The following is a 57671-nucleotide window of genomic DNA, read 5'->3' on the forward strand; positions in this document are numbered from 1 at the left end:
CGCCACGAGCGCGGCGGCGGTGATGGCGAGGCCCAGGGCGAGGGCCCGCCGCCGACTGCGTACGAGCCGTCCCAGCCGGTACCGCCCGCCGCGGACCCGCACAGGAGCGAAGCGCGGCACCTCGCAGGTGGCCGGAGTGTCCGTGCCGGGTGGTCGCGCCGCGAAGGGAAGAGGGGACGAGGCGGGCGAAGGGAGCGAAGGAAGGGGAGGGGGCGAAGGGAGAGGAGGGAGAGGAGGGGGAGAAGCGGGAGAAAGGGGAGAAGCGGGAGGAACGAGGGAGTCGGACACGGGATCACCACCTGCGAGGAGAGACGGGTTTGCGAAGCCACGATGAACCTTCGCGCCGCCGCTCGCCGGAGCCGGTGGACAACCGCCGGGTTGTGGACAACTCCCTCACCCGAAGGAGGACTTCCGCGCCAGAGGCTCCCTTTCCCGCCCCTTCCCCCTCCACCCGCTACGGCAGCTCGAACCCCGGATCCAGGCCGCCCAGCGCGTTCGCGCACAGACAGTCCCGCTCCCCGTCGGAGGGCAGTGCGGCGACCGCGTCGAAGAGCACGCCCCGCAGCCGGTCCACGTTCGCCGCGAACACCCGCAGCACCTCCTCGTGCGACACGCCCTCACCGCTCTCGGCGCCCGCGTCCAGATCGGTGACCAGGTTCAACGACGTGTAACAGAGCTCGAGTTCACGAGCGAGCGCGGCCTCCGGGTGGCCCGTCATGCCCACCACCGACCAGCCCTGCGCCTGGTGCCACAACGATTCGGCACGGGTCGAGAACCGCGGCCCCTCGATCACGACAAGCGTCCCGCCGTCCACCGGCTCCCACTCCTGACCGCGCGCCGCCTTCAGGGCCGCCGAGCGTCCAGCGGGGCAGTAGGGGTCGGCCAGGGACACGTGCACCACGTTGGGCACCGTGCCGTCGGGCAGGGGCAGCCCGTCGAAGTACGTTCCGATCCGTGACTTCGTGCGGTCGACCAGCTGATCGGGCACGAGCAGCGTGCCGGGCCCGTACTCCGGGCGCAGGCCGCCCACCGCGCACGGACCGAGGACCTGGCGCGCCCCGACCGAGCGCAGCGCCCACAGGTTGGCCCGGTAGTTGATCCGGTGGGGCGGCAGATGATGTCCGCGTCCGTGTCGGGGCAGGAAGGCGACCCGCCGGCCGGCGATCTCGCCGAGGAAGAGGGAGTCGCTGGGCGGTCCGTAGGGGGTGTCGACCTGGAGCTCGGTCACGTGGTCGAGGAACGAGTAGAAGCCGGAGCCGCCGATCACGCCGATCTCTGCGTTCGCCTTGTTCGCCATGCGTCGCACCCTAGCCGCCCCGGGAAACGCCGAAGACCCCGTCGTCATACGACGACAGGGTCCTGTGAGCGAGCCTTACGCGGCTGAGCTGCTGCCGGTCGAGGTGCCGGTGCTCGACGACTTCGACTTCGAGTCCGAGGTCGACGACGTCGACGGCTTCGAGTCGGATCCGGGCGTCGACGACTTTCCGGACGACGCCGGCGAGCTGCTCGACGAGGAGCCGCGGCTGTCGTTGCGGTAGAAGCCGGAGCCCTTGAAGACGATACCGACAGCGGAGAACACCTTCTTGAGGCGGCCACTGCAGTTGGGGCACTCGGTCAGGGCATCGTCGGTGAACTTCTGCACCGCCTCGAGGCCCTCGCCGCACTCGGTGCACTGGTACTGGTAGGTCGGCACTGTCTTCCTCCTGGCACTCTCACTCAGTGAGTGCTAACGACGGTCTATCTTGACGTATTCCGGAGGATCAGTCCACTGTCACCGGCACGCGGTGACCGACGCCACGTGCGACGGTCCGCGCGCGCGAGCGCGTCTCCAGCTGTGAACGCAGCGCCAGCAGGGTCACCAGGGCCAGCACGGTGCCTCCCATGGGGACCAGGAAACCGGCGCCGCCCCAGAAGCGGTCCTCCAGTTGTCCGGCGATCGTGACGGCGGCCGCCTGTCCGAGCGCGACCGCGCCCGTCAGCCAGGTGAACGCCTCGGTGCGGGCGCCGGCCGGGACCAGGTCCTCGACCAGTGTGTAGCCGGTGATCAGCGTGGGCGCGATGCACATACCGACCAGGAGGCCCAGGCCCGCCAGGACGAGCACCGAGTGCGCCGCCCACAGGCCGGAGGCGACGATTGCCAGCGCGGCGTAGGCGACGACCAGGCGCCGCTGCGGAGCGACCTTCCAGGCGATGGCGCCACAGACCAGGCCGGAGAGCATGTTGCCCGCGGCGAAGGTGCCGTACAGGACGCCGTTCAGGCCGGGCTCGCCGAGGGACTCGGTGAACGCGGCCAGCGAGACCTGCATACCGCCGAAGACGGCGCCGATGCCCAGGAAGGCCACGATCAGCACGCGCACACCGGGGACGCGCAGAGCTGAGGCGTGCTCCACGCGCGCGTGTCCGGCGACGGCGACCTGGGGCTGCGTGCTCTTGCGCGCGGCGAACAGCAGACCGCCGATCAGGGTCAGCGCGGCCTCGGTGACCAGGCCGGCGGCCGGGTTCACGGCGGTGCACAGGGCGGTTGCCAGCAGCGGGCCGAAGACGAAGGTGAGCTCGTCGGTGACGGACTCGAAGGCCGCGGCGGTGGGCATCAGGGGCGAGCCCTTCAACCGCGCACCCCAGCGGGCCCGCACCATGGGCCCGATCTGCGGTACCGAGGCGCCCGTGGGCACGGCCGCCGCGAACACCGTCCACAGGGGTGCGTGGGTCAGGGCGAGCACGGTGAGCGTGAGGCCCGACAGCGTGTGCAGGAGCACGCCGGGGATCAGCACCGCGCGCTGCCCGTAACGGTCGGCGAGCCGCCCGCTGTAGGGCGCGCACAGTGCCATGGAGACACCGGTGACGGCGGCGGCGGCACCGGCCGCGCCGTACGAGCCGGTGGTGTGCTGCACGAGCAGCACGATGGAGATGGTGAGCATCGCGAACGGCTGGCGGGCCGCGAAGCCGGGCAGCAGGAACGTCCAGGCGCCGCGGGTGCGCAGCAGTTGCCCGTATCCAGGGCGGGACGAGGCCGACGAATCCTTCGACGGCTCGGTGGTGACCGTGGATGCCACGGCCCGTGCCTTTCTGCCGCCTGGTAGCGCGACCCCGTCCGGTGGGCGGGGGCGCCGAGAGCTGTCCTCTTGCGCGTGCTGCGGTAGATGCCGGTGCTCGCCGCGCGAGGTGTCCCGGCCGCCATACGGTCGCGCCAGCTCTGCGTCAGGCAGAGTTGGTTCGATCAAGGTGTGCCTTCATCGTACAGGGATCAAGTCGCGTCCTCCCTGTGAAAATGAGCACCGTAAGGTCGGCCGCCTCCGAATGAAGGGGGTGTGAACAGTGCGAAACATGCACTTAACGCGCGCTGTCGCCTGTGCCCAGCCATCCCGCGAGCTTGCCGCCGTGCCCGACGGCGCGCAGTCGCCGCTCTGCCGCGTCGCGGACCGGGTCGGTGGCGACGACGAGGAGTTCGTCGCCGTGTCGCAGCACGGTCGTCGGCAGCGGCACGAACGACGTCCCGTCCCGCACGACGAGGGTGACGGCTGCCCCGGCCGGCAGCCGTAGCTCGTTGACCTCGACGCCGTGCATCTTCGACCCCTCGGGGATCGCGACGGACAGCAGGTGCCCGCGCAGCCGCTCCAGGGGCGCCGACTCGACGCCGAGGTCGGCGGCCTCGGGATCACCGCCCAGGCGTAGCTTGCGCGCCAGCCAGGGCAGTGTCGGCCCTTGGATCAGGGTGTAGACGACGACCAGGACGAAGACGATGTTGAAGATGCGGCGGCTGGCGTCGACGCCGTTCACCATGGGGATCGTCGCCAGGATGATGGGGACGGCGCCGCGCAGCCCGGCCCAGGACATGAGGGTCTGCTCCTGCCAGGGCACCCGGAACGGCGTCAGGCACAGCACGACGCTGAGCGGTCGGGCCACCATGGTCAGCACCAGGCCGATGACGAGCGCCGGCAGCACGTCGTCGCCCAGCTCGTGCGGGGTCACCAGGAGACCGAGCAGCACGAACATGCCGATCTGGGCGATCCAGCCGAGGCCGTCGGCGAACCCGCGGGTGGCGGGCCAGTGCGGCAGTTTCGCGTTGCCCATGACCATCGAGGCGAGATACACGCCCAGGAAGCCGCTGCCGTGCGCCAGGGAGCCCGCCGCGTAGGCGGTGACCGCGATCGCCATGACGGCGATCGGGTAGAGGCCGGAGGCGGGCAGCGCGACGTGCCTGAGGCCCCAGGAGCCCAGCCAGCCGATCGCGAGGCCGATGGCGGCGCCGATGGCCAGTTCCAGCGCTATCTCGCCCAGCAGCACGTACCAGTGCTCGACGGGGCCGGCCGTGGAGAAGGCGACCACCAGGATGACCACCGGGGCGTCGTTGAAGCCGGACTCGGCCTCCAGCGTGCCCGTCACGCGCGAGGGGAGGGGGATCTTGCGCAGGACGGAGAAGACCGCCGCCGCGTCGGTCGAGGACACCACCGCGCCGATGATCAGCGCCTGTCTCCACTCCAGCCCGGTCACGAAGTGCGCGGCCGTGGCGGTGACGCCGACGCTGACCGCGACGCCGGCCAGTGCCAGTGCCGTGGCGGACGGCAGGGCCGGTTCGATCTCCTTCCACTTCGTGCCGAGGCCGCCCTCGGCGAGGATCACGACCAGGGCTGCGTAGCCGATGACCTGGGTCATCTCGGCGTTGTCGAAGTGGATGTTGCCGATGCCGTCCTGGCCCATGAGGACGCCGATGCCCACGTACACGAGCAGGCTTGGGAGCCCGCTGCGCGAGGAGATCCGGACCGCTACGACGGCGACGAGCAGGACGAGCGAGCAGACGAGCAGGAGCTGGTTGAGATGGTGGACAGTCAGCGGCGGTTCCCTTCACCGGCGCGCGCGGCTTGCGCGCGGGCGCACATGTGCTTCGGATACATCGGACACGAAGCCGTGAGCTTCGGGCCCAACTACTTCGTTACCTTACCTAACTCTTGACGATTTCTTGACGCTCGGCGAGGGAAGATCGAACATCCCTCCGTACCGGTACCCGACTCCGCGTCAAGTGGCACAAGGCCCTGCGCCTATGGTTGCTCCAGCACTCCAGGACCGCCTGCCGCTCGCGTTAGGACAGCAAGGACAGCGATGCCCCCCAACACCACCGCCACATCGGGTGACAAGCCCGGCAAGTCCGGCAGGAAGAAGGGGCGCAAAGCCCGTTTGATCGTGCTTGTGCTGGTGCTGGCCATCATCGGAGGCATCGCCTACGGCGCCTACTGGTCCATCAGCACCGTCCGCGCGTCCTTCCCGCAGACCAAGGGTTCGATCACACTCGAGGGCCTGACCGGGCCCGTCGACGTGAAGCGGGACGGCTACGGCATCCCGCAGATCTACGCGGACTCCGACGAGGACCTGTTCATGGCGCAGGGCTACGTCCAGGCCCAGGACCGGTTCTACGAGATGGACGTGCGCCGGCACATGACCTCCGGGCGGCTGTCGGAGATGTTCGGCAAGAGCCAGGTGGACAACGACGAGTTCCTGCGCACCCTGGGCTGGGACCGCGTCGCCAAGGAGGAGTACGACAGCAAGCTGTCGGCCGGCACGAAGAAGTACCTCCAGGCCTACGCCAAGGGGGTCAACGCCTACCTCAAGGGCAAGGACGGCGCCGACATCTCCCTGGAGTACGCGGCCCTGGGTTTCACCAACGACTACAAGCCCACCGAGTGGACCCCGGTCGACTCGGTCTCCTGGCTGAAGGCGATGGCCTGGGACCTGCGCGGCAACATGCAGGACGAGATCGACCGCGCCCTGATGACCAGCCGCCTCGGCCCGGCCCAGATCGCCGAGCTGTACCCGCAGTACCCGTACGACCGTAACCAGACGATCGTCCAGGAGGGTCAGTACGACGAGCTGACCAAGACCTTCGAGCAGAGCGACGGCCAGAGCGACTCCGACGACAGCTCCACGGGCGACGGCACGGGCACGTCCTCGGGCTCGTCCTCGAGTACGGACGGCTCGGCCCTCCAGAGCCAGCTCTCGGGCCTCTACAACGTCCTGGACGACCTGCCCACGGCCGTCGGTGTGAACGGCAACGGCATCGGCTCGAACTCCTGGGTCGTCGCCGGCACGAAAACGATCACTGGCAAGCCGCTGCTGGCCAACGACCCGCACCTGTCGGCCTCGCTGCCGTCGGTCTGGTACCAGATGGGCCTGCACTGTCGCGCCGTCTCCAGCAAGTGCCAGTACGACGTCTCCGGCTACACGTTTGCGGGCATGCCCGGTGTGATCATCGGCCACAACCAGACCATCTCCTGGGGCATGACCAACTCCGGCGTCGACGTCACAGACCTCTACCTGGAGAAGCTCTCCGGGGACGACGGCTACCAGTACGACGGCAAGGTGAAGCCGTTCGTCACGCGCGAGGAGACCATCAAGGTCGCCGGCGGCGAGTCCAAGAAGATCGTCGTCCGGCAGACCGAGGACGGGATGCCCCTGCTGTCCGACCGTGACGACGAACTCGTCGACGTCGGCAAGAAGGCCACCGTCGACACCGCGGCGCCCGACCGCGGCGACGGTTACGGCGTCGCCCTGAAGTGGACCGCGCTGGAAGCGGGCACCTCCATGGACGCCGTGTTCGAGATGGACAAGGCGAAGGACTGGGACAGCTTCCGCAAGGCGGCCGAGGACTTCGACGTGCCCTCGCAGAACCTCGTCTACGCCGACACCTCGAACCACATCGGCTACCAGCTGCCCGGACGCATCCCCACGCGCGCGAAGGGCGTCGACGGCTCGATCCCGGCGCCGGGCTGGAACTCCAAGTACAAGTGGAAGGGCTACATCGATTTCGATGAGCTGCCCTACGAGTACGACCCCGCCCGCGGCTACATCGTCACCGCCAACCAGGCCGTCGTCGACAAGGACGAGTACCCCTACACGCTGACCACGGACTGGGGCTACGGTGCGCGCAGCCAGCGGATCACCGACCTGATCAAGGGCAAGATCAAGGGCGGTGGGAAGATCTCCACCGACGACATGCGTCAGATGCAGCTGGACGACGACAGCGAGATCGCGAAGCTGCTCGTGCCCGTGCTGAAGAAGCTCAACCTCGACGACCCGGACGTCCGCGAGGCACAGAAACTCCTGGAGAACTGGGACTTCACCCAGGACGCCGACTCGGCGGCGGCCGCCTACTTCAACGCGGTCTGGCGCAACATCCTCAAGCTGGCCTTCGGCAACAAGCTGCCCAAGGAGCTGCGTGTCGAGGACCAGTGCCTGTGGGTCGACCCGGTCAACACCACCGGCCCGGTCGACGACACCGACAAGGTCCGCGAGTGCGGCGAGCGCGATGCCGACCAGGCGCAGCCGGACGGCGGCGACCGATGGTTCGAGGTCGTGCGCAACCTCATGACGAAGACGGACAGCGACTGGTGGACGACACCCGCCTCGGGCACCCGCCCGGGCGCCACCCACGACCGCGACAAGCTGTTCGAGCGCGCCATGATCGACGCGCGCTGGGAGCTCACCGCCAAGCTCGGCAAGGACATCGACACCTGGAGCTGGGGCCGGCTGCACCGCCTGTTCCTGAAGAACCAGACGCTGGGCACCAGCGGCCCCGGTTTCCTCCAGTACATCCTCAACCGCGGCCCCTGGAAGCTCGGTGGCGGCGAGGCGACGGTCAACGCGACCGGCTGGAACGCGGCCGGCGGCTACGGCGTCGTATGGGTGCCGTCGATGCGGATGGTGGTCAACCTCGACGACCTCGACAAGTCGAAGTGGATCAACCTCACCGGAGCCTCGGGACACGCCTTCAGCGCTCACTACACCGACCAGACGAGCAAGTGGGCCGACGGTGAACTGCTCGACTGGTCCTTCTCGAAGAAGGCGGTCGACGACAGCACCAGCGACACCCTGGTGCTCAAACCCTGAGCTGCCGACCGTCCGAAAGGGGCCCTCCACGCGCGCGTGGAGGGCCCCTTCCGTTCGAGGGCTCGGGGTGTCAGGTGAAGCGGCGCACCCCCGAGGGCGTCACCACCGCGTGCACGGGCCGGTCGTGGGCCTCCCCGGGGACGTGCTCGACGACCTCGGCGTCGTACAGGAGCACCACCAGCGAGGGGTCGGCCCCGGAAGCCGCCAGCCGGGCCAGGACGCGGTCGTACGACCCTCCGCCGCGCCCCAGGCGCATACCGTGCGCGTCGACGGCCAGGCCCGGCAGCAGCACCACGTCGGCGGTCGTCACCGCGTCCGGGCCGAGGCGTTCGCCGGCCGGCTCCAGAAGGGCCATCCTGCCGCCGTGCAGGACCCGCGCGAGAGAGTCTTCGCCGGTGTAGGCGCCCCAGTCCAGGTCGTTGTCGGGCAGCAGCGCGGGGAGGAGTACGCGCACGCCCCGCGCGCGCAGCGCGTCCAGCAGTGCCAGAGTCCCGGGCTCGGTACCCACGGAGACGTACGCCGCCACCGTGTGCGCGTGCGTCAACTCGGGCAGTTCCAGGGCCTGCTCGGCCAGGGCGACGGCTGCCGCGCGCACGTCATCGGGCGTCAACCTGTTTCTCATGGCGAGGATCCCTCGCCGCAACATACGTTTGTCAGACTCTGGTCCGCCTTCGAGGTGGCTCATATGTCGCTCCTGTACATCTCCCACACTGCCCCAATGCGTTCATATGATCATCAATTAACCGGAGCCACAGATCCCTCTCAAAGTCACCGGATAAGGTTGCCGACATGACGCAGTCGCACCCCAGGATCAGCAAGGCTGTCATCCCCGCAGCCGGTCTCGGCACCCGGTTCCTGCCGGCGACCAAGGCCACTCCCAAGGAGATGCTGCCGGTCGTGGACAAGCCGGCTATCCAGTACGTGGTCGAGGAGGCCGTCTCCGCCGGCCTCGACGACGTCCTCATGGTCACGGGCCGCAACAAGCGCCCTCTTGAGGACCACTTCGACCGCAACTACGAACTCGAGTCGGCCCTGCAGAAGAAGGGTGATGCCGCCCGGCTCGCCAAGGTTCAGCAGTCCAGCGACCTCGCGACCATGCACTACGTGCGCCAGGGCGACCCCAAGGGCCTCGGGCACGCCGTCCTGTGCGCGGCCCCGCACGTCGGGCAGGAGCCCTTCGCCGTCCTGCTGGGGGATGACCTGATCGACCCCCGTGACCCGCTGCTCCAGCGGATGATCGAGGTGCAGGAGCTGCACGGCGGCAGCGTCGTCGCGCTCATGGAGGTCGCCCCCGAGCAGATCCACCTCTACGGCTGCGCCGCCGTGGAGGCCACCGTGGACAGCGACGTGGTCAAGGTGACCGGCCTCGTCGAGAAGCCGGACCCGGCGGACGCCCCGTCGAACTACGCGATCATCGGACGCTACGTCCTCGACCCGAGCGTGTTCGGCATACTGCGGCAGACCGAGCCCGGCCGCGGCGGGGAGATCCAGCTCACCGACGCCCTCCAGCAGCTCGCGCAGGACGAGAAGATCGGCGGCCCCGTCCACGGCGTCGTCTTCAAGGGTCGTCGTTATGACACCGGCGACCGTGGCGACTACCTGCGTGCCATTGTCAGACTCGCGTGCGAACGTGAAGATCTGGGTCCGGACTTCCGGTCCTGGCTTCGCAGTTACGTCACCGAGGAGATGTAGCCACTTTGAGCACCGCCGCGCCCCGCCACACCGGCCAGGACCAGCTCTGGTCGGTGGACGAACACCTGGAGGACATCCTCGCCACCGTCCGCCCCCTGGAACCCATCGAGCTGCAACTGCCCGACGCCCAGGGCTGCGTCCTGGTCGAGGACGTCATGGTGCCGGTCTCGCTGCCGCCCTTCGACAACAGCTCCATGGACGGCTACGCGGTGCGGGTCGCGGATGTCGCGGGCGCGAGCGAGGAGTTCCCGGCGGCTCTGGACGTCGTGGGGGACGTCGCGGCGGGACAGGCGGCCGACCTGCTGTACGTGGGACCCGGCCAGGCCGCCCGGATCATGACCGGCGCCCCGCTCCCGGCCGGGGCCGAGGCCGTCGTCCCGGTGGAGTGGACCGACGGCGGACTCGGCGAGGGCCCGGTCAGCGGGATGCGCGCCCGCAGCCGCGCCCCCGAGCAGGCCTCGGGGCACGTGCGCGTGTACCGGCCCGCCGAGGCACGCGCGCATGTACGCGCGAAGGGCAGCGACGTGAAGGCGGGGGACCGCGCCCTCGACGCCGGGACCGTCCTCGGACCGCCCCAGATCGCCCTGCTCGCCGCGATCGGCCGGGGCGCCGTACGCGTGCGCCCGCGCCCGCGCGTGGTCGTGATGTCCACCGGCAGCGAACTCGTCCAGCCCGGCGAGGAGCTCGGCAGCGGCCAGATCTACGACTCCAACAGCTTCGCCCTCACCGCGGCCGCCCGGGACGCCGGCGCCATCGCCTACCGGGTCGGCGCGGTCGCCGACGACGCCGAGACGCTCCGCTCCACCATCGAGGACCAGCTCGTCCGCGCCGACCTCGTCGTGACCACCGGCGGAGTGAGCGTCGGGGCGTACGACGTCGTCAAGGAGGCCCTGGAGCACGTCGGCGACGAGGACGAGGCCGGCGGTGGCGTCGAATTCCGCAAGCTGGCCATGCAGCCCGGCAAGCCCCAGGGCTTCGGTTCCATCGGACCCGACCACATCCCCCTGCTGGCCCTGCCGGGCAACCCGGTGTCGTCGTACGTCTCGTTCGAGCTGTTCGTCCGCCCCGCCATCAGGACCCTCATGGGCCTCGAGGACGTCCACCGGCCCACCACGCGCGCGAAGCTGATCGCGGACAAGGCGCTGACCTCGCCGAAGGGCCGCAGACAGTTCCTGCGCGCCACCTACAGCGACGGCACCGTCCGCCCCGTCGGGGGTGCCGGCTCCCACCTGGTCGCGGCCCTCGCGCACGCCGACTCGCTGATCGTCGTACCCGAGGACGTGGAGTCCGTGGAGCCCGGTGCCGACGTCGAGGTGGTCCTCCTCGGCTGAGCCCTCCTGGTTGGGGGTACCGTGTCGCGCACAACAGGCCCGGACCGGGAGCGCCACACCACCATGAGCAAGCAGGACCGACTGACGCACATCGACGACGTGGGCGCCGCCCGCATGGTCGACGTTTCCGGCAAGGACGTCACCGCGCGCACCGCGCGTGCCAGCGGGCGGGTCCTCGTCTCGCCCCGTGTGGTCGAGCTGCTGCGCGGCGAGGGGGTACCCAAGGGGGACGCGCTGGCCACCGCGCGGATCGCGGGCATCATGGGCGCCAAACGCACCCCGGACCTGATCCCGCTGTGCCACCCCCTGGCCGTCTCCGGTGTGAAACTGGATGTGTCGGTCGCGGACGACGCCGTGGAGATCACCGCCACGGTGAAGACGACGGACCGCACGGGCGTCGAGATGGAGGCGCTCACCGCGGTCTCCGTTGCCGCGCTCACCGTGATCGACATGGTGAAGGCGGTCGACAAGGGAGCGGTCATCACGGACGTGCGCGTGGAGGAGAAGACGGGCGGCAAGTCGGGCGACTGGAGCCGGGCATGACACGCGACACGTCGGTCGGCGGCGCCCTGCTCGCTCCGTACAGCGCACTGGTCGTCACCGCCTCCAACCGGGCCGCCGCCGGCGTCTACGAGGACAGGGGCGGCCCGCTGATCGCCGAGGGCCTGCGCGGCTTCGGCTTCGCCGTCGACGGGCCGCAGGTCGTCCCCGACGGGGACCCGGTGGAGGCGGTGCTGCGGGCCGCCGTCGAGGCCGGGTACGACGCCGTCGTCACCACCGGCGGCACCGGCATCTCGCCCACCGACCGCACCCCCGAGGCGACCCGCGCGGTGATCGACCACGAGGTGCCGGGCATCGCCGAGGCCATCCGGGCGTACGGCCGGGAGAAGGTGCCCACCGCGGCGCTCTCCCGCGGCCTGGCCGGAGTGGCGGGCGGGACGCTGATCGTCAACCTGCCGGGTTCCACCGGCGGGGTGAAGGACGGGCTGGCCGTCCTGGAGCCCCTGCTGATCCACGCCGTCGACCAGATCCGTGGCGGCGACCACCCCAGACCCAGCCACGGGGGTGCGAGCTGAACACCTCATCCTGGCCCGTGGAACTGGTGGAGGGCGACATCGTCCTGCGGCCCATAAAGCTGCGCGACCAGCGGGCCTGGCGCGAGGTCAACCGGCGCAACCGGGACTGGCTGCGCCCCTGGGAGGCGACCATCCCGCCGCCCGCGCCCAGCGGGCCGATCGCACACCGGCCGACCTACCGCCAGATGGTCCGGCATCTGCGGTCCGAGGCGAACGCGGGCCGGATGCTGCCGTTCGTGATCGAGTACCAGGGGCGGCTCGTCGGGCAGTTGACGGTCGCCGGGATCACCTGGGGGTCGATGTGCTCCGGGCACGTCGGTTACTGGGTGGACGAGTCGGTGGCCGGCCGCGGGGTGATGCCGACGGCCGTGGCGCTCATCGTGGACCACTGTTTCCGCACCGTCGGACTGCACCGCATCGAGGTCTGCATTCGGCCGGAGAACGGGCCGAGCCGCCGGGTCGTGGAGAAACTCGGATTCCGTGAGGAAGGGCTGCGGCCGCGCTATCTCCACATCGACGGCGCCTGGCGTGACCACCTCGTCTTCGCGCTCACGGCGGAGGAGGTCCCGGAGGGCCTGCTGAACCGGTGGCGTCGCACGCGCTCGCAGAAGGCGTCCAATTGAATTAGCCGAATAAATGTTCGAAAATGATCGGTTGATCGCACCGGTCGCAAAAAAAGTTCGAAATATCAGCCAGTTCGTGCGACACACCGGCCCAATTGGCGGATGGCCTCACGTAAACCCCTCTACCGTGTGAGGCGTGAGCAGCAGCGGCCTCATCTACGCAGTCATTGTCGGGGCCTGGGCCGCCTACTTGGTGCCTATGTGGCTCCGTAGGCAGGACGAGCTGAACGAGGCCCGTCCGACGGAACGCTTCAGCACCGCCATCCGGCTGCTGTCCGGACGGGCGGGAATGGAGCGCCGGTACGCCAAGGACCTGCGGGCGCGCTCCACCGAGGAGGGGGAGTCCGACGCCGTCGTTCCGGACGCCGTCACCGCATCGGTGGACGTCCGGTCCTTCGCCATGCCTCCGACCCGCCCGCAGGTGAAAGCGCCGGTTCAGGACCGCGCTCAGGAACGCGGCCAGGACCGAGCTCAGGAGCGAGTTCAGGAGCGCGGCCAGGAACGAGGGTCGGGGCGTCCGGAGGCGGCGCGTGAACCGGCGCGCGATCCGGCGGCCAAGCCCGCGCACGACCATCGCGAACAGGGCGCCAAGCCCGCACGCGACGGGGGCGCCGTTCCGGCGGGCCGGCGGGCACCGGTCGCCAGGCGGACGGCGGCCGAGCAGGCGTCCGCCGCACGCGCACAGCGCTCGAAGGCGCTCGCGCGCCGTCGGCGTACCACCGTGATGCTCTTCCTCGCCTTCACGCTCGGCGCGATCGTCGCGGCGGTCGGCGGGCTCGCGTTCCTGTGGGCGCCCGGCGTGCCCGCGGTCCTGCTCAGCGGATACATCGGGTACCTGCGCGCCCAGGAACGCCGACGCTTCGCCTTCCAGATGGACCGCAGGCGCGCCGAGGTCGCCGCGCAGCGGCTGCGGGAGCGTCAGCCGCGCCGGCGTGCACCCGCATCGGCGAACGCCTCGTCCGTCGACACCGGCCCCGACGCCGGCGCAGAGGAGCCGCACGCGGCCCCCGAGCCGGAGACCGACCCGGGTCTGCTGGCCCTCGCCGCGGACCGCAGGGCACTCGTCGAGCAGACCGACCACGCGGAGTGGGTCGACCAGCAGCGCGAGCGGCAGCGCCGGCCCGGCCATGGCGAGAGCTGGGATCCGGTGCCGGTACCGCTGCCGACGTACGTGACCGCGCCGGTCGCGCCGCGGGCGACCTCCGACGTGGACCTCGGGGCGCCGGACGCCTGGAGCTCGGCCCGCTCGAGCTCGGTGGCGCCGGAGCACGAAACGGCGGACGCCGGGGACGCACCGGCCGGGGAATCCGACGATGCGGACCCCGCCGACGACAGGGGAGCGGACGGCGACGAGCGGAGCGACGCCCGGCGCGCGGCCTCGGCCCGACGCTCACGCGAACGCGGCCGCACCCCGCTGTTCGACCAGTACGAGGACGGCGAGCGACCGCTGGCCGCCAACGAATGAGAGCCCCGGCATCCGCCGCCCGGCCTCGGGGAACGGATTTCCAGGCAGGCCGACCGGGATGCTAGAGTTTCACTCGTTGCAAGGGCCTGTGGCGCAGTCTGGTAGCGCACCTCGTTCGCATCGAGGGGGTCTGGGGTTCAAATCCCCACAGGTCCACCGCAGCTCAGAACCCCTGCCGGGGAGATCCGGCAGGGGTTCTTTGGCGTCGTACAGCAGCGAAGTACAGCAACTACTCCGGATCTTGCTTCCCGAGATGCTTGCCCAGCTTGCGCAGTGCCCGGCGGGTGGCTTCCGACGGGACGTGTGGGTGTCGTGCAGCCGGATCTGACGGACGCCGGCCCGGGTCGAGCGGTCGACGAATCCGCGGTTGAAGTTCCGGGGTTCGATCGGTGTCCCGTAGCGCGTCGTGAACACGAAGTCGAAGTCCGACCACAGCTCGCCGGCCGCCTGCTTGGCCAACTCCCTCTCCTGCTGCCTGCGCTGGAGAGCCGCAATGCAGATCTCCGGAAGCGGCAGCACGGCCGTGGACGCCTCGGTCTTGGTCTCGTCGTGGACCAAGCGCCGGTTGATGCGCTGTAGCTGCATCTGCACCGAGATCTCACCGGCGTCCAGGTCGCCGTTCCCCCAGGTGAGGCCGAGTACCTCACCACGTCGGAAGCCGAGAACCAGGATGAGGACGTAGCCGCGTACAGCGGAGCGGGTCGTGGGCCGCGCTCGCCGCTTCGAGCCCAGCCCCGGCGCGATGTAGAGGCGGACGGGTTGGCGCTCTTGACCGTGAGTCGCGCTGCGTGCACCACGGAGATCACGGGGCGGACGGGGACGGCGACACCGCAATGGCGAGACAAGACGCGAGCGATACGACGTGCTTCGGATTGGCTGATCGCGATGTGCCGCGTCGTGGCCCCGTTCACCGTGATGGCCGCGTCTCCGTACCAAACGGACTTTCCTCGATGCCGTTTTGAGTTGATCGCGAAGACGCCGGCGGGGCCGATCGCCAAGTGATCGATGTCTGCGCCGCTCGCCCACTAAACGGCATGGAGTGTGAACCAGCCTTGACGCTTGAGCCTGCCGAGTCGTCTTCCAGTGGCTCGCTCGCCTACGAGTCCGTCTGACCAACTGCGGATCTCCGAGCCCGGAGCCCAACGGCCGGCCAGCCGCAGCAAGGGGTTCGGCTGCAACTCTCGGATCTTCTGACGCACCGCGTCGCCCGGCCGATTCCGTGCCAGGTCATCGAGTCGTGACTGCACCCTGTCTCCCCCGGGGGCCGCGGCTTCGCTGCCAGACCACCATGGAGGCGTGACCAGCGCCAAGAGCTGTATCGGCCAGGAGCTGTTACAGGTTTCTCTACCTCATCAAGCACCTGTCGTCGCTTCGCTCCTCCGGGCGATCGCAGGCGCGACGTGCATGATGGCGCGCATTACGAACAGCTTGCGATCAAGCAAGGACGACGGGGGTACCGTGGCCTACCAACTCAGCTTCTTCTGCCGCTCTGGAGAAGAGAGAGGCGATGAGGCGCTTGATCGCCTGCTCGACTACCTACTGGAGAGTGGCGACCGATTGGTAGGCGAATGGTTGGGGCCGTTCGTGGATTCGGTGGCCGCGTTCAGGCTCGGTACTGGTGGCAGTGACAGCGACAGGCCCGTCGCGGACTTGCTGACGCTGGAGATACACGTGGGCGTAGCCGAGATCGCAGAGTCTGTGATCGCTGCATCGCCCAATGACGAGTGGGGCATCTGGGGATGCGACCTGCTTGCCACCGTCACCCTCAGCGGAGACAACCCCGACTGGACTTTGGTGCACCGCATTTGGGCCGCTGCGGTGAGCCTGTGGAGGGCGGTTCCATGGGACGAATCCTCCGGATTCGAGATTGCTGCCGGGGAAGCGCCGCAGCACTGACCTCTCACCAGGGTCCCGGCCAGGGGCGGCCATCGACGACTGCATGAGACGCGCCTCGGGCCGTCGTGGGGCCGTCGAAGGGCGCTCAACGACGACCAACGCCGACGACCAACGCCGACAACCACCGACAGCTACGTTGCAGGTCGCAGCGTTGATCGATTACACGGCCGCAGGTCAGAGACCCGGTCCTTCACTTCTTCGGCTACTGACCGTCTTGCAGCCCCTCAAAGACAACCAAAGAGCCATCCCGCTCGAACCGCAGCACGCGGGGCCGGGGAACTTCCTGGGCTGAGTCCGGCTCAGGATGAAGCTCTCCGTAGCGATGATGGTAAAGATCAACCGCTTCGCGTAGCGAGCATCCTTGTGCCTCACGAATCGCCTTCACTGCGAGGATGGTGCGCCCCTCCAGAATGTCGCGATCCACACTCTCCGGCAGTTCTGCCACACATCCTCCCAGGTCCGGCATCGCAGTAGAGCAACCGCGGCTCCTCCGGTCAACTGAGTTGACCAGCCGACTCCGGAAGCCCTCGACCGTGCCCTCTGTGTGCCTGTCTGACGGGTGCGCCGCGGGGTCTCACGGGGAACCCGCGTGCCGGAAAGCCCGAAGGCCCTGGACGGCGTCTCATGAGGCCAGCAGGGGGCACCGCACTGATCGGCGTCGGGCGGGTGATCAGTCGGTTGTGGTTCGTGGGTCGGGTCTGGTGGTGGGGCCGGGGGTTCATGGCCGGGGCGAACGCAGTGCCGGTGTCGTCGATGTCAGGGCCGTGAGGGTCGCGAGCAGGGCGCATGCCGCCGTCGTCCAGGCGAGTGCCTGCCAGGGCAGGGCGATCGCCGTCGGGGCCGACAGCAGGTGCAGGGCGGCGCTCAGGCCGGTTAGGTTGACGGCCGTCACCAGGAGGGCGAGCAGAGCGCCTACCGCCACGGCGATCAGCGCCTCTGTGGCGGCCAGTCGCAGGATCTGCCCGCGTGTGGCGCCGGCCATCCGTAGGGCCGTCAGGTCGGGCCTGCGTTCGGCGGCCGCCATGGCCAGGGTGTTCGCCAGTGAGATGCCGGTGTAGAGAAGCGCGATGCCCAGGACGAGGAGCACGCCGAGCCGGGTCGTCCGGTTGGTCTGCGGGTGAGCCGCTCGGACCCACTGCGCCCTGTCCATCACCCGCACCCCGTCGACGGTCCGCAACCGCGCCGCCACCGCCGTCGGGTCCGCACCCGCCCGCACGCGTACGTCCACGCGGTCCACGCCCCCGCCGCCCGCGTTGGCGGGGGTGACGTAGGCGCCGTTGTCCCCGGTGCCGATGGAGAGCACGGCGGCGATCCGGAGGGTCTTCGGCGTACCGTCTGCGAGCCACACCCGCACCCGTTGCCCCACCTCGTGTCGCGCCCACTCCTCGGTCACGACGATCGATCCGTCGTCGAGGTCGGTGAGCCGCCCGGCGGTCACCGGCAGCCGTACGGTCGCGTCGAGCAGCGCCGGATCGGCCGCCCGGGCCTCGGACTTCACGAGCGCGACACCGTCCTCCAGCGTGAACACAGTGGTGGCGGAACCGGCCGACACGACCGTGCCGGGCACCTGGCGGAGCCGGTCGAGGACCCCTGCCCGCAGGGTCGTTCCGTCCTGGGGTGTCACCACGAAGTCGGCGATCGTCTGCTGTCGTACCTCCGCCGCCCGCGCCGCGCCGATCGTCGCCGTAGCGCCCAGCAGGGAGCCCGCGAGCGCCATGGTGACCAGGACGGGCGCGGCCACGGCGGCGGTGCGGCGGACCCCGGCGACCGCGCCGGCCCGCGCCAACAGGCCCACCGCGCCCGGCAGCCGGGGCGCCAGCGGACGCACCGTCAGGGGCGAGAGCAGCGCCACCGCGGTGATGAGCAGCATGGGACGGCTGAAGTACGACTTGCGGTGGAGCAGCTCGCCCGGGTCGGTCACCAGCGTGTACGCCAGGGTGACGACGGCCGCGAGCAGCAGCGCCGCACCGCACACGCGCCGTCCCCGGGTCAGCGCGCGTCCGTCCACCGAGGCCTCGCGCAGCGCTTGGGCCGGGGCGGTGCGTCCGGCCCGCCAGGACGCGGCGAGCGCACCGCACAGGGCGACCAGCAGGCCCGTCCAGAAGGCCAGGTGGTATGGCCAGACGCCGGCCGGAGGGCCGCCGACCGCGTACCACTCGGGCGCGAGGCCGCCGTCGACCACCAACTCGGCCAGACGCGGCGCGCCGTAGGTGCCCAGTAGGCAGCCCGTCGCCGAGGCGAGCGTGCCGACGAGCAGGGCCTCCGCGAGGACCGTCCGCCGGATCTGGCCCGGGGTCGCCCCGGCGGTGCGCAGCAGGCCGAACTCGCGGCGCCGCCGGTCGACCGCGAAGGCGAAGGTGGACGCCACGACGAAGACGGACACGAAGGCGGTCACGCCGCCCGCCGTGCCGAACAAGGCGTTGAGCGCCGTCAGGGCCTCGGCGTCCCGGCCCGGGTCGGCGTCGGCCAGTCGGCGGGCGTCGCCGGTCAGGATCCGTACGCTCTCGTCCGTGACCGCCGCCCGTACGGCCGCCGCGTCCGCCTCCACGACCAGCTGGGTCGGCTCCGGGGCCAGTCGGGCGGCTTGGGCGTCCGGGTAGAACACGGCGTGCTCGAAGTCGAGTTCGCGTACCGTCTTGGCCCTCTCGACTGCCTCGGCCTCGGTCGCCTCGACCGTGCCTACTACGCGCAACGGGCCGTCCGTGGTGCGCAGTCGGGTGCCCACGGTCGCCCAGGCGCCGCTGGTCGCCACCTCGTCGGCCGCTGCCGGGGCTCTGCCCGCGGTCAGCCGGTAGGGGGCGAAGCGGGCCGTCGACCAGGGGTGGCCGACCAGGTCGTCCGGCGCGGCCGGGGCGCCGTACGCCCGGACCGGGAACGAGCGGTCCTCGGTGACCGGGCCGAGCGCGCGGAGCGCGGCGACGGTCCCGGCGGGCACCGGGCGCGGCCGGGCCAGCTCCTTCGTCCGCTCGCCGGTGCGGGTCGCGACCCGCAGGGTGTCCTGGCCCCCGACCACCACCGGCGCCGCCGCGAACCGTTCAGGGGCGCGCGCCGGCGCGTCCAGTGACGCGGCCAGTGCCTGTCCCATCACGGTGAGCAGCGCGACACCGAGGGCGAGGGCGACGAAACTGCCGACGAAAGCGGCCCATCGGGCGCGCAGGGTGTGCCACGCGACGCTCAGCACGCGACACCCGCCGGGGCGAGCGTGGCGCCCGCGCGGGAGAGCGCGGCGCCGTCGGCCGCGGTCTCCAGCGTCGCCATCCGGGCCGCGATCGCCGCCACGGACGCGTCGGCGCCGCGGAGTTCGCCGTGGACGCGGCCGTCGACCAGGAAGACCACCCGGTCCGCGTAGGAGGCGGCGAGCGGGTCGTGGGTGACCATGACGACCGTCCGGCCGGACTCGTCGACCAGGGAGCGCAGCAGGGTCAGCACCTCGCGGCCGGTACGGGAGTCCAGCGCGCCGGTCGGTTCGTCGCCGAACAGGACCTCCGGGCGGGTGATCACGGCGCGGGCCAGGGCGACGCGTTGCTGCTGGCCGCCGGAGAGGCGGTCCGGGCGGTGACCGGCACGGTCGGCGAGTCCGACCTGCCGCAGGGCGTCGAGGACCTGTTCCCTGGGCGGGCGGCGGCCGGCCAGTCGCAGCGGGAGGGCGACGTTCTGCTCGGCGGTGAGGGCCGGCAGGAGGTTGAACGACTGGAAGACGAAGCCGATCCGCTCCCGGCGCAGCAGCGTCAGGCGCCGTTCGCTCAGTCCGGTCAGTTCGGTCCCGCCGATCCGCACCGACCCCGAGGTCGGCCGGTCCAGCCCGGCGGCGCACTGGAGCAGCGTCGACTTGCCCGAGCCGGACGGCCCCATGACGGCGGTGAACGAGCCCCGGGGGAAGGTGAGGTTGACGTCGTCGAGCGCGGTCACCCCGGTGCCCGGGGCGCCGTATCGCCTGCTCACGGAGGTCAGTTGGACGGCGTGTGTGGTCATGGCCCCACGAAACCGTGCGCGCCCCTGTCGGGTCTGTCGGGCAGGGGCGAGACCTGGGGTAGGGCCAGGCATACCCCCGAACCTCCGGTCAGGCCGATGGTCGAAGGGGCGGCGCCCCTTCTACGGTGATCCGCATGCAACCGCGCAACGTGTGGCAGGCCTTGTTCCGCCCGGGATACCTGCTGTCGCCGTGGCCCTGGCGGGCCGTCGCCTATCTGCTGACGGGGGCGGTCGCCGGAGCGGCCGTCTTCGTGGGGCTGGTCGTGGTGGTGGCGGTGGGCGGAGTCCTCGCGGTCGTCCTCGTCGGGCTGCCGATGCTCGCGGCCGTCGCCTTCGCGGGGCTGCCGGCGGCGGCCCTGGAGCGGCGCCGGCTGCGGCTCGTCGACGCGGACGACGCGCCCGGCGCGCATGTCGAGCCCGCCGCGCCGGGCCTGCGCAGCTGGCTCACCACCCGGCTTCGGGAACGGGCCACCTGGCGCGAACTGGGCCACACCCTCCTCACCGCCTGCCTCCTCTGGCCGGCCGAGACGCTGCTGCTGACCGTCGCGCTGTTCGTCCCCCTCACGATGGTCGCGGCCCCGTTGCTGCTGGCGACGGTCGGCGGGGGCCGTGAGACGAAGGTGCTCAAGGTGTGGACGGTGACCGGCTGGCCGGCCGCCTTCGGCGCCGCCGCGCTGGGCGTGCTGCTGCTGGCCGTGGGCGGATACGCCCTCGGGGCGGCGGCGGGCGCCCGGGCCGCGTTGACCCGGCTGCTCGTCGCCCCGCGCGCGGGCGATCCACAGGCCAGGGTCGTCGAACTGACGCGTTCACGCGCGCGGTTGGTCGACGCGTTCGAGGGAGAGCGCCGGCGGATCGAACGTGATCTGCACGACGGCGCTCAGCAGCGTCTGGTCGCGCTCACCATGAACCTCGGTCTGGCCCGTCTCGACGCCCCGCCCGGCGGCCCGCTCGCCGAGCAGCTCGCCCGCGCCCACGAGGAGGCGGGCGCGGCCCTCGCGGAACTGCGTGAGCTGATCCACGGCATCCACCCCCAGGTGCTCGCCGACTACGGCCTGGAGGCGGCCGTCGCCGACGCGGCCGACCGCTCGCCCGTCCCCGTGGACGTGGAGTTCGCCCGGCCGGTCCCACGGCTCCCGCAGGCCGTGGAGGCCGCCGCCTACTTCGTGGTCCGCGAGGCGCTGGCCAACGTGGCCCGGCACAGCGGGGCGCGGCGCGCACGCGTGCGCGCGGAACACCAGGGCGGACGGTTTCTCGTCCTTGAGGTGGACGACGACGGCCACGGCGGAGCCGACAGTGCCCGCGGTACCGGCCTCACCGGTCTCGCCGACCGGGTGTCGGTGCTCGATGGAAGACTGACCCTGACCAGCCCGCCGGGCGGACCGACCCTGCTGCGTGTGGAGATCCCTTGCGAGCCGAGCCAGCCCAGCCAGCCCACTCCGCCGAGCCGGCCCAGTCCGCCGAGTCCGCCGGGCGGGCCGAGCCGGCCGGGCGATCGGACGGGGACGGTCACCGAGGCCTCCGCGTAGTCCTCGCCGAGGACGGCGTCCTGCTGCGCGACGGCCTGACGACGCTCCTCACCCGTTTCGGGCACGAGGTCGTGGCGGCGGTGGGCGACGCGCCGGGCCTGCTGGCGGCGGTCGCCCGGCACGCGCCCGACGTCGTCGTGACGGACGTCCGCATGCCGCCCGACTTCCAGGACGAGGGGCTGAGAGCGGCGGTCAGGCTGCGCGCGGAGCGGCCCGGGCTGCCGGTGCTCGTCCTCAGCCAGTACGTGCAGCGCGCGTACGCGGCCGAACTCCTCGACTCCGGCGACGGCACCGGCGTCGGCTATCTGCTCAAGGAGCGGGTCGGCCAGGTGAAGGAGTTCGTGGACGCGCTGCGCGAGGTCGCGGCCGGCGGCACGGTCGTCGACCCGGAGGTCGTACGGCAACTGCTGCGCCGGCGTCGTGATCCGCTGGCCCGGCTCACCCCGCGCGAGCGGGAGGTGCTGGCGCTGGTGGCGGAGGGGCGGTCCAACGGTGCGATAGCCCGCCTGCTGGTGGTGTCGGAGGCGGCCGTCGGCAAGCACATCGGCGGCATCCTCACCAAGCTGGACCTGCCCCCGGCGGACGACACCCACCGCCGCGTCCTGGCGGTGCTCGCCTACCTCAGAAGCTGAGGTCCTTCAGAAGCTGAGGTCCTCCAGGAGCCCGAGGCCGCTTCAGAAGCTGAGGTTCTTCAGAAGCCGAGGCCGCTTCAGGCGCTGGGGTTCTTCAGGAGCCGAGCGGCTTGGCGTAGCAGCGGCTGTTCTCGTACTCGCGGTAGTAGCCGAACTTCGTGCACGGCGCGTACCCGCTGGAGGTGTACAGGGCGATGGCCTCGGGCTGCTCGGTGCCGGTCTCCAGGACCATCCGGACGCGGCCGGCGTCCCGCGCGTCCTCCTCCAGCGCGGTGAGCATCCGTCGGGCCAGTCCTCGGCCCCGCATCTCCCGGATCACGAACATCCGCTTGAGTTCGGCGTCGCCGTCCTCGTGTCCCTCGCCGTCGTCGTCCTGGCTGCGCCAGCCGCCCGTGGCCACCGGCCGGTCCAGCTCGTCGTACGCGATGAGATAGACCCCGCGCGGCCGCTGGAAGTCGGACGGCTCCAGGACCGTGGCGTCGCCGCCGTCGCCGTAGCGCTCGTGGTACTCGGCCTGGACCATGTCGTTGAGCTTGACGGCGTCGGGGTGGTCGAAGGCGACCGGACGTATATTCATGCTGTTCACAGTAGTTGTATGCACAATCCTGGAAAAGTTGATTCTTGACCCGGTCCAGTGTGCCGGTAGCCGACGGACGTCGGCGCGGAACCCTGCCTGTATCGTGCCCGGGTGCTGACCGTGACCTCCGTGAACGTGAATGGACTGCGTGCCGCCGCGAAGAAGGGCTTCGTGGAGTGGCTCGCGGACACCTCCGCCGACGTGCTGTGCCTCCAGGAGGTGCGTGCCGAGCCGGGCCAGCTGCCGGAGGCGGTCCGGGCCCCCGAGGGCTGGTTCGTCACCCACGCGCCGGCCGCGGCGAAGGGCCGCGCGGGCGTCTCCCTCTGCAGCCGCCGTGAACCGGACGCCGTCCGGATCGGCTTCGGCTCGTCGGAGTTCGACGGCAGCGGCCGTTACGTCGAGGCCGATCTGCCCGGTGTGACGATCGCCTCCCTCTATCTGCCCTCCGGCGAGGTCGGCACCGACCGGCAGGACGAGAAGGTCCGCTTCATGGGCGAGTTCCTGGCCCACCTCAAGGACCTGCGCGCCCGTGCCGCCGCCGACGGCCGCGAGGTCCTCGTGGTGGGTGACTGGAACATCGCCCACCAGCAGGCCGACCTCAAGAACTGGCGCTCCAACACCAAGAACTCCGGCTTCCTCCCGGAGGAGCGCGACTGGCTGACCCAGGTCTTCGCCCCGACGGACGGCGGCTACGTGGACGTCGTGCGGTCGCTGCACCCGGACGTGGCGGGGCCGTACACGTGGTGGTCGTACCGGGGGAGGGCCTTCGACAGCGACTCGGGGTGGCGCATCGACCTGCACGTCTCGACGCCCACGCTGGCAGGCAAGGCCGTCAAGGGGTTCGTGGAGCGGGCGGCCACGCACGGCGAGCGCTGGTCGGACCACGCTCCGGTGACGGTGGTCTACGACCTCTGAGGGTGACCTGGGGCGACCTCTAGGTGCGTCCGCGAGTACGACCTGGGTATGACGCGCAAGCGCGACGGCGGGCGCGACCTGGGTAGGACCCGTGGAGGCGACCTCTACGTCGTCTTGTGCAGCCGTCGGTCCAGGGCCAGGGACAGTTCCGCCTCGACGACGCTGCGTGCCAGGGGGCGCAGGCGGGGCAGGTCGTCCTCGGTCGCGTGGCGCAGGATCAGGTCGGTGAAGAGGGTGGCGAGGGCGTCGGCGTGTTCGCGGACGCGGACGCCGGCCGTCAGCACCTCGGCGAGCGGGATGCCCTCGCGGACCAGGGCGGAGGAGACGTCCAGCAGGCGGCGGCTGATGTGGACGATCTCGTCGCCGTCGGTGCCCAGGTAGCCGAGGTCCAGGGCCGCGGCGAGGTTCTCGGTGGTGACCTGGCCCTCGAAGCGCGCGGCGAGTTCCTCGGGGGTCAGGCGGACCGGCTCCTCCTCGGTGGGGCCGCCGACGCCGAGGAGGTCGGCCACGCCGCGGCCGTGGTCGAGGGCGTCCGCCAGCTCCGCGATGCCGGTGAGGGTGTGGCCGCGTTCCAGCAGCGCCGCGATCGTGCGCAGGCGGGCCAGGTGATGGTCGTCGTACCAGGCGATACGGCCCTCGCGGCGGGGTGGTCCGAGGAGTTTGCGCTCGCGGTAGAAGCGCAGGGTGCGCACCGTGATGCCGGCCTCCGCGGCCAGCTCCTCCGTTCGGTACTCCCGCTTGTCCGTCACGGGCGAAGCCTATGTTGTACCGCCGGTAACTTTCCCTCTCCCGGCCCTACCCATCGGTACGGAGCTGCTCTACGCTCCCCATTGCGCCAGTGTTCACTGGCGGAGTCCGTAGAGTCGCACGCACGGCTAGGAGGCGTCGGGATGACCGAACACGTACGGGTGGCGGTGATCGGGTCCGGATTCGGTGGGCTGGGGGCGGCCGTGCGGCTGCGCCGCGAGGGGATCACCGACTTCGTCGTCCTGGAGCGGGCGGGCAGCGTCGGCGGGACCTGGCGGGACAACAGCTACCCGGGGTGCGCCTGTGACGTGCCCTCCCACCTGTACTCCTTCTCCTTCGCGCCCAACCCGGACTGGCCGCGCACCTTCTCCGGGCAGGAGCACATCCGCGCCTATCTGGAGCACGTCACGGACGTCTTCGGGCTCCGGCCGCATCTGCGGCTGGAATCCGAGGTGCTGCGGATGACGTGGGACGCGCAGGAGCTGCGCTGGGACATCGAGACCAGCGGCGGGCGGTACCTCGCCGATGTCGTCGTGTCGGCCACCGGGCCGCTGTCCGACCCGAAGATCCCGGACATCCCCGGCCTCGACACCTTCCCCGGCAAGGTCTTCCACTCGGCCCGCTGGGACCACGACGCCGACCTCACCGGGCAGCGCGTCGCCATGGTCGGCACCGGCGCCTCGGCCATCCAGATAGTGCCCGCCCTCCAGCCCGACGTCGCCAGGCTGACGCTCTTCCAGCGCACCCCGCCCTGGGTGATGCCCCGGGTGGACCGGGCGATCAGCGGCGCGGAGCGCGGCCTGCACCGGGCCCTGCCCGTCACGGCCAAGATGCGCCGCGGGCTGCTGTGGGGCATCCGGGAACTACAGGTCCAGGCGTTCACCAAGCACCCGAACCAGCTCGGTCTCGTCGAGCAGCTCGCCAAGCAGAACATGGCCCGCGCCATCAAGGACCCGGCCCTGCGCGCGAGGCTCACCCCGGACTACCGCATCGGCTGCAAGCGGATCCTGCTGTCCAGCACCTACTATCCGGCCCTCGCGCAGCCCAACGTGGACGTGGTCGCGAGCGGCCTGAGCGAGGTCCGCGGGTCCACGCTGGTCGCCGCCGACGGCAGCGAGGCGGAGGTCGACGCGATCGTCTTCGGCACCGGCTTCCACGTCACCGACATGCCGATCGCCGACCGGGTGGTGGGCGCCGACGGGCGGACGCTCGCGGAGAGCTGGAAGGACGGCATGGAGGCGCTGCGCGGCGCCTCCGCCGCCGGCTTCCCCAACTGGATGACGATCATCGGCCCCAACACCGGGCTCGGGAACTCCTCCATGATCCTGATGATCGAGTCCCAGCTGACCTACATGGCCGACTATCTGCGCCAGCTCGACGTCCTGGAGGTCCCCCCGGGCCCTCGGGGCACCGGGGGAGCGCGCGTGGCGCTGGACGCCCGGCCGAGCGCCGTGCACGCCTGGAACCGCCGGGTGCAGGACCGGATGAAGCGGACGGTGTGGAACACGGGCGGCTGCACCAGCTGGTACCTGGACGGCAACGGCCGCAACACCACCATCTGGCCGGGCACCACGGCCGAGTTCCGGCGGGCCACCCGACGCGTGAACCTCGCGGAGTACGAGGTCCTGCGCGCGCCCGCGGGGCGGCCGGCCCGCGCGGTGAACAACGAGAGCGACGAGGTGACGGCATGACCTCCGCCCGCGAGCCCTCCCCAGGGATCTCCCGCGAGCCCGCCGAAGGGTTCTCCCGCGCGCCCTCCCCAGGGATCTCCCGCGAGCCCTCGGAGGGGTTCTCCCGTGAGCTCACCGCCGTCTCCGCCGACGGCACGCTCCTGCACGTCGAGGTCCACGGCCCCGAGACCGCGCCCGCCGTCGTCCTGGCTCACGGCTGGACCTGCTCGACCGCGTTCTGGGCGGCCCAGATCCGGGACCTCGCCGCCGACCACCGGGTCATCGCCTACGACCAGCGCGGCCACGGGCGCACCCTGCCGAGCCAGGCGTGCAGCACGGACACCCTCGCCGACGACCTGGAAGCGGTCCTCGCCGCGACGCTCGCGCCCGGTGAGAGAGCGGTGATCGTCGGGCACTCCATGGGCGGCATGACGGTCCTGGCGGCGGCGGCGAGAAACGCCTTCCAGGAACACGCGGCGGCCGTCCTGCTGTGCAGCACCGGCGCCTCGGGGCTGGTCGCCGAGTCCACCGTCCTGCCTCTGCGGCCCGGCCCGTTGCGGACCTGGCTGACCCGGCACATCCTCGGCTCGCGCGCGCCCCTCGGGCCGGTCACGCCGGTCGCGAAGCGGATCCTCAGGTACGCCACGATGGGCGCCGGATCCGCCCCGCACATGGTGGACGCGTGCGCCCGCATCGTGCACGCCTGCCCGCGCAAGGTGCGGCACACCTGGTCGCACGTGCTGAACCTGCTCGACCTCGACCACGGCGTACGGGAGTTGCGCGTGCCCACGGCGGTGATCGTCGGCACCGCCGACCGGCTCACGCCGCCGGTGCACGCCCGCCGGATCGCCGCCGCGCTCCCGCAGTGCGTCGGCCTCACCGAACTGCCCGGCCTCGGCCATATGACGCCGGTCGAGGCGCCCGACGTGGTCACCGGCCGGATCCGGGAACTCGTCACCACGTACGCACAGTTGAAGGAGGGCGCATGAGTACGGTCAGTCTCGAAGGACAGGTCGCCGTCGTGACCGGGGCGGCGCGGGGCGTCGGGGAGCTGCTCGCCCGCAAGCTCTCCGCACGCGGGGCGAAGGTCGCGCTGGTCGGCCTGGAGCCGGACGCGCTCAAGCAGGTCTCCGAGCGGCTGCACAGCGACAGTGACCACTGGTACGCCGACGTCACCGACCACGAGGCGATGGCCCGGGTCGCGGCGGAGGTGAAGGAGCGGTTCGGCAAGGTGGACATCGTGGTCGCCAACGCCGGTGTCGCCAACGGCGGTCCGTTCGCCGACTCCGACCCGGAGGCCTGGCGCCGGGTCATCGAGGTCAACCTGATCGGCTCGGCGGTCACGGCCCGCGCCTTCCTGCCGCTGCTGCGGGAGAGCCGTGGCTACCTGCTCCAGATCGCCTCGCTCGCCGCGATCACCCCGGCGCCGATGATGACCGCGTACTGCGCGTCCAAGTCGGGCGTGGAGGCGTACGCGCACAGCCTGCGCGCCGAGGTCGGCCACCAGGGCGTCCGGGTCGGCGTCGGCTACCTGTCCTGGACCGACACCGACATGGTGCGGGGCGCCGACCAGGACGAGGTGATGCGGGAGTTGAGGCAGCGGCTGCCGTGGCCGTCGAACAAGACGTACCCGCTGGGGCCGGCCGTCGACCGGATCGTGGCCGGGATCGAACGGCGCTCCTCGCACGTGTACGGGCAGTGGTGGCTGCGGGGGATGCAGGGGGTGCGCGGCTATCTGCCCGCGCTCATCGGGACGGTGGGCCAGCGGGAGATGAAGCGGTTCGCGCCCCGGCTGCACGGGATGCGGACGGGGCTGGTGGGCGCGGGCGGATCCGCCGACGAACAGGCGAGGGCTACGCACCGTAGTTGATCGAGATGCGCGCCGTGATGGCCCGTGTGAATCTGGTCGAGGCCCCACCAAGGGGCTCAAACCCCCTCATCTCCTACAGGAGTGAACCCACATGGGTATGAAGGACAAGTTCCAGGACCAGACCGAGCAGCTCAAGCAGCAGGCCAAGCAGAAGGCCGGCCAGGCCAAGGAGCAGGCTCAGCAGCGTGGCCAGAAGCGCCCGGGCGAGCGTCCCGGTGAGCGGTCCGGCGAGCGTCCCGGCGAGCGTCCCAACGGGCGTCCGGGCGAGCGGTCCGGTGAGCGTCCCGGCCAGCCGGAGCGTATGCGGCGCGAGGACGACGAGCGCATCGGCCAGGACTTCGACGTGTAGCTGAGCTCGGCTACCGCCGTTGACGTGGGGCGCCCTCCCTCGGGGGGGCGCCCCTGCGTCTGGTGCCTGCGTCTGTTGCCTGCGTCTAGTGCCTTGTGCGGGGCGGCAGTCGGGGGCGGGAGCGGTCGGGGACGTCGTCGTACGTCGGCGGGGTCGCCGGGGGGCGGGTGGTGAGGAGGTCCAGGGCCAGCCGTACGGCGTCGTCGAGTTGGGCGTGGCGGCCCTCGGCCCAGTCGAGCGGGGTGCGCAGCACCTCGAGGTCGGGGGTGACTCCCCTGTTCTCCACGGACCAGCCGTACGCGTCGAACCAGGCCGCGTTCATCGGGACGGTGATGACGGTGCCGTCGCCGAGCCGGTGCCGGCCGGTCATGCCGACCACGCCGCCCCAGGTGCGCTGGCCGACCACCGGGCCCAGCTTCAGCAGCTTGAAGGCGGCCGTGATCATGTCGCCGTCCGAGGACGTCGCCTCGTCGGCCAGGGCCACCACCGGGCCCCTCGGCGCGTTCGAGGCGTACGACACCGGCTGGGCGTCGCGGGTGAGGTCCCAGCCCAGGATCGTGCGCGTCAGCTTCTCCACCACCAGCTCGCTGATGTGCCCGCCCGCGTTGCCGCGCACGTCCACGAGCAGTGCGGGCCTGGACACCTCCATGCGCAGGTCGCGGTTGAACTGCGCCCAGCCCGAGCCGCCCATGTCGGGGATGTGCAGATAGCCGCAGCGGCCACCGCTCAACTCGTGTACCACGGCCCGCCGTTTGGCCACCCAGTCCTGGTAGCGCAGGGGGCGTTCGTCGGTGAGCGGGACCACGGCCACCCGGCGTGGGCGGCCCGCCTCGCCCTGGGCCGGGGTGAAGGTGAGTTCCACCGTGGTGCCGCCCGCGCCGGCGAGGAGTGGATACGGGCCGGTGACCGGGTCGACCCGCCGGCCGTCGACGTGCGTGAGGACCGCCCCGTCCCGGATGCCGGTGCCGGCCAGCGGTGAACGCGCCTTGGAGTCGGAGGAGTCGCCCGGCAGGATCCGCCGGACCGTCCAACCGGTGTCCCGGTGTACGAAGTTGGCGCCCAGCAGGCCCTGGAGGCGCTGGTAGTGCGGCGGGCCCTCGTTGCGGCGGGCGGCGGTGACGTACGCGTGGGACGTGCCCAGCTCGCCCAGCACCTCGCGCAGCAGATCCGCGAACTCGTCGGGTGACGCGACCCGTTCGACCAGCGGCCGGTACTGGTCCAGGACCGCGTCCCAGTCGATGCCGCACATCCCCGGGTCCCAGAAGTAGGCACGGATCAGCCGCCCGGCCTCCTCGTACGACTGACGCCACTCGGCGCCCGGGTCCACCTCGTGCAGGATGCGCCGCAGGTCGATCCAGACCGTGGAGTCCAGGTCGCCCGACTCGGCCGACGGCACCGCCCGCAGGTCGCCCTCGTCGACCACGACCAGCCGGGAGCCGTCCCCGCTGAGCGCGAACCAGTCGAGGTGGTCGACGAGTTCGGACTTCTTCGCCTTGCTGATGTTGAAGTACTCGAGGGTCGGCCGTCCGCTGGTGTCGTCCGGGTTGGCGAAGGTCTCGCCCAGCGCCCCCGAGATCGGCCAGCGCAGCCACACCAGCCCGCCGCCCGCCACCGGGTAGAGCGCCGAGTACTTGGACGCCGGCACCGGGAAGGGCGTGACGCGGCTCGCCAGCCCCTCGATCTCGACCGTCACGGCTCCGTCGCCGCCCTCGTCGTCCTCCACCGGGTCCAGGCCCCCGGCGGCGGGCCGGCCCTCCGGGGTCAGCGCGAAGGGGGAGGGGGTCGCCGACGACAGCGGCACCAGGTAGGGGCGGCAGCCCAGCGGGAAGGACAGGTCCCCGGTGTGCACGTCGTACACCGGGTCGAAGCCGCGCCAGGAGAGGAAGGCCAGGTAGCGGCCGTCCCGGGTGAAGACCGGGTTCTCGTCCTCGAACCGGCCGTTGGTGACGTCAACGATGAGCCGGTCCTTGATGCGGGCCATCTTGATCTGCCGCAGCGACCGGCCGATCCCCGGATGCGACCAGGTCAGCCAGCTCCCGTCGGGGGAGAAGGCCAGGTCCCGCACGGGTCCGTTGACCGACGAGATCAGCTCGGTGACGGCACCGTCCGAGTCCGTGCCCTCCGAGTCCGTGCCCTCCGAGTCCGTACCCTCCGAGTCGGCGCCCTCCCCGGCCGCACCGGCCGACGAGTCCGTGCCCTCCAAGTCCGCGTGGGCCGGTGTCGCAGCGTCCGGGGTCGCACCGGCCGGGTCCGCAGAGTCCGGGGCCTCGGCGTCCGCGTCGTCGGGCACGGTGATGTCGTCGGTTCCGGTGATGTCGTCGGCCAGGGTGATGTCGTCGGACACGGTGAGGAGGAGCAGCCGCCCGTCGTGCGAGGCGACGGCGAGCCGTTCGCCGTCGGGGTCGGACACCATCTCCAGCACCCGCCCGAGCCGCCCGGAGGCCAGTCTCCGGGGGGCGCGGTCGCCGCTGGCCCGGGGCAGGTGGGCGATCTCGACGGCGTCCTCGCCCTCGGCGTCCGTCACATAGGCGACCTGGCCGCCCGAGCCGAGCATCTCCGGCAGCCGCACCCGTACCCCGGGGGTGTCGGTGATCGTCCGGGCGGGGCCGTCCCGGTGCGTCAGCCAGTACAGGCTGCCGCGTACGACGACGGCGCTCGCCCGTCCCGTCTCGTCCACGGAGATGCCGTCCACGTGCTGGGCGGCCGGGATCTGGTAGCGCCGCCGTCCCGCGCGCGGTCCGCCGAGCCGTACGTCGAGCCGGCGCGGCTCGGAGTCGGCGGCGAGGTCGTCGACGATCCACAGGTCCCCGGCGCACTGGTACACCACCCGGGTGCCGTCGCCGGCGGCGTGCCGGGCGTAGAAGGCGTCGTGGTCGGTGTGCCGGCGCAGGTCGGAGCCGTCGTGGGCGCAGGAGTAGAGGTTGCCGACGCCCTCGTGGTCGGAGAGGAAGGCGATCCGTCCGCCGACGAAGAGGGGGGAGTGCAGATGCCCGTCGAGGTCGGCCAGGAGCCGCTGCCCGTGCAGCCACAGGCGGCCCGTCGCCCCGCCCCGGTAGCGCTTCCAGGCGGCGGGTTCGTGCGGTGGAGTGCCGGTGAGCAGGAGGGTCCTGCGTTCGCCGTCGATGTCGGCGGTCTGAAGGTCGGAGACCGGGCCCCAGGGGAGCTTGCGGCCGGGCGCGCCGTCGGTGGGGACCTTGTAGGCCCAGGTGAAGTAGGAGAAGGGCTCGCCGTGGGAGGCGACGGCGAGGATGTCGGTGTTCCCGTCCTGGTCGGGGGGCGTCCAGCCGCAGACCTGGGTGTCGGTGCTGCCCCAGTACGTCAGCCGCCGGCCCGGTCCGCCGTCCACGGGCGTCAGATGGATCTCCGGGACGAGACTGCGCCAGCTCGTGTACGCGATCCGGCTCCCGTCGGGGGAGAAGCGCGGGTGTCCGGCCTTGGTGCGGTCGACGGTGAGCCGCCAGGCGCGGCCGGGGCCGTCCAGGGGGGCCAGCCAGAGGTCGTCCTCGGCCACGAAGCACAGCAGGTCACCACTGAGGTGGGGCAGACGCAGATAGCTCACCTCCCCATGCTTTTCCGGCGAATGGGGCCGGGCAACTCGTGGGGCCGCCTTATGCGCTCTTCACGTTCGTGAGCCAGCACACGTACGAAACGGTTTCGTTTCGCTGATCCTCAGGGTATCTTCATGGTGTACGAGACGAGTTGGCGAAGACGACGACGGAGCCGGAAGGTGAGTGGCATGACTGAGATCGCAACGGCGCGTCGCAGTCGCATCACGCCCGAGCGCGAGGCCGAGCTGTACCGGGCCGTGCTCGAACTCCTCCGCGAGGTCGGCTACGACGCCCTCACCATGGACGCCGTCGCCACCCGCACCCGATCCAGCAAGGCGACGCTCTACCGCCAGTGGGGCGGCAAGGCCGAGCTGGTGGCGAAGGCGGTACGGCACGAGAAGCCGGGCGTCTCCGCCGGCGGCGTCGACACCGGATCGCTCAGGGGTGACCTGCACGCCCTCACCATGCGTTCGGACGACTGCGAGATGGAGCAGAACTCCGCGCTGATGCGAGGACTGGCCATGGCGATCCACGGCAGCCCGGACCTCCTGAAGGCGTTCAAGGAACACCTCGTCGAGCCGGAGATGGCGGAGTTCCGCACCATGATCCAGCGGGCGATCGACCGGGGCGAGGTCCGTGCGGACAACCCCGCGCTCGACTACCTGCCGCACATGATGATCGGCGCGTTCGCCGCCCGCAACATGCTCGACGAAAAGCCGCCGACGCAGGCCTTCCTCCTCTCGTACATCGACGCCGTGGTCCTCCCCGCCCTCGGCGTCTCCACCACCACCTGACCGTCCCCGCGGTCCGCCCACCCTGACGTCACCGCTCACGTCGTCGGGCCGATCACCCCTGCCCTCCCCGCCGGGTTGGTCAACCCTGCCCTGCACGCACACGACCTGACCGGGAGTACGCCTCCGTGGCCACGTTCCTTTACAAACTCGGCCGGCTCGCCTTTCGGCGCCGCCACTTCGTCGCCCTGATATGGGTGGCCCTGCTGACCCTGGCCGGCGTCGGCGCGGCCTCCGCGCCCGCCGCCGGCACGACCTCCTTCTCCATCCCGGGCGTCGAGGCCCAGAAGGCCTTCGACCTGCTGGAACAGCGCTTCCCCGGAGCCAGCGCCGACGGCGGGACCGGACGCATCGTCTTCAAGGCACCCGAGGGCGAGAAGATGACGGACGCCGCCAACAAGGCGACCGTCGAGAAGACCGTCAAGGCGCTCGGCGACGGCTCCGAGGTCGTCTCCGTCACCGACCCGTTCACGACGAACGCCGTGAGCAAGGACGGCACGGTCGCCTACACGTCGGTGAAGTACGCGGCTCCCGGCATGGAGCTGAAGGACTCGACCAGGGACGCCCTCGAGACGGCCGGCGACGAGGCCCGGGCCACCGGACTGACCGTGGACGTCGGAGGCGACGCCCTGCAGGCCGCGGCCGAGCCGGGTGCGATCGGCGAGGTCATCGGTCTCGCGATCGCCGCCGTCGTCCTCGTGATCACCCTGGGCTCGCTGGTCGCGGCCGGACTGCCGCTGCTGACGGCGATCATCGGCGTGGGCATCGGCGTCTCCACGATCACCGCCCTCGCCAAGGCGCTCGACCTCGGCGACACCACCTCCACCCTCGCGCTGATGATCGGCCTCGCGGTCGGCATCGACTACGCGCTGTTCATCGTCTCCCGCTACCGCAGCGAGCTGGCCGAGGGCCGCGACCGCGAGGAGGCGGTCGGCCGCGCCACCGGCACCGCCGGCTCGGCGGTGGTCTTCGCCGGCCTCACGGTCGTGATCGCCCTGGCGGGCCTCGCGGTCGTCGACGTGCCGATGCTGACCAAGATGGGCCTCGCGGCGGCGGGCACGGTCGTGGTGTCCGTCCTGATCGCGCTGACCATGATCCCGGCACTGCTCGGATACGCCGGCAAGAAGGTCAAGGCCACGGGCGAGAAGCGCGGGTCGACCGGCGCGAAGACCGGCGAGCGGGCCGGACGGGAGACCGGTGAGAAGGCCGGCGAGCAGGGTCGGCAGGGCAACCCGGGCAACGCGGGCAACGCGGGCAAGCCGGGGAAGCCCGGCCTGGGCGTCCGCTGGGCGAGCTTCGTCATCCGCCGTCCGGCCGCCGTGCTGCTGCTCGGCGTGGTCGGGCTGGGCGCGATCGCCGTCCCCGCCACCCAGCTGGAGCTGGGCCTGCCGGACGACGGCTCGCAGCCGACGTCCACGACGCAGCGCCGGGCGTACGACCTGCTGTCGGAGGGCTTCGGCCCAGGCTTCAACGGTCCCCTGATGATCGTGGTCGACGCCAAGAACAGCGACGACCCCAAGACGGCGGCCACCACGGTGACCGACGGGATCAAGGACCTCGACGATGTCGCGACCGTCACCCCGGCGATGTTCAACAAGGCCGGCGACACCGCCACGATCACCGTGATCCCCGGCTCCAAGCCGTCCTCGACCCAGACCGAGGACCTGGTGCACGCCATCCGTGACCAGGGCGCCGACGTCAGGGCCGACACGGGCGCGCAGGTGCTGGTCACCGGCACCACCGCGATGAACATCGACTTCTCGCAGAAGCTCAACGACGCGCTCATCCCGTACCTGGGCCTGGTCGTCGGTCTGGCCTTCCTGCTGCTGATCGTGGTCTTCCGCTCCATCCTGGTCCCGCTGAAGGCGGCCCTCGGCTTCCTGCTCAGCGTGCTCGCCGCGCTCGGCGCCGTGGTCGCGGTCTTCCAGTGGGGCTGGCTCGGCGGCCTGATCGGCGTCGAGGAGACCGGCCCGATCATGTCGATGATGCCGATCTTCATGGTGGGCGTGGTCTTCGGCCTCGCGATGGACTACGAGGTGTTCCTCGTGACCCGGATGCGGGAGGCGTACGTCCACGGCGAGAGCCCGAGCCAGGCCATCGTCACCGGCTTCCGGCACAGCGCCAAGGTGGTGGCCGCGGCCGCGATCATCATGATGGCCGTCTTCGGCGGCTTCATCAGCTCCACCGAGTCGATGATCAAGATGATCGGCTTCGGCCTCGCGATCGCCGTCTTCTTCGACGCGTTCATCGTGCGCATGGCGATCGTGCCGGCGGTGCTGGCCCTGCTCGGCAAGAAGGCCTGGTGGCTGCCGAAGTGGCTGGACCGCGCCCTGCCCAACGTGGACGTCGAGGGCGAGGGCCTGAAGACCGGGGCCGACGCCGCCTCGTCCCGGGACGGCGACGAGGACCGGGAACTGGTACGCGCCTGACCTACCGGTCCACCTGAAGACCGCCGGTGAGGGCTCCGTGGGGACGGGGCGCCCTCACCGGCTTCTTCTTTCACGGTCGACGTACGACGGCCGCGCGCGGGCCCGGTGTCGCGAGGCGGGACAACTCGCTCGCGTGCCCTGTACACCGACCGCTAGCGTGCCGTGCATGACGACGACAGCCGCGCATCCCCGATTCGCCGAGGCGCTGCACGACCTGGGCCTCGACCAGCTGCACACCCGGGTCCGCCGCTTCCCCGAGGCGACCCGGACCGCCGCCGAGGCCGCCGCCGCGATCGGGTGCGAGCTGAGCCAGATCTGCAAGTCGCTGATCTTCGCGGCGGACGGCGTGCCGGTGCTGGTGCTCATGGACGGCGCCTCGCGCGTCGACCTGGAGCTGGTGCGCGGGGAACTCGGCGCGCGGAAGGTGACCCGGGCCGCCGCCGACGTCGTACGGGAGACCACCGGGTACGCGATCGGGGGCGTGCCGCCCTTCGGGCACCGGACACGGACGCGGGTGCTGGCCGACCGGAACCTCCTTGCGCACGACGTCGTCTGGGCCGCCGCCGGGAACCCGCACGTCGTCTTCCCCATGGCGCCCGGGGACCTCGTCCACCACGCCGACGCCACCCTCGTGGACGTGCGCGAGCGCACCGCGTGACCCCGCTGGTCACCGCGGCCGTCCTGTTCGCCGCGGTCACCCACGCCAGCTGGAACGCCATCGCCCACCGGATCACCGACAAACTCGTCGGGTTCACGCTGATCGCCGGCGGCGGCATGCTCATCGGGCTCGCGCTGGTGCCCTTCACCGCGTTCCCGGCGGCCCGCGCGTGGCCGTACCTGCTGTCCTCCGCTCTGATCCACATCGCCTACTACGTGCTGCTGATGCGGTCGTTCCGGCTCGGCGACTTCGGGCAGGCCTACCCCATCGCGCGCGGCTCCGCGCCGCTCGTCGTCACCGTCCTCGCCGCCGCCTTCGCGCACGAGGTGCCGGACGGCTGGGCGGCCGCCGGGGTCGCCCTGTCCTGCGCGGGGCTGACCGGCGTCGCCCTGTGGGGGCTGCGCGGCCGGCGGCCGAACTGGGCGGCGATCGGCGCCGCGCTGGCGACCGGGCTGACCATCGCCGCTTACACCGTCGTCGACGGGCTCGGCGTGCGCGCCTCCGGCTCCTCCCTGGGGTACATCGCCTGGCTGATGGCCGTGCAGGGGGCCGTCATCCCGGCGTACGCCGTCCACCGCCTGCGCGGACGGACCCTCGCCGTGCTCCGCCCCTACGCAGCCCTGGGCCTCCTCGGCTCCGCGCTGTCCGTCCTCGCGTACGCACTCGTCCTGTGGGCCCAGACCCGCGCCGAACTGGCGCCGATCGCCGCGCTGCGGGAATCGTCGATCATCGTCGGAGCGGCCATCGGTGCGCTGTTCTTCAAGGAGCGGTTCGGCGCGCCCCGGCTCGTCGCCGCCGGACTCCTCGTCGTCGGCATCGGCCTGATGCTGCACACCGGCTGACCCGCTCCTCCGCTCCTCCGCTCCTCCGCTCCTCCGGTGCTCGTCCCGTGCCCGTCCGGTGCTCGGCTCCTCCGATCTTGCGGTGCTCGGCTGGTTAGGGTGAAGTCATGCCCGAGACGACCGCGTTCGGCCCTGACGATCTCGACTCCTACCTGAGGAGGATCGGCTGGGAGGGGGAACGCCGTGCCGACGCGGCGACCCTGCGGGGTGTGCACCTGGCCCACGGCCGCGCCATCCCCTTCGAGAACCTGGACCCGCTGCGCGGCACGGTCCCCTCGCTCGCCCCGGCGGACCTGATCGCCAAGCTGGTCCGGGGCGGCCGGCGCGGCGGCTACTGCTATGAGCACAACATGCTGCTCGCGACCGTCCTGGAGGCGCTGGGCTTCGGGGTGACCCTGCTGACGGCTCGGGTCGTCGTGGGCGCGCAGCGGTTCGAGGACCGGCCCCGCACCCATATGGCGCTCCTCGTCGAGGTTCCCGGCGACCCGCGGCCGTACCTCGCCGACGTCGGGTTCGGCGCCCGGGGAGCGCTGCTGGAAGCCGTCCCGCTCACCGTGGACGTCGAGTTCCACGACGCGGGCCGCCGTCACCGCCTCGTCCACGCCCCGCACAGCGGCCCGCTGGAGCTGTGGGTGCTCGAGGCGCACGAGACCTCCGAGACGTTCGAGGCGTCCGGCGGGGGCTCCTGGCAGGCGCAGTACGCCTTCACGCTCGAACCGTTCGAGCGGCCCGACTTCGAAGTGATCAACTGGCACATCGCCACCAACCCCCGCTCGCCGTTCAGCCGCCGCGCCTACGTCCAGCGCAGCACGCCCGACCGGCACCTCCTCCTCGACGGCCCGCTGCTGACCGAGACCCACGCCGACGGCACCGTCGAGCGGCGCGAGCTCACCGACGAGACGGAGGCGCGTCGGGTTCTCGACGAGGAGTTCGGCATCGCCGTGCCGGACGGGACGCGGCTGCTGCCCTGAGCCGACTGGGTGCGTCCGTCCGCTCTCAGGAGCACCCTGGAAGGAGGACTTCCGGAGGTGACCTCATGACCGCTATGCACACCACTGTCGGATGGCATGTCGAGCTGGAGTTCGAGGAGGACGGCCGGCACACGCGCGCGGTAGCGCTGGTACGTCTGCCCGACGGGACCGAGATCAGGACCCAGGGGCATGCCACCCGGCACAACGTGGACATCGATCAGCCACGGGTCGGCGAGGAGATCGCCGGCGCCCGTGCCCTCAACGAGATCGCCATGCAGCTGCTGACCAAGGCCCATGTGGAGATCGACGACGACTCGGGCCGCAGGTCGCACTCGATCAACGTGTGAGGGTCAGCGCCCGGCGGCCAGGGCCGTCCGCACCGCCCGCAGCAGCGCCTGCGCGCGCGGGTCCGCCGTCACGCTCGTCCGGAAGCCGTTGGTGACATAGCCGAAGGCGATCCCCGACTCGGGGTCGGCGAGGCCGAGCGCGCCCCCGCGGCCCGGGTGGCCGAAGGAGGCGGGGGACAGCAGCGGGGACGCGGCTCCGTGCAGCATGGGGCCGAGGCCGAACCGGGTGTTCACGACGAGCACCCGGTCGGGGCCCGAGGACTGCTCGCCGCGCGCCAGTTCCACCGTCTCCGGCCGCAGCAGCCGTACCCCGCCCGCCACCTCGCCGATGAGCGACGCGTAGAAGCGGGCCAGGCCGTCGGCGGTGGCGATGCCGTTGGAGGCGGGGAGCGCCGCGGCACGGTAGGCGGGGTCGTTCTCGTCGGGGAGCGGGGTGATCGCGGCGAAGGCGCGGCGGGTGAGCGAGGCGGGGTCGGCGTAGGCGGCGGCGACGGCCGGCTTGGGCCGGGTCTTCAGCGCCCCGCTCTGCGCGGGCGCGTCCACCTGCCCCACGCGCCCCACCCGTGCGCGCTGCGCCTGCGGCAGTCCGAGCCACAGGTCGGCCCCCACGGGCCCGGCGATCTCGTCGGCGATCCACTCGCCGATGGTCCGCCCGGTGATCCGTCGCACCAGCTCGCCGGTCAGCCAGCTGTACGTCTGCGCGTGGTACCCGTGGTCGGTCCCGGGCTCCCAGGCCGGCGCCTGAGCCGCCACCGCCGCCGCGCCGAGGCCGGGGTCGGCGGCCTCGGCGGGTGTCAGCGGCCGGTCCAGCACGGGTACGCCCGCGCGGTGCGCGAGCAGGTGCCGCACGAGCGTCCGCTCCTTGCCCGCCGCCTTGTACTCCGGCCAGTACGTCCCCACGGGCGCGTCCAGGTCCAGTTCGCCGCGCTGGTGCAGCAGCAGGAGCGCGGTGGCCGCGACGCCCTTGGTGGCCGACCGCATGATCTGCGCGGTGTCCTGTTCCCAGGGCGCCTCGTCGGCCGTACCGTCCACGTCCCGTGCGCCGCCCCACAGGTCGACGACCTTGTGTCCGTCGCGGTAGACGGCCACCGCCGCGCCCCGGTCCCCGAGCGCCTCGAAGTTCCGGACGAACGCCTCCCGGACCGGCTCGAAGCCGTCGGCCACCGCACCGCTCACGTTCACGCCCGCCACGCCCTCTCGAAGATCGCCTTCAACTCCTGGGGGAACACCCCCGTCGAGCCTGCGATTCCTTCGCTCCGCTAGCCGAGAATGATCGTTACGTCGATGTTGCCGCGGGTGGCGTTCGAGTACGGGCAGACCTGGTGCGCCGCGTCCACCAGCTTCCCGGCGAGTTCCGGGTCGAGGACGGGGAGGGAGACGCTGAGCGCGACGGCGAGCCCGTAGCCCTTGGTCTTGTTGGGGCCGATCCCGACCTTCGCCGCCACCGTGGACCCGGTGAGGTCGAAGCCCGCGCGGTTGCCGACGAGGATCAGCGCGTTGTGGAAGCAGGAGCTGTAACCGGCCGCGAAGAGCTGCTCCGGGTTGGTGCCGTTGCCGTCGCCGCCCAGCTCCGGCGGCATCGCCACCTTGAGCTCGATCTGGCCGTCCTGGCTGGTCACGTAGCCGTCGCGGCCGCCGTGCGCGGTCGCCTCGGCAACGTATGTGATCTTCGTCGGACGGGTGTCGACGGCGCTGCCTTCGGTCACGGCGGGACCTCCCCCGGGAACTTGCCCAATAGCCTTGCCCAATTACATCGTGCACAAGGTACCGGCCGGTAGGCGGGCGCTCGCTTACCAGGGGGTGGTAACCGGGGGTAACTTCAGCCGCGCTAGCGGGCGGCCGGGGGGAAGGGGCTCAGCGGGTGCGGTCCGCCGCGCCCTGCGCCCGTTCCGCGAGCCCCCACAGTTCCTCGCGCAGCCGCGTGACCTCGTCCGTCCCGAGCCCCGTCGTCGCGAGCAGGGTGCCGGGTACGCGCTCCGCGCGCCCCTTCAGCTCCTCGCCGCGCCCGGTGCACGCGACGAGCACCGAGCGCTCGTCCCGCGCCGAGCGCTCCCGGCGCACCAGCCCCGCCGCCTCCAGCCGTTTCAGCAGCGGCGACATCGTGCCGTAGTCGAGGCGCAGGGCCGTGGCCAGCTCCTTGACGGTCGTCTCGCCGCGCTCCCACAGGACCAGCAGCACGAGGTACTGGGGGTAGGTGAGGCCCAGCTCGTCGAGGAGCGGCCGGTAGGCGGCCGTCACCGCGCGCTGGGCCGCGTACAGCGCGAAGCACAGCTGCTCGTCGAGGAGCAGCGTGCCGTCGGCGGTGGGTGCTTCGTTCGTCACGCGCCCATTGTTCACGCGCCCATTGTTGCGGAGCGCGGGTCGAACCCGAAGGGCAACTCCAGGCGATGGGCGCGCATGAGGGTGTCGTCGGCGAGCAGATCGCCGGTCCGGCCGTCCGCGGCGATCACGCCCTCGCTGAGGATGAGGGCGCGCGGACACAGCTCCATGGCGTACGGCAGGTCGTGCGTGACCATGAGTGCGGTGACGTCCAACGACCTCAGGATGTCGGCCAGTTCACGGCGCGAGGCGGGGTCGAGGTTGGAGGACGGCTCGTCCAGGACGAGGATCTCCGGCTCCATCGCGAGCACCGTGGCGACGGCCACCCGGCGCCGCTGGCCGAAGGACAGGTGGTGCGGCGGACGGTTCTTGAACTCCGCCATGCCGACCTGTTCGAGCGCGTGGTCGACGCGTGCCTCCAGGGCGGCCCCCTTCAGCCCGGCCGCCGCCGGCCCGAACGCCACGTCCTCGCGGACCGTCGGCATGAACAGCTGGTCGTCCGGGTCCTGGAAGACGATGCCGACCTTGCGGCGGATCTCGGCCATGTGCTGCTTGCCGACGGGCAGCCCGGCCACCGTCACGGTGCCCGCGCCGGCCGTCAGGATGCCGTTGAGGTGCAGCACGAGGGTCGTCTTGCCGGCGCCGTTGGGGCCGAGCAGCGCGACCCGCTCGCCTCGCGCGACGGAGAAGTCCACGCCGAACAGGGCCTGGTGGCCGTCGGGGTAGGCGAAGGCCAGGCCGGCCACCTCCAGGGAGGGCGAGGGCGGCACAGCGGGCGTCACGGCGTCAGTCACAGGGACCATCCCAACACGCATACCAGGAGGGCGGCGAACGGGAGGGTCAGCGCGTACGACCACTGCGCCCGCGACGCGGTCACCTCGTCGATCACCGGCATCGAACCGGCGTACCCCCGGCTGATCATGGCGAGATGGACGCGCTCGCCGCGCTCGTAGGACCGGATGAACAGCGCGCCCGCCGACTTCGCGAGCACCCCCCAGTGCCGTACGCCCCGCGCCTCGAACCCGCGCGACTCCCGGGCGATCCGCATGCGCCGCATCTCGTCCGTGATGACGTCGCCGTAGCGGATCATGAAGGACGCGATCTGCACGAGCAGCGGGGGAAGCCGCAGCCGCTGGAGGCCGAGGAGCAGTTCGCGCAGCTCCGTGGTGGACGCCAGCAGCACGGAGGCGGCGACGCCCAGGGTGCCCTTCGCGAGGACGTTCCAGGCGCCCCACAGGCCGTTGACGCTGAGCGACAGGCCGAGGACGTCCACCCGCTCGCCCTCCGCCACGAACGGCATCAGCACCGCGAACGCGACGAACGGCACCTCGATCAGCAGCCGTTTGAGCAGGAAACCGGCGGGCACGCGCGCGTGGTGCGCGACGAAGGCCAGCAGGACCGCGTAGAGGCCGAACGCCCACATCGCCTCGCGCGGGGTCGACACCACGACCACCACGAAGGCGAAGACGGCGGCGAGCTTGGTGTGCGGCGGCAGGCCGTGCACGGGCGAGTGCCCGTGCCGGTAGAGCCGGTGCGCGTGTCCAGCGCCCATGACGTCAGACGTTCTCTACGGCCGTCGGCGACACGTCGTCGCCCGTCCGGCGCCTGCGCACCGCCCAGAACACCGCGCTGCCCGCGACGACGGTCGTGCCGACGCCGATCACGCCCGCGAGACCGCCGGACAGACGGGCGTTCGTCACGTCCTCGACGCCGTAGCCGGCGAGCGGGGAGCCGTCGGACGCGTGCTTCCCGGCCTTCTCGTCGATGCCCTTGTCGGCGGCGACCTTCTCCAGGCCGTCGGGGTTCGCGGAGGCGTAGAAGCTGACGAAGCCGGCCAGGACAAGGGAGGTGACCAGGCCCGTCACCCACAGCGTGCGCCGCGAGGCGCGCGCCGCCACGGGCGTGCGCGCGCCGGCCGGCGCTCCCTCGGCCGCCGGGGCGTCGACGAGTTCGCCGTGCACCCGCAGCTGGAGCTTCTGCCGCAGATCGCGCGCGCCGTGGACGAGATCCGGCCGTACGGCGACGACGGCGCCCACGGTCAGTGCGGTGATCACGGCCTCGCCGACGCCGATCAGCACATGCACGCCGATCATCGCGGTCGCCACCTTGCCGATCGACACGTCGGTGGTGCCGCCGATCCAGTAGATGAGCGTGAAGGCGACGGCGGCGGCGGGCACGGACAGCACGGCGGCGACGAAGGACGCGGCCGTGATGGACCGGCGGCCGCGGGGCAGCACCTTCACCAGGCCGCGGAAGACGGCGTACGCCACGACGGTCGTCACGATCGCCATGTCGGTGATGTTCACGCCGAGCGCGGTCAGACCGCCGTCGGCGAAGAGGATGCCCTGCATCAGCAGGACCACGGACACGCACAGGACCCCTGTGTAGGGGCCCACGAGTATCGCGGCGAGCGCGCCGCCGAGCAGGTGGCCGCTGGTCCCCGCCGCGACGGGGAAGTTCAGCATCTGCACGGCGAAGATGAACGCCGCCACCAGACCGGCCAGCGGCGCGGTCCGGTCGTCGAGCTCACGGCGCGCGCCGCGCAGGCTCACGGCGATGGCGCCGGCCGCGACGACTCCGGTCACGGCGGAGGTCGGGGCGTTGATGAATCCGTCGGGTACGTGCACCCGACGATGATAGTGGCTTAATGCGAACGGTTCGCAAGAGCGAGAAGCTCGTCTCTTCGAGCTCGTGGCTGATCCCGCCGGCCGGGACCCGTGTGTCCCGTGTATCTCATGTATCCCGTGTATCGCACATGTGAGATACGCCTGCGCGGAGGAGCGCAATCCGCAAAATATGCGACATTGGAAGGGGAGCGGACGCACAGCTTCCGCACAGGTCACGCTGCGTGAGAGGGTCGGCCGATGTCCGTAGTCGAACAGTACGCGCGAGCCCACATCGTCACCGACGCCGATCAGGCCGAGGAAGATTTCCTGGCCGTACCCGTCGTCCTGCGCTACGACCCCGAGGAGCCCCGATCGGTCCGTGTCGGGCTGCCCGACCGGCGCGAGTGGACGTTCTCCCGCACCCTGCTCGAACAAGGGCTGCGCGCCCCGGCCGGTACCGGCGAGGTACGGGTGTGGCCGTGCGGGCGCGTCCAGGCCGTCGTCGAGTTCCACTCCCCGCACGGCGTCTCGGTCGTCCAGTTCGAGTCGAAGACGCTGCTGCGGTTCCTGCGCCGCACCTACATGGCGACGGCGCAGCAGCCCGTCACGCACTAGCCAGGGGCCAGGCCGGTCCGGCGGGCGGTTCGCCGGGGTGTCAGTCGCCCAGGCGCAGCAGTGACGCCACGATCGGTCCGGCCGTGTCGCCGCCGTGGCCGCCCGCCTGCACGACGCCCGCGGCCGCGAGGTCGCCGCGGTAGGCGGTGAACCAGCCGTTGGGCTTGTCCTGGTTGTCGACCTCGGCCGAGCCCGTCTTGGCGCCGTAGTCGGGGCCCAGACCGGACATCGCCTCGGCGGCGGTGCCTGCCGCGGCGGTGTAGTTCATCAGCTCCCGCAGCTGCGACACCGTGGACGACGACATCGTGCGCGAGGCCGTCGCCAGCGTGCGGTCGTCCACGGACGGCGCGACCAGGTACGGCTGGTGGAAGGCGCCCGCCTTCACGGTGGAGGCGACCGACGCCATGTTCAGCGGGTTCATCCGGACCCCGCCCTGACCGATCAGCGACGCCGCCATCTGGGCCGCCGACTGCACCGGCACCGAGCCGTCGAAGGACGGCACGCCGATCGCCCAGTTGTTCATCGACAGGCCGAAGACCTGCTGCGCCTGCTTGGTCAGGCTGTCGTTGTCCAGGTCGGGCGCCTGGCTGATGAAGGCGGTGTTGCAGGAGCGCGCGAAGCTCGCCTTGAACGTGCCGCCGGTGATCTGGAAGTCGTCGTCGTTGTGGAACTTCCAGCCGCCGTAGGTGAACGTCTTGGGGCAGGGGTGCACCTTGTCGGCCGACGCCAGGTCCTTCTCGATGAGGAGCGACGAGGTGATGACCTTCATCGTGGAGCCGGGCGCGAGGGAGCCGTTGAACGCGGTGTTGAAGCCGTGGCTCGCGTTGGCCACCGCGAGGATCTCGCCCGTGGAAGGGCGCATGACGACGACCGACGACTTCGCGGTCTTCGCCACCTGCTGTTCGGCGGCCGCCTGGAGGGTCGGGCTCAGCGTGGTCCTCACGGTGCCCGGAGTGCCCTTGCTGAGCTCCAGCAGCGTCTTGTCGGAGGCCTTCTTCGCCTTCGACGCCTTGCCGCGGACGACCTGGAGCTCCACGCCCGCCTTGCCGCCCGCCTTCTTGCCGTACTTCTCCCGCAGCCCGTCCAGGACCGGCTCCAGGGAGGGGTACTCGGCGACGGTGAGCTCGCCGCCCGCGCTGTCGACGGCCTTGACCGGCGGGGTGCCGGACTCGCCGGTGACGAGCCTGTCGCCGTCCTGGAGGTCCGGGTGGACGACGGACGCGTGCCAGTCGACCTGCGCCTTGCCGTTCTTCGGGTTGCGGACGACGGTGAGCGTGCTGTCGTACGTGAGCGGCTTGCTGACGCCCTTGTACTTCACCGTGCCCTTCACCGAGAACGGGACCTTCGTGCCGCCGGCCTTGCCGGCGGTGAGGGTGACGCCCGTGACGTGGGCGTCCTTGGTGAAGCCGGTCAGGAGGGCGGTGGCGGCGGCGGAGTCGTCCGTGGCGGCGGCCGCCCCGGACACCTTGCCCTGCTGCCAGGCCGTCAGGAACCGGGCGGCCGTGGTCTTCGCCTCGGTCGCCGACGGCGCGTCGGCCCTGACCCGCGGCACCTGCTTGCCGTTGACCGCGGCGGCCGCCCCCTCGTCGGCCGCCGCTCCGCCGCCGTACAGCGCGTAGACGCCGATGCCCGCCCCGCCGACCACGACGGCGATCATGCCGCCGGCGACGGCGGGCCGCCGCTTCTTGCGCCGCTCTTCGACGCGCCTTCTCTTGCCCACTGTCAGATCCTCCGGATCCCCAGGGGCTTCCCCCCAGCCCCGCTGCCCTCGTTGCCCTCACTGACCCCAACGACGGCTACCACCCTAGAGTCCCGTCCTGTGAGGGTGACGTCACGTGTGACGTCAGCCACCGTCGCGCCGGTTCAGCCCGCCCGCAGCACGTCCACGACGATGGGGCCGGACGCGTCGACGCCGTGACCGCCGTCCTGGGTCATCGCGGCCGCCGCGACATCACCCCGGTACCCCGTGAACCAGCTGTCCGACTTGTTCTGCCCGTCGACTTCGGCGGAGCCGGTCTTCGCGCCGATCCGGCCGCTCAGCCCGGCCATCACCTCGGCCGCGGTGCCACTGGTCGCGGTGCGGTTCATCATGGAGCGCAGTTGCTGCACGGTGCCCGACGACAGGCCACGCGCGTGTGCCGGTTCACGGCCGTCGAGGCTGAGCGGCACGATCACCGGCTGCCGGAAGGCGCCCGTCATCGCGGTCGCCGTGACCGACGCCATGTTCAGCGGGTTCATCTGGACCTGGCCCTGGCCGATCAGGCCGGCCGCGGTGTCCGGGCCGCCGGCGGCCGGGACGGAGCCGTCGAACGACGGGATGCCGGTCTGCCAGTCGAGGCCGATCCCGAAGCGATCCCGGGCCTCGTTCGTCAGCGAGTCGACCTTCACCTCGTCCGCGAACTTCACGAACGCCGTGTTGCAGGAGCGGGCGAAGCTCTCGGCGAGGGTCGCGTTCTCGTTCGGCTTCATGCCGGTGATGTTCTGGAAGGTCTGGCTCTCGGAGACGGCCGAGGACGGACAGGGCGCGGGGCCGTTCGCGGTGGTGAGGCCGTTGTCGATGAGGGTGGCCGCGCTGACGATCTTCATGGTGGAGCCGGGCGCGACCTCCCCCAGGAACGCGGCGTTCCAGCCGTCCGTGCGGTTGTTGGCGACCGCCAGCACCTCACCGGTGCTCGGCTTGACGGCCACCACCGACGACTGGTTGTACTTCCGCACCGCCTTCTCCGCGGCCGCCTGCACGGCCGCGCTGAGGGTGGTGGGCACCTTGCCCGCCTTGCCCTCGGCGAGGGTCAGCAGCGGGGTGTCGGCGGTGTCCTGGGTGGCGTGTCTGATCGCCAGCTCGACGCCGGCCGTCCCGCCCGCCTTGTCCCCGTACTTGGCGCGCAGCTGGTCCAGGATCGGTCCCAGGGAGGGGTACTTCTCCTTGGTGAGCACCTTGCCGTCACGGTCCACGGCCTCGATCGACGGCGCCGCCGACGCGCCCGTGACCAGGGTGTCGTCCATGGCCTTCAGCTCGGGGTGGACGACCGACGGCGCCCAGTCCACCAGCGCCTTACCGGTGGTGACGCCCCGTACGACCGTCAGCTCGCTCTTGTAGGCGAGCGGCTTGGACCTGCCTTCGTACGACACCGTCGCCTTGACCGAGAAGGGTACCCGGTCGCCCACCGCCGCGCCCGGTGTGATCTTCACGCCGGCGATGTGCGCCGACTGGCTGTAGGAGGTCAGCAGGGGCTCGGCCTTCGCCGCGTTGTTGGTGAGGCCGGCGGCCGCCACGGCCTGCCCCTTCTCCCAGGCGGCGAAGAACTCGGCGCTCGTGTCCTTCACCTCCGACCCGCTGGGCGGCCCGGTCTTCACGGCCACCGGCTCGCTGCCCCCCGACCCGTCGCCCCCGCCCCCGTTCAACGCGTTCACGATGTTGAAGGCCCCGTACCCGGCCCCGCCCACCATCACCGCGAAGACCGAGCCGATTACGGCTGCCTTGGCCCCCTTGCGCATGTTCGCCCTCCCCGTTGGCTCCGTCACTGTCCCCGCGAGGCTTTCTGAACGCGTTCAGAAAGATCCCCTCAGCCTCACAGTAAGCGGAAAGGGTGGTGCGTGGGGCGAGAGTTGCCGCAATCGTTAGACCCAGGTGTCCAGCCACATACGTGAACGCCAGTCGTCGATCGGGATGGCCTGCCCGGTGTACAGGGGCCAGAAGTAGATGAAGTTCCAGGCGATGAGCAGCACCAGGACGCCCGCGCCGGTGGCGCCCGCCACGCGCCGGGTGTCGCCGGCGCCCGGTGGGCCGACGAGCGCGCCGATCATCATCGCCACCGCCAGGCACAGGAAGGGCAGGAAGACGACGGCGTAGAAGAGGAAGATCGTGCGTTCCTGGTACATGAACCACGGCAGGTAGCCGGCCGCGATGCCGCAGACGATCGCGCCGGCCCGCCAGTCGCGCCTGAAGAGCCAGCGCCACAGGACGTAGAGGATCGCGAAGCAGGCCGCCCACCACAGCAGCGGGGTGCCGAGCGCGAGGACCTCGCGGGCGCACTTCTCGCCCGCGTCGGTCGGGCAGCCGTCCGCGCCGGGGGCGGGGGACTCGTAGAAGTACGAGACCGGGCGGCCGAGGACGAGCCAGCTCCACGGGTTCGACTGGTACGTGTGCGGCGAGGTGAGGTGGGTGTGGAACTCGTAGACCTCGTGCTCGTAGTGCCACAGGCTGCGCCACCAGTCGGGGAACAGCCAGGTCCAGCTGCCGCCCTTGCCGTCGGTGGCCGCCCAGTTGCGGTAGTAGCCGCCCTTGCCGTCGGTGGCGGACAGGATCCAGCCCGTCCACGACACCAGGTAGGTGACCAGCGCCACCGGGACCGTCGCCAGGAACGCGAAGCCCGTGTCGCGCTTGAGCACCGCCAGGTACGGGCGGCGGGCGCCCGCCACCTTGCGCGAGCCGACGTCCCACAACACCGCCATCAGGCAGAACGCGACCAGGATGTACAGGCCGTTCCACTTCGTGCCGATGGCCAGGCCCAGCATCAGGCCCGCGCCCCAGCGCCAGGGACGCAGACCGATCCGGGTGGTCTCGGCGACGTGCGGATCGGGGCGGTAGCGGCCGTCCACGTCGGGTGGGAGCGCGGCGGCGAGCTTCTCGCGCATCCTGTCCCGGTCGACCACCAGACAGCCGAACGCCGCCAGCACGAAGAACATCAGCACGCCGTCGAGCAGCGAGGTGCGGCTCATCACGAAGGCGAGCCCGTCGACCGCCATCAGGGCGCCCGCCAGGCAGCCCAGGAAGGTGGAGCGGAAGATCCGGCGGCCGATCCGGCACAGCAGCAGGACGCTGAGCGTGCCGAGCACCGCCGTCATGAACCGCCAGCCGAACGGATCGAACCCGAAGATCAGTTCGCCCAGCCCGATCACGTACTTGCCGACCGGCGGATGCACGACGTACGCCGCGTCCGCCGGGATCGTCACATGCCCGCCCGAGGACAGGATGACGTCGTTGGCGTTCTTGTCCCAGTTGACCTCGAACCCGCGGTGGACGACCGCCCACGCGTCCTTCGCGTAGTACGTCTCGTCGAATATCACCGCCTTGGGGCTGCCCAGATGCCAGAAGCGCAGCACGCCCGCCAGCAGCGTGACCAGCAGCGGACCGCCCCAGGACGACCAGCGCCCGATCCGGTCCGCCCACACCGGCGGGAGGCCCAGCGCCTGCCACAACCGGGCGCTGGGCCGCGCGAACGGCGGCACCAGCCGCTCCCGGACGTCGGCGGAGGGCTCCGCGGTGTATCCGAAACGGCGCAGCCGTTGCTGCCACGACGGCCGCTGGTCTGGCGGTGTCTGGCCCTGCCGGTAGTCCGTGGAGTCCATGGAGGACGCGGTACTGGTCACCGCGCCATCGTAGGGAACAGGTCTGTGTGAGTCCCGTGCACGGGCCCTAACCGGCCTGGCCGATCGAGTGGACCCCCGGCCCTGCGAGGATGGAAACGTGACAGCTACGCCCGGAATCCTCGTTCTCGCCGGTACTCCCATCGGTGACGTGTCCGACGCCCCGCCCCGCCTCGCCGAGGAGCTGGCCGGCGCCGACGTGATCGCCGCCGAGGACACGCGCCGGCTGCGGCGGCTGACCCAGGCGCTGGGGGTGACGCCCAAGGGGCGTGTCGTGTCCTACTTCGAGGGCAACGAGTCCGCCCGCACTCCCGATCTGGTCGCGGACCTGGCAGGCGGGGCGCGGGTGCTGCTCGTCACCGACGCCGGGATGCCGTCCGTCTCCGACCCCGGGTACCGGCTGGTGGCCGCGGCCGTCGAGCAGGACATCCGGGTCACCGCCGTCCCCGGCCCGTCCGCGGTGCTCACCGCGCTCGCCCTGTCCGGGCTGCCCGTCGACCGGTTCTGCTTCGAGGGGTTCCTGCCGAGGAAGGCGGGGGAGCGGCTGTCCCGGCTGCGGGAGGTCGCGCAGGAACGCCGGACCCTCGTGTACTTCGAGGCCCCGCACCGGCTCGACGACACCCTCGCCGCGATGGCCGAGGTGTTCGGCGCGGACCGGCGGGCCGCCGTGTGCCGGGAGCTGACCAAGACGTACGAAGAGGTGAAGCGCGGTCCGCTCGGCGAGCTGGCGGAGTGGGCCGCCGAGGGCGTGCGGGGCGAGATCACCGTCGTCGTCACCGGGGCGCCCGAGCGCGGCCCCGAGGACTTCGACGCGGCGGAGCTGGTGCGGCGGGTGCGGGTGCGCGAGGAGGCGGGCGAGCGCCGTAAGGAGGCCATCGTGGCGGTGGCGGCGGAGACGGGGCTGCCGAAGCGGGACGTGTTCGACGCGGTGGTGGCGGCGAAGAACGCCGGGGAGCTGTGACCGCCGTCGGACGCCGTCGGCGGAGGGCCGGGCCGAGCCGCGCCGTGACGGTGTGACGGTTGTTGTTCGGGTGTTGTGAAGGGGCTCACACCCCCTCTGAGCAGGGCGCATGTCGTCTGAGCGTGCGCCCCATGTGTGGGCAAAGGGCTGCGGGCGTTGTGGCAAGGGACGCCCAAATCGGCTTCAACAGTGCACAGGTCGAGTGCGTTCGCTCCGGCGGAGGCGTCCACTGGATGACGGGACGGTGACCCGTCCCACCGGCGGACCACAGGAGCGGTCATGAGTGAGATCACAGGGCAGACCGGCCTCCGCGGCGGCGCGAGCGCCGTCGTCAACGAGTCGTACTCCTTCGCCTGCATGCGCTGCGGGCACGGCTGGGAGCAGGCCTTCGAGATAGAGCACCACACCGACGCCGACGGCCACGAGTTCGTCCTCTACGTGGCGAACGGGCGGGTCGTGCCGTCGCCGCTGAGCCGCCCCGCGTGCCAGAACTGCGACGGGCACGTCGTGCGCATCATGCGGGCGGGGCAGGTCTCGTCCGTGCTCAGCGCGGCCCGTCCGCACAAGGCGTCCCTGGCAGGACCGGTCCAGGCGCCGGTCCCGACGGCCGAGGAGCCGTCCGACGCGCACGCCGACGCTCAGTCCAAGGTGCAGCAGCAGCACCACTGGCACCTGTCCGACCTCCTGCACCCGTTCCGCAAGGCGAGCTGACCGGCCGGACGGAGAGGGCGTGCCCCTTCCGTAGGATCGGGGCATGCCTTCGAACGCCGACAGGAGCGCCGACAAGAGCGCCGCGCCGCCGCTTCCGGCCCCCCTCGGGGTGCCGGTCGCCGACTCCCACACCCACCTCGACATGCAGTCGGGCACGGTGGAGGAGGCCCTCGCGAAAGCCGCGTCGGTCGGTGTGACGACGGTCGTCCAGGTCGGCTGCGACGTACGGGGCTCCCGGTGGGCGGCCGAGACGGCGGCGGCCCACCGCGCCGTCCACGCCGCGGTCGCCCTGCACCCGAACGAGGCGCCGCGCATCGTGCACGGGGACCCCGACGGCTGGTCCCGCCAGGGCGCGCGGACGCCGGGCGGCGCGCAGGCGCTCGACGAGGCGCTCGGCGAGATCGACCGCCTGGCCGCGCTTCCGCACGTCAAGGGCGTCGGCGAGACCGGACTCGACTACTTCCGCACCGGACCCGAGGGCAAGGAAGCCCAGGAGAACTCCTTCCGCGCCCACATCGAGATGGCCAAGCGGCACGGCAAGGCCCTGGTCATCCACGACCGCGACGCCCACGCCGACGTCCTGCGCGTCCTGAAGGAGGAGGGCGCCCCCGAGCGCACCGTCTTCCACTGCTACTCCGGCGACGCCGAGATGGCCGAGATCTGCGCCCGCGCCGGATACTTCATGTCCTTCGCCGGCAACGTCACCTTCAAGAACGCCCAGAACCTCCGGGACGCCGTCGCCGTGGCCCCGCTGGAGCTGCTCCTGGTGGAGACCGACGCTCCCTTCCTGACCCCGGCGCCCTACCGCGGACGGCCCAACGCCCCGTATCTGATCCCGGTCACGGTGCGCGCCATGGCCGCCGTACGGGACGTCGACGAGGACATCCTGGCCACCGCCCTCGCCGCGAACACCGCACGCGCGTTCGGCTACTGAGCGCACCCGACACCCGTCGAACACAACTCTCGGTAGCCGTGCCACTTTGGAGAGTGACCGTCGCTCCGCTAGGTTCTGGGGGCCCGATCCGGACCCCTCCCCTGGAGTGTCGGCGTGAGCAACTCGCAGTACTTCGAGTACGAGCCGTACGGCGGTGGCGGGTCGTACGCCGACCTGCACAACGCCGAGACGATCGCGTACGGCGTGTACGCGGCGCCCGGGACGTACGACGACACCTACCGGCCCGCGTACGAGGCGTACGAGGCGCCGCCCCAGCCTCCGGAGACCCTCCAGCTCCCCGAACCGGTCCAGTTCGCCGAGTCGGCCCAGTTCTCGGGGACGACGCCGTACGCCGAGACCGTCCAGCTTTCCGGGGCCGCCCCGTACGCCGAGACCGTGCAGCTCACCGGGGTCGCCCCGTACACGGAGACGGTGAGGCTCACCGGCCCGGTGCTTCCCCAACAGTCGCCGCGACAGGACGCGCGGCGGGCCGCGGGGGAGGGCGTGGGGCAGGGTGTGGGGCGGGCCGCGCGGCGGCGCAGGACCCGCTCCGCCGAGCGCCCGGAGTCCACGATGCGCCGACTGGTCCCGCAGGCACTCGTCGTCGCCTTCCTGGCCGGCGGCACCACCGCCTTCGTCGCCGAGGACAAGGCGGTCGAGCTGACCGTCGACGGCAAGCCGCGCACGCTGCACACCTTCGCCGACGACGTGACCGAACTCCTCGCGGAGGAAGGGGTGCGGGTGGGCGCGCACGACGTGGTGGCGCCCGCCCCCGGCACCGCCCTCACCAGCGGCGACGAGGTCGAGGTGCACTACGGGCGGCCCGTCCGGCTCACCCTGGACGGACAGCGGCACGAGGTGTGGACGACGGCGCACACCGTGCAGGAGGCGCTCCAGCAGCTCGGGGTGCGCGCGGAGGGCGCGTACATGTCCGTCCCGCGCTCCCAGCCGATCGGACGCGCGGGGCTGGCGCTGGACGTACGCACCGAGCGCTCGGTCACGATCATGGCCGACGGCCGGGCCCGCACCATCCGCACCAACGCGGCGACCGTGGGCGAGGCGGTTGCCGCGGCCGGGATCACCCTGCGCGGCCAGGACACCACGTCGGTCGCGTCCGGCAGCTTCCCGCGCGACGGGCAGACGGTCACCGTGCTGCGGATCACCGGCACCAAGGAGGTCCGGGAGGAGGCGATCCCGTTCGACGTGCACCGCACCGACGACTCCTCCCTGTTCAAGGGCACGGAGGTGGTGGAGCGGGCCGGACGGCCCGGCCTGCGCCGGATCACGTACTCCCTGCGCACCGTCAACGGCGTACGGCAGACACCGCGGCGGATCCGCGACGAGATCGTGCGCGCACCGCGCGATCAGGTGGTGAAGGTCGGGACGAAGCCGCTGCCGGCGTCCGTGCGCGGTGCCGACGGCCTGGACTGGCAGAGCCTCGCGGTCTGCGAGTCGGGCGGCCGGCCGAACGCGGTCGACCCCTCGGGCACCTACGGCGGGCTGTACCAGTTCGACACCCACACCTGGCAGAGCCTCGGCGGCAGCGGACGGCCCCAGGACGCCCCGGCGGCGGAACAGACGCTCCGCGCGAAGAAGCTGTACGTGCGACGCGGGGCGAGTCCCTGGCCGCACTGCGGGACGCGGCTGCACGGGTGAGAGGTGCGACGGCGGAGGGTGTCCGTGCGCCCCCGTACCCTTGTCCCGTGAGTACCAGCCCCGCCCCCGACGCCCTCCTGGGCCCCGCCGACATCCGTGAGCTGGCGGCGGTCCTCGGCGTGCGTCCCACCAAACAGCGCGGCCAGAACTTCGTGATCGACGCGAACACGGTCCGCCGTATCGTCCGCACCGCGGAGGTCCGGCCCGACGACGTGGTCGTCGAGGTCGGCCCCGGGCTCGGCTCCCTCACCCTGGCGCTGCTGGAGACCGCCGACCGGGTCACGGCCGTCGAGATCGACGACGTCCTGGCCGGCGCGCTGCCCGCGACGATCGCGGCGCGCATGCCGGAGCGCGCGGAGCGCTTCGCGCTGGTGCACTCCGACGCGATGCGGGTGACCGAACTGCCCGGCCCCGCCCCGACCGCGCTGGTCGCGAACCTGCCGTACAACGTGGCCGTGCCCGTGCTGCTGCACATGCTGGAGACGTTCCCGAGCATCGAGCGCACCCTCGTCATGGTCCAGGCGGAGGTCGCCGACCGGCTCGCCGCCGGGCCCGGCTCGAAGGTGTACGGCGTGCCGTCCGTCAAGGCCAACTGGTACGCCGAGGTCAAGCGGGCCGGCGCCATCGGACGCAAGGTCTTCTGGCCCGCGCCGAACGTGGACAGCGGGCTGGTGTCGCTGGTGCGGCGGACCGAGCCGATCAGGACCACGGCGTCGCGGCGCGAGGTCTTCGCCGTCGTCGACGCGGCGTTCGCCCAGCGGCGCAAGACCCTGCGGGCCGCGCTCGCCGGGTGGGCGGGTTCCGCGGCGCGGGCGGAGGAGGCCCTGGTGGCGGCCGGCGTCTCGCCGCAGGCGCGCGGCGAGGCCCTCACGGTCGAGGAGTTCGCCCGCATCGCCGAGGCCGCGCCGGAGCGGGAGACGTCCGCCGAATCCCCGACCCCGCGGCAGAAGGACTCCGAGTGAGCGTCACCGTCCGGGTGCCCGCCAAGGTCAACGTGCAGCTCGCGGTGGGCGCCGCCCGCGCGGACGGCTTCCACGACCTGGCGAACGTCTTCCTCGCGGTCGGCCTCTACGACGAGGTCACGGTGACCCCCGCCGACGCACTCCGCGTCACCTGCGAGGGCCCGGACGCCGGCCAGGTCCCCCTGGACGTCACGAACCTGGCGGCGCGGGCCGCGATCGCGCTGGCCGAGCGGTACGGCCGTACGCCCGACGTGCACCTCCACATCGCCAAGGACATCCCCGTCGCCGGGGGCATGGCGGGCGGCAGCGCGGACGGCGCGGGCGCGCTGCTGGCCTGCGACGCGCTGTGGGGCACCGGCGCCACCCGTGACGAACTCCTTGAGATCTGCGCCGAGTTGGGCAGCGATGTGCCGTTCAGCCTGGTCGGCGGGGCGGCCCTCGGCACCGGGCGCGGCGAGAAGCTGACGCCGTTGGAGGCCGGCGGCACGTTCCACTGGGTGTTCGCGATGGCCGAGCGGGGGCTGTCCACACCGTCGGTGTTCCGGGAGTTCGACCGGCTGGCGCAGGGCCGGGACATCCCCGAACCGGTGGCCTCCCGGCAGCTCCTCGACGCCCTGGCCGAGGGTGACCCCGACGCCCTCGCGGCCACCGTCTCCAACGACCTCCAGCCGGCCGCGCTGTCGCTCTTCCCCGAGCTCGCCGACACCCTCGCCGCCGGACACGCGGCCGGTGCCCTCGCCACCCTCGTCTCGGGCTCGGGCCCGACCACCGCCTTCCTCGCCCGCGACACCACCGCCGCGGCGAAGATCGCGGAGGCGCTGCGCACCTCGGGCACCTGCCGGACCGTGCGGATGGCGGCGGGACCGGCGCCGGGGGCGACGGTGGTCGAGGACCGGCCGTGACGCGGCTGCCCCGACGGTAGACCGCCTGCCTCGGCCGTAGGACGCCTGCCTCGACCGTAGACCGCCTGTCCGGCGGTAATTCGACTGCTGCGAGCGGCCTGTCCGCTCTAGGCTCCCCCGGCCGGTTCCACCCAGGAAGCCGGGGTGGGGAGGCATGCGTATGAGATCGGCCGATCTGGCTGCGGCCGTCCGGCGCGGGGACGTCGAAGCCGTCCGGGACCTGCTGGAGGACGGGGAGGATGCGAACGCCCGCGACCCGGCCGACGGCGTTCCGCTCCTCTGCGTGGCCGTGGCGGCGTACGACGAACCGGTCGCCGAGGCGTTGATCAATGCCGGTGCCGATCCGCTGGGCCCACTGGCCGGGGTGCCGGGAGGGGATCCCGGGCTGCCCGGCGGTGACAGCGCGCTGACCCGGGCGCTGGACGGCGGCTGCTCCTGGATGGTCACCAGGCTGCTCCCCGACCTCGTGCGCCTCGACGCCGACGCGCGGGCCGACCTGCTGGCACGCGCGCGGTACTGGGCCGAGGCAGACCTCGAGACCGAGCTGCGGCGCAGGACCGGAGCTGCCGGGCCGGTCGAGCGGGGCACGGTGCGGGTCGATCTCTGGTACAGCCACCACGAGCGGTACGCGCTCGGCGGGGAGACCGTGTGGGACGGTCATCCGGGCGTCCTGACCGTGCTGGAGGAGCGCTTCCGGATCCGTACGCCGTTCGACGAGCTGCTCGCGCGGGCGCTCACCCGCCCGGACCGGGACCACCAGGTCTGGTCCGACTCCGTCATCCGCCTCGCCGCCCGGCTGGACGAGGAGACCTGGGGCGCCGCCCAGGAGCTGAGCGCGCATCCCGACCGACTGCACCGACTCTTCGCCGCTGACGTGCTGCGGTGCCTCGTCATCGGGTTCGGCGGCATGTTCGCGCGGCCGGGATCCGTGGTCCACAAACGCGCGCCCGAGGTGTTCCTGCCCTGGGCCCTGGAGGAACCGGACCCCGAGGTGCTCGCCCTGGTGCTGTCCGGACTGAGCGAGGAGGGCGACTCGGACGGGAACGGGGGGATCATCGAGGCCGTCGGTCTGTCGTACGCCGGGCATCCCGACCCGCGGGTACGCCTGGAGGTGCCCGACACCCTGAGCGCGGTGCCCGCGCGTGCGCGCGTGCCGCACGAGAAGCTCGGCGTCCTGTACACGCTGGCGCGCGACCCCGACCCCCAGGTGCGCGAGCGGGCGGCGCGTTGGCTGGCGCGCTGCCCCGCGGAGGCGCCCGGCGTCACCGACGTGCTCGCCGGACTCCTCGACGACGAGGTGCGGGACACCCGGGTACACGCCGCCTACGGGCTCGCGCAGCGCGACGACCCGCGCTGTGTGGCCGCCGAGCGCGCGCTGCGGCCCCTCGACGTCGACGGCGGGCCGGACGACGGCCTCGTGCGGGCGATGTGGCGCTACGAGGAGCGCCACCCGGAGGTCTCCGAACCGAGGACCTCCGAGCCGAGGGTCTCCGAACCGGGGGCCTCCGAGCCGGAGTGACCACCCCGTCCGGTGGCCCGGCGCGCTCGCGCCCGTGCCCCGCCCGCCCCGGCGTGCGCGAGGGGGCGTCCGCCCCGCGTGCGCAACCGTTCGCCGCGTGCCGCCGCCCGACGGGTGTCACCGTCGGCACGCGGGGACCCGGGGGCGTGGGCGGCTCGCGCACGCGCTGTTCATGGACGGCGCGCACGACGATCGCGCGCTCTGCCGCAAGCCGCTGACGCCCTCCTGGCCGCGAAAGAAACCGGGCACCGAAGGGTGTCGGCCGCGCCGACTACCCTGGAGGGTCGAGCATCCCCCTTGTCAGGAGAGAAATGGCCGTCAATCTGGTCAATGTCGAGAACGTCAGCAAGGTGTACGGGACCCGTGCCCTCCTCGACGGCATCTCGCTCGGCGTGTCCGAAGGGGACCGGATCGGCGTCGTCGGCCGCAACGGCGACGGGAAGACCACGCTGATCCGCATGCTCGCCAAGCTGGAGGAGGCGGACTCCGGCCGGGTCACGCACTCCGGCGGGGTACGCCTGGGCGTCCTCACCCAGCACGACTCGCTCGACTCGACCGCGACCGTACGGCACGAGGTCATCCGGGACATGGCCGACCACGAGTGGGCCGGCAACGCCAAGGTCCGCGACGTGCTCACCGGGCTCTTCGGCGGGCTCGACCTGCCCGGGTTCCCGCAGGGCCTGGACACCGTCATCGGCCCGCTGTCCGGCGGTGAGCGCCGCCGGATCGCGCTCGCCAAGCTGCTGATCGAGGAGCAGGACCTGATCGTCCTGGACGAGCCGACCAACCACCTCGACGTCGAGGGCATCTCCTGGCTGGCCCGGCATCTGCGCGAGCGCCGCTCCGCGCTCGTCTGCGTGACCCACGACCGCTGGTTCCTGGACCAGGTCTGTACGCGCATGTGGGACGTGCAGCGCGGCGACGTCCACGAGTACGAGGGCGGCTACTCCGACTACGTCTTCGCGCGCGCGGAGCGTGAGCGCATCGCCGCGACGGAGGAGGTCAAGCGGCAGAACCTGGTCCGCAAGGAGCTTGCCTGGCTGCGCCGCGGCGCGCCCGCGCGGACGTCGAAGCCGCGGTTCCGCGTCGAGGCCGCCAACGAGCTCATCAAGGACGTGCCGCCGCCCCGCGACAGCAGCGAGCTGATGAAGTTCGCGTCCTCACGCCTCGGCAGGACGGTCTTCGACCTGGAGGACGTCACCGTCCAGGCCGGTCCCAAGGTGCTGCTCAAGCACATCACCTGGCACCTCGGCCCCGGTGACCGCATCGGCCTGGTCGGCGTCAACGGCGCCGGCAAGACCTCCCTGCTGCGTG

At 71.7% G+C, this 57671-nt stretch carries 52 protein-coding genes and 1 tRNA gene (2 of these 53 only partly in view); 31 read left to right on the forward strand and 22 right to left on the reverse strand.

All coding sequences use genetic code 11. The features are described from left to right. The 5 genes from ACIRPU_RS27185 to ACIRPU_RS27205 all read right to left on the reverse strand — a co-directional run. Window positions 1–120: the beginning of an RcpC/CpaB family pilus assembly protein gene (locus ACIRPU_RS27185; RefSeq protein WP_403871820.1), read on the reverse strand. 429 nt of this gene lie to the left of the window's left edge; 120 of the gene's 549 nt are visible here — the first part of the coding sequence; its start codon is at window positions 118–120; its stop codon lies beyond the left edge, outside the window. Between the two features lie 334 nt (window positions 121–454). Continuing rightward, window positions 455–1297, reverse strand: coding sequence for an S-methyl-5'-thioadenosine phosphorylase (locus ACIRPU_RS27190; RefSeq protein ID WP_385554039.1), 843 nt, complete (start codon window positions 1295–1297; stop codon window positions 455–457). A 75-nt stretch (window positions 1298–1372) separates the two neighbouring features. Continuing rightward, window positions 1373–1693 (reverse strand): FmdB family zinc ribbon protein, encoded by a 321-nt coding sequence (locus ACIRPU_RS27195; protein WP_403871822.1) that lies wholly within the window; start codon window positions 1691–1693, stop codon window positions 1373–1375. A 67-nt stretch (window positions 1694–1760) separates the two neighbouring features. Then, entirely contained in the window at window positions 1761–3053 is a 1293-nt protein-coding gene (locus tag ACIRPU_RS27200; protein WP_403871824.1) for an MFS transporter, read from the reverse strand. A gap of 277 nt (window positions 3054–3330) precedes the next feature. Continuing rightward, window positions 3331–4830, reverse strand: a complete 1500-nt coding sequence (locus ACIRPU_RS27205; RefSeq protein ID WP_403872126.1) for a potassium/proton antiporter — start codon at window positions 4828–4830, stop codon at window positions 3331–3333. Between the two features lie 267 nt (window positions 4831–5097). Here ACIRPU_RS27205 and ACIRPU_RS27210 point away from each other — a divergent pair, with 267 nt between their 5' ends. Continuing rightward, window positions 5098–7878, forward strand: a complete 2781-nt coding sequence (locus ACIRPU_RS27210) for a penicillin acylase family protein (protein ID WP_403871826.1) — start codon at window positions 5098–5100, stop codon at window positions 7876–7878. Between the two features lie 70 nt (window positions 7879–7948). Here ACIRPU_RS27210 and ACIRPU_RS27215 read toward each other — a convergent pair whose 3' ends face one another. Continuing rightward, entirely contained in the window at window positions 7949–8563 is a 615-nt protein-coding gene (locus tag ACIRPU_RS27215; protein WP_403871828.1) for a 5-formyltetrahydrofolate cyclo-ligase, read from the reverse strand. A gap of 104 nt (window positions 8564–8667) precedes the next feature. Between ACIRPU_RS27215 and galU the strand changes: the two genes are divergently transcribed. The 7 genes from galU (at window position 8668) to ACIRPU_RS27250 (ending at window position 14221) form a co-directional block, all read left to right on the forward strand. Next, complete coding sequence (galU, locus tag ACIRPU_RS27220) at window positions 8668–9570, forward strand: UTP--glucose-1-phosphate uridylyltransferase GalU (RefSeq protein ID WP_355704380.1); 903 nt, start codon at window positions 8668–8670, stop codon at window positions 9568–9570. Window positions 9571–9575: 5 nt separating this feature from the next. Next, the gene (gene glp / locus ACIRPU_RS27225; protein WP_403871831.1) at window positions 9576–10901 is read left to right on the forward strand and encodes a gephyrin-like molybdotransferase Glp; all 1326 of its coding nucleotides are present in this window, start codon (window positions 9576–9578) and stop codon (window positions 10899–10901) included. 63 nt (window positions 10902–10964) lie between these two features. Then, the gene (gene moaC / locus ACIRPU_RS27230) at window positions 10965–11444 is read left to right on the forward strand and encodes a cyclic pyranopterin monophosphate synthase MoaC (RefSeq protein WP_355704382.1); all 480 of its coding nucleotides are present in this window, start codon (window positions 10965–10967) and stop codon (window positions 11442–11444) included. Further along, entirely contained in the window at window positions 11441–11977 is a 537-nt protein-coding gene (locus tag ACIRPU_RS27235) for a molybdenum cofactor biosynthesis protein B (RefSeq protein WP_403871833.1), read from the forward strand. The genes moaC and ACIRPU_RS27235 overlap by 4 nt, the downstream gene beginning before the upstream one ends. A 17-nt stretch (window positions 11978–11994) precedes the next feature. Further along, window positions 11995–12600, forward strand: a complete 606-nt coding sequence (locus tag ACIRPU_RS27240; protein ID WP_384115303.1) for a GNAT family N-acetyltransferase — start codon at window positions 11995–11997, stop codon at window positions 12598–12600. Window positions 12601–12736: 136 nt separating this feature from the next. Next, window positions 12737–14065 carry a gephyrin-like molybdotransferase receptor GlpR gene (gene glpR / locus ACIRPU_RS27245; protein WP_403871836.1) on the forward strand — a complete coding sequence of 443 codons (1329 nt, stop codon included), beginning with the start codon at window positions 12737–12739 and terminating at the stop codon, window positions 14063–14065. A gap of 82 nt (window positions 14066–14147) precedes the next feature. After that, window positions 14148–14221 (forward strand) — tRNA-Ala (locus ACIRPU_RS27250). On the opposite strand, the gene ACIRPU_RS27255 is transcribed toward ACIRPU_RS27250, so the two are convergent. Further along, entirely contained in the window at window positions 14203–15072 is an 870-nt protein-coding gene (locus tag ACIRPU_RS27255; protein WP_403872128.1) for a nuclease-related domain-containing protein, read from the reverse strand. The genes ACIRPU_RS27250 and ACIRPU_RS27255 overlap by 19 nt on opposite strands. 289 nt (window positions 15073–15361) lie before the next feature. On the opposite strand from ACIRPU_RS27255, the gene ACIRPU_RS27260 reads away from it, so the two are divergent. Next, on the forward strand, window positions 15362–15961 hold the full coding sequence (locus tag ACIRPU_RS27260; protein ID WP_403871838.1) for a hypothetical protein: 600 nt from the start codon (window positions 15362–15364) through the stop codon (window positions 15959–15961). Between the two features lie 202 nt (window positions 15962–16163). Here ACIRPU_RS27260 and ACIRPU_RS27265 read toward each other — a convergent pair whose 3' ends face one another. The 3 genes from ACIRPU_RS27265 to ACIRPU_RS27275 all read right to left on the reverse strand — a co-directional run bounded on the left by ACIRPU_RS27265 (window position 16164) and on the right by ACIRPU_RS27275 (window position 19933). Beyond that, on the reverse strand, window positions 16164–16406 hold the full coding sequence (locus tag ACIRPU_RS27265; protein ID WP_403871840.1) for a hypothetical protein: 243 nt from the start codon (window positions 16404–16406) through the stop codon (window positions 16164–16166). Window positions 16407–16679: 273 nt separating this feature from the next. After that, window positions 16680–19142, reverse strand: coding sequence for an FtsX-like permease family protein (locus ACIRPU_RS27270; protein ID WP_403871842.1), 2463 nt, complete (start codon window positions 19140–19142; stop codon window positions 16680–16682). Then, the gene (locus ACIRPU_RS27275) at window positions 19136–19933 is read right to left on the reverse strand and encodes an ABC transporter ATP-binding protein (protein WP_403871844.1); all 798 of its coding nucleotides are present in this window, start codon (window positions 19931–19933) and stop codon (window positions 19136–19138) included. The genes ACIRPU_RS27270 and ACIRPU_RS27275 overlap by 7 nt, the downstream gene beginning before the upstream one ends. Window positions 19934–20067: 134 nt before the next feature. Here ACIRPU_RS27275 and ACIRPU_RS27280 point away from each other — a divergent pair, with 134 nt between their 5' ends. Together ACIRPU_RS27280 and ACIRPU_RS27285 are read left to right on the forward strand one after the other, a co-directional pair. After that, window positions 20068–21459: a sensor histidine kinase gene (locus ACIRPU_RS27280; RefSeq protein WP_403871846.1), complete on the forward strand. Its 1392-nt coding sequence runs from the start codon at window positions 20068–20070 to the stop codon at window positions 21457–21459. A gap of 20 nt (window positions 21460–21479) precedes the next feature. Then, the gene (locus ACIRPU_RS27285; protein ID WP_403872130.1) at window positions 21480–22091 is read left to right on the forward strand and encodes a response regulator; all 612 of its coding nucleotides are present in this window, start codon (window positions 21480–21482) and stop codon (window positions 22089–22091) included. A gap of 94 nt (window positions 22092–22185) precedes the next feature. Here the strand turns inward: ACIRPU_RS27285 and ACIRPU_RS27290 are convergent, their stop codons facing one another. After that, window positions 22186–22668 carry a GNAT family N-acetyltransferase gene (locus ACIRPU_RS27290; RefSeq protein WP_403871848.1) on the reverse strand — a complete coding sequence of 161 codons (483 nt, stop codon included), beginning with the start codon at window positions 22666–22668 and terminating at the stop codon, window positions 22186–22188. 111 nt (window positions 22669–22779) lie between these two features. On the opposite strand from ACIRPU_RS27290, the gene ACIRPU_RS27295 reads away from it, so the two are divergent. Next, window positions 22780–23583 (forward strand): exodeoxyribonuclease III, encoded by an 804-nt coding sequence (locus tag ACIRPU_RS27295; RefSeq protein ID WP_403871850.1) that lies wholly within the window; start codon window positions 22780–22782, stop codon window positions 23581–23583. A 104-nt stretch (window positions 23584–23687) separates the two neighbouring features. Here ACIRPU_RS27295 and ACIRPU_RS27300 read toward each other — a convergent pair whose 3' ends face one another. Further along, window positions 23688–24332: a MerR family transcriptional regulator gene (locus ACIRPU_RS27300; RefSeq protein WP_384115319.1), complete on the reverse strand. Its 645-nt coding sequence runs from the start codon at window positions 24330–24332 to the stop codon at window positions 23688–23690. A 141-nt stretch (window positions 24333–24473) separates the two neighbouring features. Here ACIRPU_RS27300 and ACIRPU_RS27305 point away from each other — a divergent pair, with 141 nt between their 5' ends. From ACIRPU_RS27305 to ACIRPU_RS27320, 4 genes are all read left to right on the forward strand, one after another. Beyond that, a complete protein-coding gene (locus ACIRPU_RS27305; protein WP_403871852.1) occupies window positions 24474–26021 on the forward strand; it encodes a flavin-containing monooxygenase in 1548 nt (515 codons plus the stop codon). Next, a complete protein-coding gene (locus ACIRPU_RS27310) occupies window positions 26018–26989 on the forward strand; it encodes an alpha/beta fold hydrolase (protein ID WP_403871854.1) in 972 nt (323 codons plus the stop codon). The genes ACIRPU_RS27305 and ACIRPU_RS27310 overlap by 4 nt, the downstream gene beginning before the upstream one ends. Beyond that, window positions 26986–27870, forward strand: coding sequence for an SDR family oxidoreductase (locus tag ACIRPU_RS27315; protein WP_403871856.1), 885 nt, complete (start codon window positions 26986–26988; stop codon window positions 27868–27870). The genes ACIRPU_RS27310 and ACIRPU_RS27315 overlap by 4 nt, the downstream gene beginning before the upstream one ends. Window positions 27871–27961: 91 nt before the next feature. Next, window positions 27962–28219: a hypothetical protein gene (locus ACIRPU_RS27320; RefSeq protein WP_403871857.1), complete on the forward strand. Its 258-nt coding sequence runs from the start codon at window positions 27962–27964 to the stop codon at window positions 28217–28219. 85 nt (window positions 28220–28304) lie between these two features. Here ACIRPU_RS27320 and ACIRPU_RS27325 read toward each other — a convergent pair whose 3' ends face one another. Further along, window positions 28305–31778, reverse strand: coding sequence for a S41 family peptidase (locus ACIRPU_RS27325; protein ID WP_403871859.1), 3474 nt, complete (start codon window positions 31776–31778; stop codon window positions 28305–28307). A gap of 177 nt (window positions 31779–31955) precedes the next feature. Here ACIRPU_RS27325 and ACIRPU_RS27330 point away from each other — a divergent pair, with 177 nt between their 5' ends. The 6 genes from ACIRPU_RS27330 to ACIRPU_RS27355 all read left to right on the forward strand — a co-directional run bounded on the left by ACIRPU_RS27330 (window position 31956) and on the right by ACIRPU_RS27355 (window position 37805). Then, the gene (locus ACIRPU_RS27330) at window positions 31956–32561 is read left to right on the forward strand and encodes a TetR/AcrR family transcriptional regulator (RefSeq protein WP_403871861.1); all 606 of its coding nucleotides are present in this window, start codon (window positions 31956–31958) and stop codon (window positions 32559–32561) included. A 125-nt stretch (window positions 32562–32686) separates the two neighbouring features. Continuing rightward, window positions 32687–34987 carry an MMPL family transporter gene (locus tag ACIRPU_RS27335; protein WP_403871863.1) on the forward strand — a complete coding sequence of 767 codons (2301 nt, stop codon included), beginning with the start codon at window positions 32687–32689 and terminating at the stop codon, window positions 34985–34987. A gap of 166 nt (window positions 34988–35153) precedes the next feature. Further along, on the forward strand, window positions 35154–35645 hold the full coding sequence (locus ACIRPU_RS27340; RefSeq protein WP_403871865.1) for a YbaK/EbsC family protein: 492 nt from the start codon (window positions 35154–35156) through the stop codon (window positions 35643–35645). After that, the gene (locus tag ACIRPU_RS27345) at window positions 35642–36487 is read left to right on the forward strand and encodes an EamA family transporter (RefSeq protein ID WP_403871867.1); all 846 of its coding nucleotides are present in this window, start codon (window positions 35642–35644) and stop codon (window positions 36485–36487) included. The genes ACIRPU_RS27340 and ACIRPU_RS27345 overlap by 4 nt, the downstream gene beginning before the upstream one ends. 107 nt (window positions 36488–36594) lie before the next feature. Beyond that, complete coding sequence (locus ACIRPU_RS27350; protein ID WP_403871869.1) at window positions 36595–37458, forward strand: arylamine N-acetyltransferase; 864 nt, start codon at window positions 36595–36597, stop codon at window positions 37456–37458. A gap of 74 nt (window positions 37459–37532) precedes the next feature. After that, window positions 37533–37805: a DUF1876 domain-containing protein gene (locus ACIRPU_RS27355; protein ID WP_351767667.1), complete on the forward strand. Its 273-nt coding sequence runs from the start codon at window positions 37533–37535 to the stop codon at window positions 37803–37805. A 3-nt stretch (window positions 37806–37808) separates the two neighbouring features. Here ACIRPU_RS27355 and ACIRPU_RS27360 read toward each other — a convergent pair whose 3' ends face one another. The 6 genes from ACIRPU_RS27360 to ACIRPU_RS27385 all read right to left on the reverse strand — a co-directional run bounded on the left by ACIRPU_RS27360 (window position 37809) and on the right by ACIRPU_RS27385 (window position 42751). Then, entirely contained in the window at window positions 37809–38987 is a 1179-nt protein-coding gene (locus tag ACIRPU_RS27360; RefSeq protein ID WP_403872132.1) for a serine hydrolase domain-containing protein, read from the reverse strand. A gap of 77 nt (window positions 38988–39064) precedes the next feature. After that, window positions 39065–39511 carry an organic hydroperoxide resistance protein gene (locus ACIRPU_RS27365; RefSeq protein WP_403871871.1) on the reverse strand — a complete coding sequence of 149 codons (447 nt, stop codon included), beginning with the start codon at window positions 39509–39511 and terminating at the stop codon, window positions 39065–39067. Between the two features lie 148 nt (window positions 39512–39659). After that, the gene (locus ACIRPU_RS27370) at window positions 39660–40127 is read right to left on the reverse strand and encodes a MarR family winged helix-turn-helix transcriptional regulator (RefSeq protein ID WP_403871873.1); all 468 of its coding nucleotides are present in this window, start codon (window positions 40125–40127) and stop codon (window positions 39660–39662) included. 11 nt (window positions 40128–40138) lie between these two features. Beyond that, entirely contained in the window at window positions 40139–40927 is a 789-nt protein-coding gene (locus ACIRPU_RS27375) for an energy-coupling factor ABC transporter ATP-binding protein (protein ID WP_403871875.1), read from the reverse strand. Further along, window positions 40915–41676: a cobalt ECF transporter T component CbiQ gene (cbiQ, locus tag ACIRPU_RS27380; protein ID WP_384115389.1), complete on the reverse strand. Its 762-nt coding sequence runs from the start codon at window positions 41674–41676 to the stop codon at window positions 40915–40917. The genes ACIRPU_RS27375 and cbiQ overlap by 13 nt, the downstream gene beginning before the upstream one ends. Window positions 41677–41680: 4 nt before the next feature. Then, window positions 41681–42751, reverse strand: coding sequence for an energy-coupling factor ABC transporter permease (locus ACIRPU_RS27385; protein ID WP_403871877.1), 1071 nt, complete (start codon window positions 42749–42751; stop codon window positions 41681–41683). Between the two features lie 237 nt (window positions 42752–42988). Here ACIRPU_RS27385 and ACIRPU_RS27390 point away from each other — a divergent pair, with 237 nt between their 5' ends. Continuing rightward, window positions 42989–43345, forward strand: a complete 357-nt coding sequence (locus ACIRPU_RS27390; protein WP_384115395.1) for an SsgA family sporulation/cell division regulator — start codon at window positions 42989–42991, stop codon at window positions 43343–43345. A 40-nt stretch (window positions 43346–43385) separates the two neighbouring features. Here the strand turns inward: ACIRPU_RS27390 and ACIRPU_RS27395 are convergent, their stop codons facing one another. The 3 genes from ACIRPU_RS27395 to ACIRPU_RS27405 all read right to left on the reverse strand — a co-directional run bounded on the left by ACIRPU_RS27395 (window position 43386) and on the right by ACIRPU_RS27405 (window position 48715). After that, on the reverse strand, window positions 43386–45065 hold the full coding sequence (locus ACIRPU_RS27395; RefSeq protein ID WP_403871879.1) for a penicillin-binding transpeptidase domain-containing protein: 1680 nt from the start codon (window positions 45063–45065) through the stop codon (window positions 43386–43388). Window positions 45066–45208: 143 nt separating this feature from the next. Further along, window positions 45209–46840: a penicillin-binding transpeptidase domain-containing protein gene (locus tag ACIRPU_RS27400; protein WP_403871881.1), complete on the reverse strand. Its 1632-nt coding sequence runs from the start codon at window positions 46838–46840 to the stop codon at window positions 45209–45211. 123 nt (window positions 46841–46963) lie between these two features. Further along, window positions 46964–48715, reverse strand: coding sequence for a dolichyl-phosphate-mannose--protein mannosyltransferase (locus tag ACIRPU_RS27405; protein ID WP_403871883.1), 1752 nt, complete (start codon window positions 48713–48715; stop codon window positions 46964–46966). Window positions 48716–48812: 97 nt separating this feature from the next. On the opposite strand from ACIRPU_RS27405, the gene rsmI reads away from it, so the two are divergent. From rsmI to ACIRPU_RS27445, 8 genes are all read left to right on the forward strand, one after another. Continuing rightward, window positions 48813–49673, forward strand: coding sequence for a 16S rRNA (cytidine(1402)-2'-O)-methyltransferase (gene rsmI, locus ACIRPU_RS27410; RefSeq protein WP_403871884.1), 861 nt, complete (start codon window positions 48813–48815; stop codon window positions 49671–49673). Window positions 49674–49952: 279 nt separating this feature from the next. Further along, window positions 49953–50384, forward strand: coding sequence for a hypothetical protein (locus ACIRPU_RS27415; protein WP_403871886.1), 432 nt, complete (start codon window positions 49953–49955; stop codon window positions 50382–50384). Window positions 50385–50427: 43 nt separating this feature from the next. Further along, window positions 50428–51318, forward strand: coding sequence for a TatD family hydrolase (locus ACIRPU_RS27420; protein ID WP_403871888.1), 891 nt, complete (start codon window positions 50428–50430; stop codon window positions 51316–51318). A 114-nt stretch (window positions 51319–51432) separates the two neighbouring features. Then, window positions 51433–52974 (forward strand): ubiquitin-like domain-containing protein, encoded by a 1542-nt coding sequence (locus tag ACIRPU_RS27425; protein WP_403871890.1) that lies wholly within the window; start codon window positions 51433–51435, stop codon window positions 52972–52974. Window positions 52975–53021: 47 nt separating this feature from the next. Then, the gene (rsmA, locus tag ACIRPU_RS27430) at window positions 53022–53936 is read left to right on the forward strand and encodes a 16S rRNA (adenine(1518)-N(6)/adenine(1519)-N(6))-dimethyltransferase RsmA (protein WP_403871892.1); all 915 of its coding nucleotides are present in this window, start codon (window positions 53022–53024) and stop codon (window positions 53934–53936) included. Then, window positions 53933–54838, forward strand: a complete 906-nt coding sequence (locus ACIRPU_RS27435) for a 4-(cytidine 5'-diphospho)-2-C-methyl-D-erythritol kinase (RefSeq protein WP_403871894.1) — start codon at window positions 53933–53935, stop codon at window positions 54836–54838. The genes rsmA and ACIRPU_RS27435 overlap by 4 nt, the downstream gene beginning before the upstream one ends. 160 nt (window positions 54839–54998) lie before the next feature. After that, window positions 54999–56357, forward strand: coding sequence for a HEAT repeat domain-containing protein (locus ACIRPU_RS27440; RefSeq protein ID WP_403871896.1), 1359 nt, complete (start codon window positions 54999–55001; stop codon window positions 56355–56357). A gap of 311 nt (window positions 56358–56668) precedes the next feature. Then, on the forward strand, window positions 56669–57671 hold the 5' portion of the coding sequence (locus ACIRPU_RS27445; RefSeq protein ID WP_403871898.1) for an ABC-F family ATP-binding cassette domain-containing protein. Its footprint extends 803 nt past the window's final position; the window shows 1003 of its 1806 coding nt (coding positions 1–1003); it begins with the start codon at window positions 56669–56671; its stop codon lies off the right edge, out of view.

It is taken from the genome of Streptomyces sp. NPDC102259 (assembly GCF_044766465.1).
Lineage (GTDB): Bacteria > Actinomycetota > Actinomycetes > Streptomycetales > Streptomycetaceae > Streptomyces.

Coding starts and splice junctions, on each gene's coding strand:
- ACIRPU_RS27330 (WP_403871861.1), top strand. CDS start 31,956: ATGACTGAGATCGCAACGGCGCGTCGCAGTCGCATCACGCCCGAGCGC.
- ACIRPU_RS27235 (WP_403871833.1), top strand. CDS start 11,441: ATGACACGCGACACGTCGGTCGGCGGCGCCCTGCTCGCTCCGTACAGC.
- ACIRPU_RS27440 (WP_403871896.1), top strand. CDS start 54,999: ATGAGATCGGCCGATCTGGCTGCGGCCGTCCGGCGCGGGGACGTCGAA.
- ACIRPU_RS27340 (WP_403871865.1), top strand. CDS start 35,154: ATGACGACGACAGCCGCGCATCCCCGATTCGCCGAGGCGCTGCACGAC.
- ACIRPU_RS27390 (WP_384115395.1), top strand. CDS start 42,989: ATGTCCGTAGTCGAACAGTACGCGCGAGCCCACATCGTCACCGACGCC.
- ACIRPU_RS27400 (WP_403871881.1), bottom strand. CDS start 46,840: ATGCGCAAGGGGGCCAAGGCAGCCGTAATCGGCTCGGTCTTCGCGGTG.
- ACIRPU_RS27290 (WP_403871848.1), bottom strand. CDS start 22,668: ATGAATATACGTCCGGTCGCCTTCGACCACCCCGACGCCGTCAAGCTC.
- ACIRPU_RS27375 (WP_403871875.1), bottom strand. CDS start 40,927: ATGGTCCCTGTGACTGACGCCGTGACGCCCGCTGTGCCGCCCTCGCCC.
- ACIRPU_RS27350 (WP_403871869.1), top strand. CDS start 36,595: ATGCCCGAGACGACCGCGTTCGGCCCTGACGATCTCGACTCCTACCTG.
- ACIRPU_RS27310 (WP_403871854.1), top strand. CDS start 26,018: ATGACCTCCGCCCGCGAGCCCTCCCCAGGGATCTCCCGCGAGCCCGCC.
- ACIRPU_RS27275 (WP_403871844.1), bottom strand. CDS start 19,933: ATGACCACACACGCCGTCCAACTGACCTCCGTGAGCAGGCGATACGGC.
- ACIRPU_RS27210 (WP_403871826.1), top strand. CDS start 5,098: ATGCCCCCCAACACCACCGCCACATCGGGTGACAAGCCCGGCAAGTCC.
- cbiQ (WP_384115389.1), bottom strand. CDS start 41,676: ATGGGCGCTGGACACGCGCACCGGCTCTACCGGCACGGGCACTCGCCC.
- ACIRPU_RS27355 (WP_351767667.1), top strand. CDS start 37,533: ATGCACACCACTGTCGGATGGCATGTCGAGCTGGAGTTCGAGGAGGAC.
- ACIRPU_RS27420 (WP_403871888.1), top strand. CDS start 50,428: ATGCCTTCGAACGCCGACAGGAGCGCCGACAAGAGCGCCGCGCCGCCG.
- ACIRPU_RS27415 (WP_403871886.1), top strand. CDS start 49,953: ATGAGTGAGATCACAGGGCAGACCGGCCTCCGCGGCGGCGCGAGCGCC.
- moaC (WP_355704382.1), top strand. CDS start 10,965: ATGAGCAAGCAGGACCGACTGACGCACATCGACGACGTGGGCGCCGCC.
- ACIRPU_RS27280 (WP_403871846.1), top strand. CDS start 20,068: ATGCAACCGCGCAACGTGTGGCAGGCCTTGTTCCGCCCGGGATACCTG.
- galU (WP_355704380.1), top strand. CDS start 8,668: ATGACGCAGTCGCACCCCAGGATCAGCAAGGCTGTCATCCCCGCAGCC.
- ACIRPU_RS27315 (WP_403871856.1), top strand. CDS start 26,986: ATGAGTACGGTCAGTCTCGAAGGACAGGTCGCCGTCGTGACCGGGGCG.
- ACIRPU_RS27305 (WP_403871852.1), top strand. CDS start 24,474: ATGACCGAACACGTACGGGTGGCGGTGATCGGGTCCGGATTCGGTGGG.
- ACIRPU_RS27215 (WP_403871828.1), bottom strand. CDS start 8,563: ATGAGCCACCTCGAAGGCGGACCAGAGTCTGACAAACGTATGTTGCGG.
- ACIRPU_RS27320 (WP_403871857.1), top strand. CDS start 27,962: ATGGGTATGAAGGACAAGTTCCAGGACCAGACCGAGCAGCTCAAGCAG.
- ACIRPU_RS27190 (WP_385554039.1), bottom strand. CDS start 1,297: ATGGCGAACAAGGCGAACGCAGAGATCGGCGTGATCGGCGGCTCCGGC.